We start from the raw sequence: 57,671 nt of genomic DNA, 5'->3' as shown, positions 1-57,671 counted from the left end.
GGCTCGGCCAGAAACGCACCATGGTACCGGTTTTCTCGGTATCACCCGTGACGGCCAGCGGCGCTTCAGGCACGCCGTGCTGGTAGATCTGACGGTGAATTTTGCCTTCGCGCTGGATAACCAGCTCCAGCTTCTGCGACAGGGCGTTTACTACGGATACGCCTACGCCGTGCAGACCGCCGGAAACTTTATAGGAGTTATCATCGAACTTACCGCCTGCGTGCAGAACGGTCATGATCACTTCCGCAGCAGATACGCCCTCTTCCGGGTGAATACCGGTTGGGATGCCACGACCGTCATCGGTAACGGACACGGAGTTGTCCGCATGGATCGTGACCACGATGTCTTTACAGTGACCCGCGAGCGCTTCGTCGATAGCGTTATCTACCACCTCGAATACCATGTGGTGCAGACCGGTGCCGTCATCCGTGTCGCCGATATACATACCCGGGCGCTTACGCACCGCATCCAGCCCTTTCAGGACTTTGATACTGGAGGAGTCATAAGAATTCGACATCAACGTTTCTCGCTCATTTCAACTTGGGTTAATCCGTTATTTTACCCTTTTCCACGGTAAACATCTTCGAATTTTCGTCCGACATGTCCATAACGTGTTCAGCGCTAATGGCGCTGACGAAAACCTGCGACTGCGTGGCTTTCAGGCGGCTGGCAAGCAGCCCGCGCCGCGCGTCGTCAAGTTCCGAGGCAAAATCATCTATCAGGTAAAGGCAGCGTCGCCCACTTTCGCGGGTGAGGTACTCCCCCTGCGCCAGGCGCAGCGCGCACATCAGGAGCTTCAGCTGCCCGCGCGACAGCGTGTCTTCCACCGGCGCACCGTCGGCACGAATGCGGAAATCCGCCTTGTGCGGGCCGTGCGCGGTGTAGGTCAACATGCGATCGCGCTCGAAGCTTCTCTCTAACACCTCAGCATAATCCGTCTCTTTCTCCCAGCCGCGCTGGAAAGAGAAGGTGAGAGAGAACTCGGGTAAAAACTGTTTGCAGGTGCCGGCCATGTCTTCGGCGATACCTGCGCTGTATTCGGCACGCCAGCGGCTGATTTGTTCCGCTAGAGGAATGAGTTCCATGTCCCACGGACGCAGCTGGGCGTAGCGCGTGACCTGGCGCAATGCGGCGTTACGCTGTTTAAGCAGACGCTTCAGGTTGCTCCAGGCGTTAAAGAAACCGGCTTCATTGTGAAAGCATCCCCAGTCGAGGAACGCTCTTCTGTATTTGGGGCCGCCGTTGAGTAAAGTAAACCCCTCGGGCGTAATCAGCTGCATCGGCATCAGCAGCGCCAGCTCCGCCACCTTGTGGCCATCGGTGCCGTCGATGCGCACCTTGCTGTCGCCCTGCTTGTCTTTGGTCAGGCCGATGGCGGTTTCCCGCTCTGCGCCCTGCAAACGCCCGTGCAGAACAAAAGAATCCTGCTCGTGGCGAATCACGCGACCAATCTGCAAACTGCGAAACGCCCGGCCGTGGCCGAGCGTATAGATGGCTTCCAGCACGCTGGTTTTGCCGCTGCCGTTCGCGCCAACCAGGAAGTTAAAGCCAGGGGATAAAGCGAGATCCGCGCTTTCGATATTGCGAAAGTCGCGGATCAACAGACGGGTGAGCGACATTACAGTCTCATTGGCATAACAACATAAGCAGCCGACTGTGATGCGGCATCTTCAATCTGTACGCTCGAAACGGAGTCAGTCAGCAGGATGCGAACGTTCTCGCATTTCAGTGCATTCAGCACATCCAGCACGTAGCTGACGTTGAAGCCGATTTCCATCTCAGCCCCGGCGTAGGTGACGTCCAGAATCTCTTCTGCCTCTTCCTGCTCCGGGTTGTTGGCGGTGATTTTGATCTGGTTTTCACTCACGTACAGACGTACGCCGCGGAATTTCTCGTTCGAGAGAATAGCGGCACGCGCAAACGCCTGCTTGAGGATGTCGCAACCCGCCTCCAGCGTTTTGTCCGGATTCTTCGGCAATACGCGGCGATAATCCGGGAAACGACCGTCTACCAGCTTCGATGTGAAGACAAAATCGCCCACGTGGGCACGAATATTGTTGCTGCCAATCTGCACGCGCAGTGGGGTATCGCCGCCGTCGAGCATGCGCATCAGTTCAATTACGCCTTTACGCGGTACGATCACCGAATGGTTTGGCAGTGAATCGCCAATCGGCATGGAACAGACCGCCAGACGGTGACCGTCGGTCGCCACGGTACGCAGCTCTTCACCTTCGGTTTCGAACAGCATGCCGTTTAAGTAGTAACGAACGTCCTGATGCGCCATGGAGAACTGCGTGGCTTCAATCAGACGCTTCATCGTCGCCTGCGGCAGGGTAAATTCAACTTCGCTCTGCCAGTCATCCAGGTTCGGGAAGTCCGCAGCGGGCAGCGTGGAGAGGGAGAAACGGCTGCGGCCAGAGCGCACCAGCATGCGGTCGCCCTCCAGCTGCACGGCGATTTCAGCGCCTTCCGGCAGCCCACGGCAAATATCAAAGAATTTACGTGCCGGAACCGTGGTCGCGCCCGCGTCGTGCGGCTGAGTCAGCGTAACGCGCGCGATCATTTCCATTTCCAGATCTGTGCCGGTCAGCGACAGCGTACCGTCCGCGACCTGAAGCAGCAGGTTTCCAAGAATAGGCAGCGTAGGGCGGCCGCCTAATGGGCCACTCACCTGTTGCAGCGGTTTTAATAAATGTTCACGTTCAACGGTAAATTTCATAGCGTCACGATGATAATGTTCTGATTAAATTGGAAAAATCTTCTTTTATGTCGTGGCTTTCTTCGCGTAGCTGCTCGATCTTGCGACAAGCGTGCAGCACGGTCGTATGGTCACGGCCACCAAACGCATCACCGATTTCCGGCAGGCTGTGGTTGGTGAGCTCTTTTGCCAGCGCCATCGCCATCTGACGCGGACGCGCCACCGAGCGGGAACGACGTTTAGACAGTAAATCTGCCACTTTGATCTTGTAGTACTCAGCCACCGTCTTCTGAATATTGTCGATAGTGACCAGTTTTTCCTGCAAAGCCAATAAATCGCGCAGTGCTTCACGCACAAAATCGATGGTGATCGCACGACCAGTGAAGTTGGCGTTAGCGATAACGCGGTTCAGCGCCCCTTCCAGCTCACGCACGTTGGAACGCAAGCGCTTGGCAATAAAGAACGCCACTTCACCCGGCAGGCGAATGTCGTTCTCGTCGGCTTTTTTCATCAGGATCGCGACGCGGGTTTCCAGCTCCGGCGGCTCGATCGCCACGGTCAGGCCCCAGCCGAAGCGGGATTTGAGACGATCTTCAACGCCATTGATCTCTTTTGGATAACGATCCGAGGTCAGAATGATCTGCTGATTACCTTCCAGCAGGGCGTTAAAGGTATGGAAAAACTCTTCCTGCGATCGTTCTTTATTGGCAAAGAACTGAATGTCATCGATCAGCAGCGCATCAACGGAACGGTAGTAGCGTTTAAACTCTTCGATCGCATTGTTTTGCAGGGCTTTTACCATGTCCTGAACGAAGCGTTCGGAGTGCATATACACTACTTTGGCATTGGGCTTACGCGCCATAATGCCGTTGCCCACCGCATGCAACAGGTGCGTTTTACCGAGACCCGTGCCGCCATACAGGAACAGCGGGTTGTAAGCGCCACCGGGGTTATCGGCAACCTGGCGAGCCGCCGCGCGCGCCAGCTGGTTCGACTTACCTTCAACGAAGTTATCGAACGTGTGTTTCACGTTAACGTTAGAGCGGTAGGTAGGCTCAGCGGGGGCTGGAACGTTATCCCAGCCCTGACGAGCCGGTGCAACGCGAGGCGCTGGAGCGGGCGCCGCCTGTGCAGGGGCTGCCACATTGACAACTTCACGAACGGTTTGGGTGACCGGCTTTGTGCCCACTTCAAAACGCAGCTGTGGGGCATCTGACCCGCAGAAATCATTCAGCAGTCCATTGATGTTATTAAGGTATTTATCCCTTACCCAATCGAGCACGAAACGGTTTGGCGCATACAAAGCCAGCGTGTTATCGCTCAGTTCCGCCTGCAACGGGCGGATCCACATACTGAATTCTGTGGCTGGTAACTCATCCTGCAATCGGGCAAGACACTGCTGCCAAAGCGAAAGTGACACGGCGGACTCCACTCGAACAATAAAAGAAAACTATTGAATATTCATGATTGTTGGCGCACATCGACATGACCCCATCAGGGTGATGTGCGAACCGCTATCTGCGGTTATACACGCTATCGTTGATACAGCCTGAACGATGTTGTGTTTATGCCCGACCAGGATCGCTGGATCCCGATCGGGACCGCGGATCATAGCCTAAACTGAGCCAGAGATCTTCTGTTTCTCACAGATTCTTCCCGATTTATCCACAGGAAGATCCGGAATCGGGTAAGTGTAAACGATCCTGACGCGAGTGCCTCGCGATTTAGGCCGCATATTGGAAAATTTAATGAGCACAGACAATTTTTGGCTTAAATGATCTAACGAAGATCCGGGACGATCCTTGCGCTTTGTTGGCGAGCCCGTATAATCCTCGACCCGGCGCGTGATGCTCATCTTCCTGCGTCGTCCGTTGCTCATTTTCCACGCGAAATCGTGCGGAAATACGCGGGAAATAAGGAAAGAGAATTGACTCCGGAGTGTACAATTATTACAATCCGGCCTCTTTAATCACCCACGCTGAGGCGTTAGTCGTTCGAATCTCGTTCGGGTATACGCAAAAGTCAGTGAATTTATTCAAGTTTAGGTAGAAATCGCCATGAAACGCACTTTTCAACCGTCTGTACTGAAGCGCAACCGTTCTCACGGCTTCCGTGCTCGTATGGCTACTAAAAATGGTCGTCAGGTTCTGGCACGTCGTCGTGCTAAAGGCCGCGCTCGTCTGACCGTTTCCAAGTAATAAAGCTAACCCCTGAGTGGTTAAGCTCGCATTTCCCAGGGAGTTACGTTTGTTAACTCCCACTCATTTCACTTTCGTCTTCCAGCAGCCACAACGGGCTGGCACGCCGCAAATCACCATCCTCGGCCGCCAAAATTCGCTGGGGCATCCCCGCATCGGTCTCACAGTCGCCAAGAAAAACGTTAAACGTGCGCATGAACGCAACCGGATTAAACGTCTGACGCGTGAAAGTTTCCGTTTACGTCAGCACGAACTGCCTTCAATGGATTTCGTGGTGGTGGCGAAAAAAGGGGTTGCCGACCTCGATAACCGTGCTCTCTCGGAAGCGTTGGAAAAATTATGGCGCCGCCACTGTCGCCTGGCTCGCGGGTCCTGATAGCCCTCATTCGGGTCTATCAACGCCTGATTAGTCCGCTACTCGGGCCACACTGCCGTTTCACGCCAACATGCTCAAGCTACGGAATTGAGGCATTGCGCAGGTTTGGAGTGATAAAAGGCAGTTGGTTGACGGTGAAACGCGTATTAAAATGCCACCCTTTACACCCAGGTGGAGACGACCCCGTCCCTCCAGGACCTTTTGATACCAGAGAACACTAACGATGGATTCGCAACGCAATCTTCTTATCATCGCTTTGTTGTTCGTGTCTTTCATGATCTGGCAGGCATGGGAGCAGGATAAAAATCCTCAACCCCAGCAGCAGACCACGCAGACCACGACCACCGCAGCGGGTAGCGCCGCCGACCAGGGCGTACCGGCCAGTGGCCAGGGGAAACAGATTACGGTTAAGACCGATGTGCTTGAGCTGACTATCAACACCCGTGGTGGTGATGTTGAGCAGGCGCTGCTGTTGACCTACCCGAAAGAACTGAAGTCTACCGAACCGTTCCAGTTACTGGAAACCACGCCTGAATTTATCTACCAGGCGCAGAGCGGCCTGACCGGTCGTGATGGCCCGGATAATCCGGCTAACGGTGCGCGTCCACTGTATAACGTCGAGAATGACACGTTTGTACTGGCTGATGGTCAGAACGAACTGGTTATCCCGATGACCTACACCGACGCGGCAGGCAACACCTTCACCAAAACCTTCACCCTGAAACGCGGTGAGTATGCGGTGAACGTGGGCTACAGCGTACAGAACGCCGGTGCGAAACCGCTGGAAATCTCTACCTTTGGTCAGCTGAAGCAGTCCATCAATCTGCCGTCTCACCGTGATACCGGAAGCAGCAACTTTGCGCTGCATACCTTCCGTGGCGCGGCTTACTCCACGCCAGATACCAAGTACGAGAAATACAAATTCGACACCATTGCCGATAACGAAAACCTGAACGTCAGCTCTAAAGGCGGTTGGGTCGCAATGCTGCAACAGTATTTCGCGACGGCGTGGGTACCGAATAACGACGGTACGAACAACTTCTACACCGCGAACCTCGGCAACGGTATTGCAGCCATCGGCTACAAATCTCAGCCGGTTCTGGTGCAGCCGGGTCAAACCGGTAAACTGGCAAGCACCCTGTGGGTCGGCCCGGAAATCCAGGACAAAATGGCTGCCGTTGCGCCGCACCTGGATCTGACCGTGGATTACGGTTGGTTGTGGTTCATCTCTCAGCCGCTGTTTAAGCTGCTGAAGTTCATTCACAGCTTCCTGGGTAACTGGGGCTTCTCCATCATCGTTATCACCTTTATCGTTCGTGGCATCATGTACCCGCTGACTAAAGCGCAGTACACCTCCATGGCGAAGATGCGTATGCTACAGCCGAAGATTCAGGCTATGCGTGAGCGTCTGGGCGATGACAAACAGCGTCAGAGCCAGGAGATGATGGCCCTGTATAAAGCAGAGAAAGTGAACCCACTGGGTGGTTGCTTCCCGCTGCTGATTCAGATGCCAATCTTCCTTGCGCTGTACTACATGCTGATGGGTTCCGTTGAGCTGCGCCACGCGCCGTTCGCCCTGTGGATCCATGACCTGTCCGCACAGGACCCGTACTACATCCTGCCGATCCTGATGGGCGTGACGATGTTCTTCATTCAGAAGATGTCTCCGACCACCGTGACCGACCCGATGCAGCAGAAGATCATGACCTTTATGCCGGTCATCTTCACCGTGTTCTTCCTGTGGTTCCCGTCAGGTCTGGTGCTGTACTATATCGTCAGCAACCTGGTGACCATCATCCAGCAGCAGCTGATTTACCGTGGTCTGGAAAAACGTGGCCTGCATAGCCGCGAAAAGAAAAAGTCCTGATTCGGTAACTTAACGCTAAAATAAGGGCGGTCGATTGACCGCCTTTTTTATTTGTATTGAACGAGAGCAACCATGAGCCATAACGACACTATCGTCGCCCAGGCAACCCCACCGGGACGCGGTGGTGTAGGCATTCTGCGTATCTCCGGCCTGAAGGCGCGTGAGGTGGCCGAAGCGGTGCTGGGTAAACTGCCAAAGCCGCGCTACGCTGATTATCTGCCGTTTAAAGATGCTGACGGCACACCGCTGGACCAGGGCATCGCGCTGTGGTTCCCCGGCCCAAACTCCTTTACCGGCGAAGATGTGCTGGAACTTCAGGGCCACGGCGGCCCGGTGATCCTCGACCTGCTGTTAAAACGTATTCTGACCCTGCCTGGCCTGCGCATTGCGAAGCCGGGTGAGTTCTCCGAGCGTGCTTTCCTCAACGATAAGCTCGACCTGGCGCAGGCCGAGGCGATTGCTGATCTGATCGACGCCAGCTCCGAACAGGCGGCCCGCTCCGCGCTGAACTCGTTGCAGGGCGCGTTTTCCGCACGCGTGAATCACCTTGTGGAAGCACTTACTCACCTGCGAATCTATGTCGAAGCGGCTATCGACTTCCCGGACGAGGAGATCGACTTCCTCTCAGACGGTAAAATTGAAGCTCAGCTCAACCAGGTGATGAACGATCTCGATGCCGTCCGCGCCGAAGCGCGCCAGGGCAGCCTGCTGCGTGAAGGCATGAAGGTGGTCATTGCCGGACGCCCCAACGCTGGGAAATCGAGCCTGCTGAACGCCCTGGCGGGCCGTGAAGCGGCGATCGTCACCGACATAGCCGGCACCACCCGCGACGTGCTGCGCGAGCATATCCATATCGACGGCATGCCGCTGCACATCATCGACACCGCTGGCCTGCGCGATGCGAGCGATGAAGTCGAGCGTATCGGTATCGAACGCGCCTGGCAGGAGATCGAGCAGGCCGACCGCGTGCTGTTTATGGTGGACGGCACCACAACCGACGCCGTTGACCCGGCTGAAATCTGGCCAGACTTTATCGCCCGTCTCCCGGCTAAACTGCCGATCACCGTGGTGCGCAACAAGGCCGACGTTACCGGCGAAACGCTGGGCATCAGCGATGTGAATGGTCACTCACTTATTCGCCTGTCGGCCCGTACCGGTGAAGGCGTGGAAGCCCTGCGTAGCCATCTCAAACAGAGCATGGGGTTCGACACCAGCATGGAGGGTGGCTTCCTGGCGCGTCGTCGTCACTTGCAGGCGCTGGAAGAGGCGGCTCGCCACCTTGAGCAGGGTAAAGCCCAGCTGATCGGCGCGTGGGCCGGTGAACTGCTGGCGGAAGAGCTGCGTCTGGCGCAACAGAATCTGAGCGAGATCACCGGGGAGTTTACGTCGGACGATCTGCTGGGACGGATTTTCTCGAGCTTCTGCATTGGTAAGTAATTCACGTTAATACAGGGTGATTTCCTCCAGGGAAATCACCATTGTCCAAATGGCAACTCGCCTAATCCCCTTTCACCCCCTATCCTGCATGCCTGCATCTATGGGGGGTTTATGGCGCGTTTTCTGTTTTGTAGTTTCGCATTAGTTCTGCTTTATCCGTCCGGCATTGATATGTATCTGGTGGGGCTACCGCATATTGCCCGCGATCTGGGTGCCAGCGAGGCGCAACTGCACATCGCGTTTTCGGCCTACCTCGCGGGAATGGCGTCGTCGATGGTATTTGCCGGGAAAATCGCGGATAAAGCAGGCCGCCAGCCCGTCGCGATTACGGGTGCAGTTATCTTTGCGCTGGCATCAGTACTCTGTTCAGTGGCTCAGGAAAGCACAATGTTCCTGTCAGGACGTTTTATCCAGGGCATTGGCGCAGGCGGCTGTTACGTGGTGGCCTTTGCCATTCTGCGCGATACCTTGAGCGCCCAGCGCCGCGCCAAGGTGCTGTCGATGCTGAACGGCATTACCTGCATCATCCCGGTGCTGGCACCGGTTGTAGGCTACCTGATTATGCTTAAATTTCCGTGGCAGAGTCTTTTCTGGACCATGGCAGCCATGGGCGCCATCGTCTTTATCCTGTCCGTGACGGTGCTGAAAGAGACCCATCCCGGTTCGCAACAGCCATATCACACCGCAACCCTCCATCCGGCTGAAAAGCTGGTGAATCGCTTTTTCCTGAGTCGGCTGGCAATCACCACGCTTAGCGTGGCGGTGATCCTCACCTATGTAAACGTTTCCCCGGTGTTGCTGATGGAGACGATGGGCTTCGATCGCGGTGAGTATTCAACGGTGATGGCGCTAACCGCGATGGTGAGCATGGCGGTTTCATTCTCAACGCCCTTTGCGCTCAACATCTTCCGCCAGCGCACGCTGATGCTCACCTCACAGACGCTGTTTCTCGCCGCAGGCGTGATCCTGGCGACCGCCACCTCACACGCTGTAATGCTGGTGGGCATTACTTTGATCTGCGCCGGATTCTCCGTCGGCTTTGGTGTGGCGATGAGTCAGGCGCTTGGCCCCTTCTCGCTGCGGGCAGGCGTGGCCAGCTCGGTGCTGGGCATTGCGCAGGTCTGCGGTTCTTCGCTATGGATTTGGCTGGCGGCGGTGATCGGCCTTAACGCGCTGAATATGCTGATCGGGGTTCTGATTGGCTGTAGCATACTCTGCATTACCTTACTTATGGTCATCCAGCCCGCGGCGCACTATGAAGAAGCCCATCAGCAGTCTCGATCTTAATCTTTTACTTTGCCTGCAACTTTTGTTGCAGGAGCGCAGCGTCACCAAAGCCGCGAAGCGGATGAACGTGACGCCGTCCGCGGTGAGTAAATCGCTGGCGAAGCTGCGCGACTGGTTCGACGATCCGCTGTTTGTGAAAACGCCTTTAGGGCTACTGCCCACGCCTCTGACGGTGAGTCTGGAACAGGATTTGGCCGACTGGATGCAGATTGGCAACCAGATCCTCGATAAATTCCACCATAGCTCTCCAGGCGGGCTTAAGTTTGTGCTCGCCGCCGAAACACCGCTGATGCTGATCCGCTTTAATACCCTGCTGGAGCAGGTGAACGAGCGCTACCCACAGGCGACGGTGAAACTGCGGCAATGGGATTACGATTCGCTGGACGCCATTACGCGCGGAGAAGTGGATCTGGGCTTCACCGGGCGTGAAACGCACCCTCGCTCGCGCGAACTGCTAAAGCTGATGCCGTGGTTTATCGACTACGAAATCCTGTTCAGTGACCGTCCGTGCGTGTATTTGCGCGAGGATCATCCCGCGCTCCAGGAAGCGTGGGATCTGGAGACGTTTCTGCGCTACCCGCATATCAGCATCTTCTGGGAACGCAGTGACACCTGGGCGCTCGACGAGGTGCTAAGGGAGATGGGCCGGGAGCGTAACATCGCCATGAGTTTGCCCGGTTTTGAACAGTCGATGTTTATGGCGGCCCAGCCGGATCACAACTACATAGCCACTGCGCCGCACTACTGCCATCACTACAATCAACTCCACCAGCGTAATCTGGTCTGTCTGCCCATTCCCATCGATGAGGCGCAGGCAGAAAAGCTCACCGTACCCTTCACGCTGATCTGGCATAAACGGAACAGCCATAATCCGAAAATCCTCTGGCTGCGTGAGACGATTAAAGCGCTGTATACCGCACCAGATCAGGTTTTTGCCTAAGATAATGTAAAGTTCGGTGCTCAGGCTTCTCTTATTTCCATTTACTGATTAAAACAGAAGCTAAGTTAAGCGATAATCATGTAACCGTTTAACCTACTACGACCATTATCAAGGAGCGAAAAATGGCTACGCACTTTGCACGAGGAACATTAACGGAAGGGCATCTCGTATCGGCCAGACTTTCTTCAGCCTGTCACAGTGAGGCGCTCAAACTACCTGAACACCGCAGGACGCGGTTTTTAGCTTCCAGAGCGCTCCTCGCAGAACTGCTTTTTATGCTCTACGGCACTAGCGAACTACCGGACATACTCACCCAGCCAGAAGGTCGCCCGGTTTTTGCGGACCCGGCACTCCCCCATTTTTCCATTGCGTACACCGGCAACATTGTTGGCGTCGCGCTGACGACTGAAGGTGATTGTGGCCTGGATATGGAGCTGCAACGCGTCACGCGTAGCTTCCATGGTGCTAACGCGCTCGATGAATACCCGCTCTCCAGCAATGAAAAGCTGTGGATACGTAACCAGAACGACCCTGTTGAAGCCAGAGCGCAGCTCATCACCCTTCGCCAGAGCATCCGCAAACTGAACGGCGCGGCGTCAGACGACGCCAGCCTGTTGCAGCTGCTCCCCGGCTCCGGACGCCTGCGCGCGACAAAAGCCTCGCTGGTAGAGGCGCTCAGCGACGCTGAGGACGTACTGATCTGGTCCGTTGCGGTGAGCCCCGCCATCGAACGGCTGAAAATCTGGGAATTTGACAGTATTCGCGGTTGGCGTAGTCTTCCGGATGTCCCTGAGCGCGCCAACGAGCCCGCCGCGCGCCTGATGCGATTAACCAGTTTACCGGCAGAAAAAGCATACACCCATAGCTGATCCGTCCAGGGTCATCATGATGAAACAGGAGTAATCATGTCTGATACGTTGAAAGTTGTTACGTTACTGGGAAGCCTGCGCAAAGGTTCTTTTAACGGGATGGTTGCCCGTACGCTGCCGCAGCTGGCGCCTGCGGGAATGGAGATCAGTGCCCTGCCGTCCATTGGCGACATCCCGCTTTATGATGCTGACGTTCAGCAGGAAGAAGGGTTCCCGCAAAGCGTGGAAGCGATAGCCGAGCAGATCCGTCAGGCTGACGGCGTGGTGATTGTGACGCCTGAGTATAACTACTCGGTGCCGGGTGGTCTGAAGAACGCCATTGACTGGCTGTCCCGTTTACCGGAGCAGCCGCTGTCTGGTAAACCTGTGCTGATCCAGACCAGCTCAATGGGCGCCATTGGCGGCGCGCGCTGCCAGTATCACCTGCGTCAGATCCTGGTGTTCCTGGATGCGATGGTGATGAACAAGCCGGAATTTATGGGCGGCGTGATTCAGAACAAGGTCGACCCGCAGACGGGTGAAGTGGTGGATCAGAGTACGCGTGACCATCTCTCTGGCCAGCTGACCGCGTTTGGGGATTATATTAAGCGGGTGAAGGCGTAAGCCTTCGCCCTAACCCTCTCCCACAGGGAGAGGGAACTTTGCCCGTAGGTCAGGTAAGCGAAGCGCCACCTGACACCACCAGCATCTTAGTGTGAATCAATAAACACAATCTTCAGCACAAACAGCAGCGCAACAATAATCACGCACGGGCTGAGTTCGCGGAAGCGGCCGGTACCGATCTTCATCACGCAGTAAGAGATAAAGCCCAGCGCGATACCTTCGGTGATCGAGAAGCTGAACGGCATCATCACCGCGGTAATAAACGCCGGAACGGCTTCCGTCAAATCTTCCCACTTCACGCGCGCCAGGCTTGAGGTCATCAGCACGCCGACGTAAATCAGCGCGCCAGCTGCCGCGTATGGTGGCACCATCCCCGCCAGCGGAGAGAGGAAGATCACTAGCAGGAACAGCAGACCCACAACTACCGCCGTCAGGCCAGTACGACCGCCCACGGACACACCGGAAGAGGATTCAATGTAAGCGGTAACAGACGAGGTGCCGATGAAAGAGCCAGCGACGGACGAGATGCTATCCACATACAGCGCCTGCTTCATGCGCGGGAATTTGCCTTTTTCATCCGCCAGACCCGCTTTGTCGGTCACGCCAATCAGCGTACCGGAGGAGTCAAACAGGTTGACCAGCATGAAGGAGAAAATCACCCCGGCCAGACCCAGGTTCAGCGAGCCCGCCAGATCAACGTGGCCAATCACGGTAGAGACGCTTGGTGGCGCAGAGACGATACCGTTGTAATGTACGTCACCCAGCATCCAGCCCAGCAGCGTGGTCACAATGATAGAGACCAGCACCGCAGCATGGATGTTGCGCGACGCCAGGATCGCGATGATAAAGAAGCCCAGCACGCCCAGCAGCACGCTGTGAGAGGTCAGGTTACCAATGCTCACCAGCGTTTCCGGGTTCGCCACGATAACGCCAGCGTTTTTCAGCCCCATCATGCCGATAAACAGACCGATACCGCTGGTGATACCCACGCGCAGGCTCACGGGAATGTTCGCAATCATCCAGTAGCGCACGCGGAAGATGGTCAGCAGCAGCAGGCCGACCGCGCCCCAGAAAATAGCGCCCATCCCGACCTGCCACGGCAGGCCCATCGCCTGAACCACCACGAACGCAAAGAACGCATTCAGACCCATTGCCGGGGCCAGCGCCACGGGCAGATTAGCGAAAACGCCCATCAGGATGCTGCCAAGCGCCGCGATCAGACAGGTGGTCACGAAGACGGCGCTGGTGTCCATGCCAGCCACGCCCAGAATTTGCGGGTTAACGAAAACGATATAGACCATCGTCAGGAAGGTAGTAAAACCGGCGATCACTTCGGTGCGTGCCGTTGTGCCGTGCTCGCGCAGTTTGAACACGCGCTCAAGCAGCCCCTGACCAGACGTCTGGGTAGTGTGTTGTTGACTCATCATCAATTTCCGAACAAGGAGGGAAAATTCGTCGCTATCCTATACCAAAATGCGACAATAGTGGCGGTTACGGGATACTTTTTTCATTGATTTTGCTTATACGGCAACGATTGCGTCCCGGTGAACTGCCGTACGAAAACGTTAAACTTGTTAAAAGGGAAAGGCATGTCCGGAATTGAAGCGGTATTTTTCGACTGTGACGGTACGCTGGTCGACAGTGAGGTCATTTGTTCCCGCGCGTATGTCGCCATGTTCCAGGAATTTGGTATTACGCTCGATCTCGAAGAGGTGTTTAAACGCTTTAAGGGCGTGAAGCTGTACGAGATCATCGACATCATTAACGAAGAGCACGGGGTGGATCTGGCGAAAGCGGATCTGGAACCGGTGTACCGCGCCGAGGTCGCACGCCTCTTCGACGCCGAGCTGGAAGTTATCGCTGGCGCTAACACGCTGCTGGATGCGATGACGGTGCCGATCTGCGTGGTCTCTAACGGCCCGGTCAGCAAAATGCAGCACTCGCTCGGCAAGCTGAACATGTTGCACCACTTCCCGGAAAAACTGTTCAGCGGCTACGATATCCAGCGCTGGAAGCCGGATCCGGCATTGATGTTCCACGCGGCGAAGGCGATGAACGTCAACGTGGAGAACTGCATCCTGGTGGATGACTCGTCTGCGGGCGCGCAGTCGGGGATTGATGCGGGGATGGAGGTGTTTTACTTCTGCGCCGATCCGCACAACAAGCCGATCGATCATCCAAAAGTGACGACCTTTACCGATCTGGCGCAACTGCCAGCGTTGTGGAAGGCGCGCGGGTGGGATATTACTCGCTGAGTTTTCCCCTCACCCCGGCCCTCTCCCACAGGGAGAGGGAGAAAACCGAATGGTCCCCTCTCCCTGTGGGAGAGGGTTAGGGTGAGGGTAAAAATCACTCTTTCGGATCTTTACCCGCCAGCAGCTTGTCCAGCTCGTCGCCGCCCACGTGTCGGAAATCCTGCCCCTTCACGAAGTAGAAGATGTATTCGCAAATGTTCTGGCAGCGGTCGCCAATACGCTCGATTGAGCGCGCACAGAACAGCGCGGTGAGTACGCTTGGAATGGTACGGGAATCTTCCATCATGTAGGTCATCAGCTGACGCACTATGCCTTCGTATTCCTGGTCAACTTTCTTGTCTTCACGGTAGATACGGACCGCTTCGTCCAGATCCATGCGCGCGAAAGCGTCCAGCACGTCGTGCAGCATCTGCACGGTGTGGCGACCGAGAGACTCCAGACTCACCAGCAGCGGCTGGTGCTGCTGGGAGAATTTCTCCAGCGCGGTGCGACAGATTTTATCCGCCACGTCACCAATACGCTCCAGCTCGGCGATAGTTTTGATGATCGCCATCACCAGACGCAGGTCGCTCGCCGTCGGCTGACGCTTCGCAATGATGCGCACGCAGGCTTCGTCGATGGCGACTTCCATCATATTGACGTTGTGGTCGCCTTCAATAACGCGCTTCGCCAGCTCGCTGTCCTGGTTGTGCATCGCCGTGATCGCATCAGAAAGCTGCTGCTCGACCATGCCGCCCATGGTCATCACCTGGGTGCGAATGCTTTCCAGCTCTGCGTTAAACTGGCCGGAAATGTGTTTATTAAGATTGAGGTTGTCCATGGTTTCTCCACATGCACTAAGGCAAATCAACCGTAGCGGCCAGTAATATAATCTTCGGTTTGTTTCTTCGCCGGACGGGTGAACAGCGCATCCGTATCGCTGAACTCAATCAACTCGCCCAGGTACATAAACGCCGTGTGGTCAGAACAACGTGCAGCCTGCTGCATGTTGTGGGTCACGATCACCACGGTGTAATCCTGCTTCAGCTCGGTGATCAGCTCTTCGATACGCCCGGTTGAGATCGGGTCCAGGGCTGAGCACGGCTCATCCAGCAGCAAGACTTCCGGGCGAATGGCGATACCGCGCGCAATGCACAGACGCTGCTGCTGACCACCGGAGAGAGAGTACCCACTCTGGTGAAGTTTATCTTTGGTTTCGTTCCATAATGCGGCCTTGGTCAATGCCCACTGCACGCGCTCGTCCATATCCGCACGGGAGAGCTTCTCAAACAGACGCACACCAAAGGCGATGTTGTCATAGATCGACATCGGGAACGGCGTGGGTTTCTGGAATACCATCCCCACTTTCGCACGCAGCAGGGCGATATCCTGGGTATTGGTCAGGATGTTGTCACCGTCCAGCAGAATTTCACCTTCTGCGCGCTGCTCCGGATAGAGCGAATACATTTTGTTAAAGGTGCGCAGCAGCGTGGATTTACCACAGCCGGACGGACCGATGAATGCCGTTACCTGGTTCTTCGCGATATCCAGATTGATATTCTTCAGGGCATGGAATTTGCCGTAGTAGAAGTTCAAATCACGAACCTGAATCTTACCCGGGGCAGTATCAACCATACTCATTGACTCATTTCCTCATTCGGCGCCGCGAGCTGCCGCGCCGTAAAAATTTAACCGTGTTTCTTCTTCGCGAAAATGACGCGCGCCAGAATGTTCAGCAACAGTACGCAAAGGGTGATGATCAGCACCCCGGCCCAGGCCAGCTGCTGCCATTCCGCGAATGGGCTCATCGCAAATTTAAAGATCGTCACCGGCAGGTTGGCGATCGGCTGCATCATGTCCGTGCTCCAGAACTGGTTGGAGAGGGCGGTAAACAGCAGCGGTGCGGTTTCACCGGCGATACGGGCGATAGCCAGCAGGATACCGGTCATGATCCCCGAGACGGACGCTTTCAGGGTGATCGCCGAAATCATTTTCCATTTCGGCGTGCCCAGCGCGTAAGCCGCTTCACGCAGGCTGTCCGGCACCAGTTTCAGCATGTTTTCAGTAGTACGAATAACGATAGGCACCTGCAACAGCGCCAGCGCAATCACACCCGCCCAGCCGGAGAAGTGTTCCATTTGCGCCACCACGATGGTGTAAACAAACAGACCCACGACAATCGACGGGGCAGAAAGCAGAATGTCGTTAATAAAGCGGATGACTTCAGCGATCCAGGACTTGCGCCCATACTCCGCCAGATAGATACCCGCCATAATGCCCAACGGTGTACCGAAAACGGTCGCCCACAGGATCAGCAGGCCGCTACCCGCCAGGGCGTTTGCCAGACCACCGCCCGCCGTGTTCGGCGGCGGCGTCATTTCCGTGAACAGCGCCAGGGACATTCCATCGATGCCGCGGGTGATGGTTGACATCAGGATCCAGATCAGCCAGAACAGGCCGAACGCCATCGTGGCCATGGAAAGCGTCAGCGCAATGCGGTTTTTAATCCGGCGCTTTGACTGCATTTTGCGACGGGATTCCGCAAGCTGAGCGGTATTTTGCATATCGAGAGTTGCCATTAGCGTGCCCCCTCGTTTTTAGCCAGACGCATAATCATCAGCTTGGAGATAGCCAGCACAATAAAGGTGATAACAAACAGGATCAGGCCCAGTTCCATCAGCGCCGCGACGTGCAGCCCGGATTCCGCTTCGGCAAATTCGTTCGCCAGCGCAGAAGTAATACTGTTCCCCGGCATATAGAGCGAAGCGCTGTCGAGTTGGTAGGTGTTGCCGATGATAAAGGTGACCGCCATGGTTTCACCGAGCGCGCGACCTAAGCCCAGCATAATGCCGCCAATCACCCCATTTTTGGTGAACGGAAGGACGATGCGCCAGATAACTTCCCAGGTGGTGCAGCCGATGCCGTAGGCGGACTCTTTCATCATCACCGGGGTTTGTTCGAAGACATCGCGCATGACCGCCGCAATGTACGGAATAATCATGATGGCGAGGATCACACCCGCCGCCAGAATGCCGATACCGAATGCCGGGCCGGAGAACAGCGCCCCCACAAACGGAACGGCAGAAAGCACGTTACCGACCGGCTCCTGGAAGTACGTTGCAAACAGCGGAGCAAAAATAAACAGGCCCCACATGCCGTAAACGATACTTGGGATGGCCGCCAGCAGTTCAATGGCGATACCCAGCGGACGCCGCAGCCAGCCTGGCGCCAGTTCCGTCAGGAACAAGGCAATACCGAAGCTCACCGGAACCGCAATTAGCAGGGCGATAAAAGAGGTCACCAGCGTGCCGTAAATCGGCACCAGCGCACCGTAAATATCGTTCGGCGCATCCCACTCTTTGGTCCACAGGAAGGCGAAACCAAATTTTTGAATGCTCGGCCAGGAGGAGAAAATCAGGGACACGATAATGCCGCCCAGCAGCAATAGCACAATCAGCGCAGCCAGTTTCACCAGCGCGCTGAAAATCATGTCACCTTTTTTACCCGGAGGGTTAAATGCAGGCTTGGTTGCAGCCATAAATTACTCTTCTTTATGAGACGTCTTACGAATATGCCCGGTGGCGCTGACGCTTACCGGGCCTACAGAGTAAACCGTAGGGCGGGATCGCTGCGCGCCACCCGCCATCTTCGTTAAAAAAATCCTGTTAGTACAGCGCTTTACCGCTGCTGTCTTTCACGTTGGTTTTCCATGCAGCACGAATCTGCTCAACCACGCTGTCTGGCAGGCTGGCGTAATCCAGGTCATTAGCCTGTTTGCCGCCGTTTTTGTATGCCCAGTCGAAGAACTTCAGCACTTCTGCGCCCTGCTCTGGTTTCTTCTGCTCTTTGTGAACCAGAATGAAGGTGGTAGAGGTGATTGGCCACGCGTCTTCACCTTTCTGGTTAGTCAGGTCCTGAGCGAAGGATTTGCTCCAGTCAGCGCCTTTGGCGGCGTTGGCGAAGTTCTCTTCGGTCGGGCTAACCGGTTTGCCGTCGGCAGAAACCAGTTTGGTGTAGGCCAGATTGTTCTGCTTAGCGTAGGCGTACTCTACGTAGCCGATAGAGCCAGGCAGACGCTGTACGAAGGCTGCGATACCGTCGTTGCCTTTACCGCCCAGACCGGTTGGCCAGTTAACGGTAGAGCCGGAACCGACTTTAGATTTCCACTCTTCGTTCACTTTCGCCAGATAGCTGGTGAACACGAAAGAGGTGCCAGAGCCGTCAGCACGACGAACCACCGCGATATTCTGCGAAGGCAGCTTAACGCCCGGGTTCAGCTTAGTGATGGCTTCGTCATCCCATTTTTTGATTTTGCCCAGGTAGATGTCACCCAGGGTTTTGCCGTCCAGCACCAGCTCGCCTGATTTCAGGCCAGGGATGTTAACAGCCAGCACAACGCCGCCGATCACGGTCGGGAACTGGAACAGGCCTTCCTGATTCAGTTTCTCATCAGACAGCGGAGCGTCGGATGCGCCGAAATCAACGGTATTCGCGGTAATTTGTTTTACGCCACCGGAGGAGCCGATACCCTGATAGTTGACCTTGTTACCGGTCTCTTTCTGGTAGGTATCCGCCCATTTGGCATACACCGGCGCAGGGAAGGTTGCACCAGCGCCAGTCAGGCTTGCTGCTGCGAAGGCAGAGAAAGCGCTCATCGATAAGGTCGCGGCGACAACAGTTGCGACAGTGGTACGCATAACTTTCATAATGTCTCCTGCAAGGATTTCGTAAATCATTGTTTAAGTGGCTACGATGAGCAAAATAGGACAAACAGGTGACAGATAAATGTACGAAATATGACAGTTTTATGACAATGAGAGAGTGTAAAATAAGCCACTGATATTAATGATTATTTGTTCAGGGGAGCATCATAGAGTTGTCATATAGAAAGGGATAAGCCTGGTGCAAAAGAGGAAAAATGACAACGGCTGTCATAAACAGCCGTTGGGTGATTAATGTTCAATTTCCAGCGTGACCGTTGCGTACGCTTCAAACGTTCCAGGTTTTGGCTGCGCCCCCGTTGCGCTTGCAGGCGCAGCGGAAAAGGTAAGCGAATTGTTTTCGGCGCCGTTATTGTTTTCTCCCCTATCCATGTCCATCCTGCCGCCGTTGACGCTGACCTGACGATCCCACTTGTCGTATACCACAATGCCTACATCATCATTGCCGTTGACTTTCATCATCGTGGCATCGGCGTCGACAGGGTCTCCATGGAAAGTGGAGTAGACAATATTCTCATCCAGCATGCCTGTGCACTGTACCTGAATCGTCTTTTTTACCTTGTGACTCGTCACGGCGGTGCCTTTGGTAGCGGAAAATTCCGGGGCCGGGATTTTGCCAAAATCTATCTCAAGCGTCTGCCCGGGCGCTATCTCGCAGTTTTGCGGCACGACGATATCGCCAGCGATTTTGATCTCTGCCATTTTTTCGGTGCTGGAGGTCGAGGAGGCCGCATCCAGCCCGCCATAAAGATCGGCGACTATCGTACCTGGCACACTCACCCGGCCAATAAACGGCTTGTTAATTAAGAATGATATTTTTATTTTTGAACCGGTATTGAGTGTTGGTTCGCTCCCTTCCTCACCAGGCGCATAACAATAGGAGCTATGAGACATTACGTTTGGTTCTGCGCTGAAAGGTACCGGTATATAATCTCTGCCGAGCACAAGTATCGACGTGGCGATGCTGAGGTTGTTATTAAGGGTAAAATAGGTATACCCGTTCTTTACCACATCTTCACTTAACGACGATCGTGCGGTGTAGTAGATTTGGCGAAAGCCCGTAGAGTAATGCGTAAGACAGTTGCATTGCGCTTTGTAACTCGCAGATGAACTGAGCGTTTCCAGATCCCTGATCTCTGTACCTGCTTTATTTTTATCCGCCGGGATCGACTGCCCGTTCAGATTAAGGTTATAGATATAAGCGCCACCTTCGGAGTGACAAATCCCGTCGCCCGTGGTGTACGCTTTGCATACTGGCGTCATAAATATTATCAACGCGCTTAAAAACAGAGGTGTCCTGAATTTCATCTTATTTCCCTATTGGCATACTGCCGATATTTGTATCAGTTCGACGCCTTCTGGCGGGGTAAAGTGGTAGTTAACCGGGCAGGCCATCGTGTTATCTGCGCCCCACTTCAGGACAAACGCCCCCTCTTCCGGCATGCCGGACAGATAAAGCTCGCCATTTTCGCCCACAATGCCGGTTACGCTGCCGTGGGGTAAATCAGCCGAGGCCATGGCGCCAAACGGCACCGGTTTGCCACTCTTCTGCCGCACATTGAACAGGACGCGATAGCCCACGTGAGTGACAAACTCCGCCCGTACCACCGCGCCGCGCGTCGGGATAACGCTGAGGATACTGTTGTCGATTTCGACGTTGGCCTTCGCAAAGTAATCGCTGTCGATCTCCACTCTGTTTTCATCGTAGGCGTTGAGCTGCGTCTGTACCGTATAGCCGCGCCAGTCCGTCGCCTTACCCGTACCATTCTCCAGCGCCAGGCCGGAAGCTCCCGGGGCTTTAACCAGCGCGACGGTTTCCCCCAGTTCCTGAGAGAAAGTTATGCCATCGCTGTGGGCCAGAATCCCGCCCTTCATTCCATAGTTGAGGCGCTGGTTGTCCTGGGTATAGTCGTAACTGGCGTTTACCGAACCATAGGTGCCGTCATAGCCCACCCCTGCGCTGTTGTTGTAATCTTCGTTATCCGCATCGTAAGACTGCTGAACGTTCCAGGAGAGGTTGTGCGCATCCAGCGCGTTACCGCTCAGCCCCACCTGGTGCATCCCTTTTCCGTGGTTGTTTTGGGTGTACCCATAGTTGACGTAGCTGTCATGCAGCCAGCCTGACAACGGTATGGAGAGGGAGAGCATAAAAATCTGTTCGCTGCCCTGACTGTCGCTGACGTCAGTGTCGGTGCTATTTTGGGCCGAGGTGAGTGAATCGGTGTAGTTCCAGGAGACGTTCCAGGAAATAGCGCGCCAGCTATTGCTGTAGCCCAGCTGCACCAGCCGCTCGACTTCATCCGTCTTCCAGTACTGCTGGCGGCTAAGGGTAAGATAAATATTTCCCATCCCGTCGCCAAAGGTCTGCGTCCATGTTCCCTCCAGACGGCTACGGCGGTTACCTGTCGTCCAGAAGTCGCTCTCGTTATTCTGCCGGGACGCCCATTCGTTCAGGGTGTAGTAGCCTTCTGTGGAGTAGCGGTAGCCCACCAGCCGAAACGTTGTGTTCGTTTCATCAAAACGTTTGGAATAGAGAAAACGGTAAGATTGCCCGCTTTCGTCATCGTCCTCAAACCGCGAGCGGGCATGCGTTACGTCCAGCGAAAGGGCGCCCAGCGAACCCATATCTTTCCCCACGCCAAGCGCGGCGGAGGTGTAATCGCTGGTTCCCTGCACGCCCCCGTAGAGGGTAATACCTGCAGGAAAACCGTGTAACACCTGCGCCTGAAAAACGGTCGGCTGAAAATCGTTTTGATCGCGCAGTTCACCCGCGCTGATATCGACATCGGTTTGGTCTTCACGCTTCAGGATCGCCAGTGAGGCGTAAGGCTGGGTAAAATGTTGCTCGCTGCCATCCTCTTCTTTGATGGTAACATCCAGATCGCCACCCGAATTGGTGGTGTTTAAATCCTTGAGCGCAAACGCTCCCTGCGGTACGGCAGACTGGTAAATGATGTAACCGTTTTGCCGCACAATCACGGTCGCATTGCTTTTCGCCACGCCGCGAACCACTGGCGCAAACCCCGTCAGGCTCGAAGGCAGCATGTCATCATCCGTGTAGAAACGCATCCCTCGCAGTTGCGTGCTGTCAAACACGTCGCTTGCGGTCCATGTATCCCCCAGCATAATTTGGCTGCGTAACGCGGCGATATCGCGCTGTAAATAGGTATTGATCGAATGATACGAAGACTCGCCATCGGTCACGTTTAGCGTACTGTAGTTACGTAAACGCCATGCCCCCAGGTTGGCACCGTTGCGCAGGTTCAGATAATAAAAATCGTTGTTATCATCCTCGTTCGAATGCACCGTGCTGGAGCCGGAAAAATCGTAGTTCACCATCAGCGCATTGATGCCCTCATCCCAGCGTGAGGGATTGATATAGCCGCGCGCCGATACATCAATATAGATTTGCGGCAACGTGACGTTAAGCTGGAGTTTATCCGTATCAAACGTCCAGGTTGAGCCAGGAACGAGCGGCGCGGGGTCCAGACAGGCTTTGTCATCTATGTCGTTAAGGGCCTTGATAGCCGCCACTTTGACCCCAAGCTCAGCGAGCACGGTTTTGATGTCTGAGAAGCAAGGATGCAGGTTGCTGGTGGCAGTATCTTCGACAAAGGTCACCTCCCGGCGGTCAACATATTCGCCGTTTACATAGATGCTTACCTTATAGTTCCCGGCAGGCAGACTGTTCGCGCGATTAAACTGGTGGATATCCACGTCCACCGGATGATCGATTTCAAGCTGCGCAGGGTTAAACATATCCCTCGCGGCCACCTCGCCGGATAAACCAAGCACCATCCCGGAAGCAAGCGCGATGAAAATACGGTAACACTCCATAAATAAACCATCCTTTGCTTAAAGCGCTGCTTTTAAATCCTGACTAATCGCACCGAAATCATTCACATACCGCCAAACCAGCGCATGGCCATTCACGCCTTCCGGTAAGGGTAAACGCAGGGTTTCAAAGGGATGGACGATATTGAGCGGCACATCTTTGCCGTCCACTGTCACATTCATAACGTTGATATTTAGCGGCGTGGGATTTTCAACTACCAGCTGCCGATTTTCTCTGTGCCACTTCACCTGCGTGGCGGCGCGCTCCGGGGTAATGTTCAACGAGGCCGGACGCCAGATCAGCTTGATACGTGTCTTAATGGCGATTTCCATCGCGTTCGGCTTATTGCTCGCCGGGGGAATATTTTTGATGTTCAGCCAGAACACCGACTCCCGATCCTGCGGTAAATTGCCCTCGGTTTTCATAATGCGCAGAATTTTTTCCTGCCCAGCCTCCAGACGAGATACCGGTGGAATGACGGTAAACGGTGGTTTTTTCGCGGTTCCTGTATTACTGAAGGGGTCAACCCATGTTTGAATAAGATAAGGGATAGCCGCTTCGTTATTTTTGACAGTAATTGTTGCGTCGGATTTATCACTCGAATAAACCACTCGTGTGCCACCGATAACCACACCTGCCGATGCCATTGTAGAAATACCCGTAAGACAACACGCTAATAATACATTCACTATACGCCCTGGCATAATCCAATGTCCTTATATATAAAGGAGCCTGTAAATAAGTTCTTAACAGGCTCCGAATCCATAACCGCTGATTATTTCAGGTATTCAATAGTAAACTGAGAGTCAGCATTCGCAGTACCCGGCGTCACTGTTGCCAGAGTCTGGACGAATTTCGCCTTGAATCCCATATCCGCTTTACCATCTGCAATGGCAACGTATTTAGAATTGTTATACAAAGGGATCGCGGTATCATCGCTCAGGTTGAACAGTTTTATCGCCACGCCCGTCGCCGCAATGGCGTCGCCGCTGCCAGTGAACTCACCGTCCGTACCGTCTTCGTTCACCGGCGTACCGATTGAAAGATAACCTTTACCGATGGTATCTTTATCTTCCGTCCCGTCAAAGCGTACCGCCGCCTGAGTATAGGTTGCCGGGCAGCCTTCCAGACGGATGTGGAAATCTTTAACAGACGCGGTGGAATCAATACCCGCGAAGGTTTTTACCGATACACGACCAATATTAACAGTCTGATTACTGGTATCAGTCGTGACTGTACAAGTAGAATCAATCACCTCGCCACGGAAATGAACAGTACCGTCAGCCGCTAATGTCGCACCTGAAAACAGGACGGAAGATAAAACCAGTGAAGTGGCTATAACGTTTAATTTCATGAAACTCTCCATAATTTACATTATTTGTATGCGTCTCATTTATACATTCAAATAAAACACACCATCCTTTAAAGCGTGGCGATAGTACAGTTCATTCCTGCTCTATGACAAATATGTTTTCCCACATGAAATATCTTTAAAATGGAACAATAAAAATTAAAAATAAAAAAACCCTTAAAAATAAGAACAAAACATAATTAAAAAATGCTATTGATATCTCTTCTCTATTTTTTTAAGAATTTATCAATATCTTTTCTTTGTCATAGCTAAATCAGATTCTTTTTTAAGCAGACATAGGTGAAATGAGCAGATAGAGCAAAAATGTAAGAAAAAATGAAAAAAGAAACAGGTTGCGATAAAAAGAAATAATCGCTGAGGGGAGGGCTATGAGGCTGCCAGAATACTGGCAGCCTCGGGTAGGCTGGAAATTATTCTACGGTGACGGACTTCGCCAGGTTACGTGGCTGGTCTACGTCGGTGCCCTTGATCAGCGCGACGTGATAAGCCAGCAGTTGCAGCGGTACGGTGTAGAAGATCGGCGCAATCACCTCTTCCACATGCGGCATCTCGATGATGTGCATGTTGTCGCTGCTGGCGAAACCGGCATCTTTATCCGCAAAGACGTACAGAACACCACCACGGGCGCGCACTTCTTCGATGTTAGATTTCAGTTTTTCCAGCAGTTCGTTGTTAGGTGCCACCACGATAACTGGCATATCCGCATCGATCAGCGCCAGCGGGCCATGCTTCAGCTCGCCTGCCGCATAGGCTTCAGCGTGAATATAAGAGATCTCTTTCAGCTTCAGCGCGCCTTCCAGCGCAATCGGATACTGATCGCCACGGCCCAGGAACAGGGCGTGATGTTTGTCAGAGAAATCTTCCGCCAGAGCTTCAATGCGTTTGTCCTGAGAGAGCATCTGCTCAATACGGCTCGGCAGCGCCTGAAGGCCATGCACGATGTCGTGTTCAACGGAAGCATCCTGGCCTTTCAGACGCGCCAGTTTCGCCACCAGCATCAGCAGAACGGTCAGCTGAGTAGTAAACGCTTTGGTGGAAGCCACGCCGATTTCGGTACCCGCTTTGGTCATCAGCGCCAGATCGGATTCACGTACCAGGGACGATCCCGGCACGTTACAAATGGCCAGCGAGCCGAGGTAACCCAGTTCTTTAGACAGACGCAGCGCCGCCAGGGTATCGGCCGTTTCGCCAGACTGAGAAAGGGTGATCATCAGGCTGTTACGACGCACCGCAGATTTGCGATAGCGGAACTCAGACGCAATTTCTACGTCGCACGGCACGCCCGCCAGAGATTCAAACCAGTAGCGAGAGACCATACCGGAGTTGTAGGAGGTGCCGCAGGCCACGATCTGAATGTGCTCGACTTTGCTCAGCAGTTCGTTGGCATTGGCGCCCAGCTCGCTCAGATCCACTTCACCATGGCTGATGCGACCAGTCAGGGTGTTTTTAATGGCGTTTGGCTGTTCGTAGATCTCTTTCTGCATGTAGTGACGGTAAGCACCTTTGTCGCCCGCGTCGTATTGCAGGTTTGATTCGATCTCCTGACGCTTAACCTGCTCGCCTTTTGTGTCGAATACGGTCACGCTGCGACGTGTCACCTCGGCAATGTCTCCCTCTTCCAGGAAGATAAAGCGACGGGTAACCGGCAGCAGCGCCAGCTGGTCGGAAGCGATAAAGTTTTCACCCATGCCCAGACCAATCACCATCGGACTACCGGAACGCGCGGCCAGCAGCGTGGACGGGTCGCGGGAATCCATGATCACCGTACCGTAAGCACCACGTAGCTGAGGGATAGCGCGCAGCACCGCATCACGCAGTGTACCGCCCTTTGCCAGCTCCCAGTGCACCAGGTGAGCAATCACTTCGGTGTCGGTTTCAGAGACGAAGGTATAGCCGCGCGCTTTCAGTTCTTCACGCAGCGGTTCGTGGTTTTCGATAATGCCGTTATGCACGACCACGATGTGTTCAGACACATGCGGGTGTGCGTTGCCTTCAGATGGCTCACCGTGGGTCGCCCAGCGGGTATGCGCAATACCGGTGCCACCGTGCAGCGGATGTTCTTCCGCAGCCTGGGCCAGCATCTGCACTTTACCGAGACGGCGCAGACGGGTCATATGACCTTCTGCATCAACGACAGCCAGCCCGGCTGAGTCGTAACCACGGTATTCCAGACGACGTAAACCTTCGAGAAGGATTTCAGCAATATCACGCTGCGCAACTGCGCCAACAATTCCACACATAGTTATATTTCCTGATTATGGCGTTATGCCATGCGTTGTCGCTGACCTGTATTTGCCCTTTCCGGGCGCCCCGAGCCTTGTAGAGAGTGGGGTTATTTTTATGGGTACTGCTTGTGGGGGGAGGATTATGTTATCCCCTCACCCCGGCCCTCTCCCCAAAGGGGCGAGGGAGAAAAACACCGCACCGAACAATCCACTCTCCCCTGTGGGGAGAGGGTTAGGGTGAGGGGTATAAATCCGTTACTTCTGCTTCACCGGGCGTTTCCAGCCCTGCTTGCTGACCTGCGGAACGCGGCTTAACACCAGCTCGTTCTCGGCCACATCGCGCGTAACGGTTGTCCCGGCGGCAATGGTCACGCCTTTGCCCACGGTAACAGGCGCCACCAGCTGGGTATCGGAGCCTACAAACACGTCATCACCAATGATGGTTTTAAACTTATTGGCGCCGTCATAGTTACAGGTAATCGTCCCTGCACCAATGTTTACGTTGTCGCCAATTTCCGCATCGCCCAGATAGGTCAGATGACCCGCTTTAGAGCCCTTACCCAGACGCGCTTTTTTCATTTCCACGAAGTTACCTACGTGAGCACCTTCCAGCAGCTCAGCGCCCGGGCGCAGACGCGCAAATGGGCCAATCGTACAGGCCGCCTCAAGATGGGCATCTTCCACCACGCTGTACGGGCTGATTTCGCAGTCGTCACCGATCGCGCTGTTTTTAATCACACAGCCGGTGCCGATTTTGACGCGGTTGCCCAGCGTGACGTTACCTTCCAGGATAACGTTAGTATCTATTACAACGTCGCGCCCGTGGGTCAGCGTGCCACGCAGATCGAAACGCGCCGGATCTCGCAGCATAACGCCCGCGAGCAACAGCTTTTCTGCCTGCTCGGACTGGTAAATACGCTCAAGACGGGAAAGCTGGAGACGGTTGTTTACCCCGTCCGTTTCGCTGATACGCGCCGGATGAACGGCAGCAATCTCACGCCCTTCCTGGTAAGCCATCGCAATGATGTCGGTGATGTAGTATTCACCCTGCGCGTTGTTATTGTTGAGTCTGGACAGCCAGCGCTTCATATCCGCACCGTTCGCAATCAGGATGCCGGTGTTGATCTCCTGAATCTGGCGCTGTTCGTCAGTGGCATCTTTATGCTCAACAATCCCCGTCACGTTGCCGTTTTCACGCGTAATGCGGCCATAGCCGGTTGGATCGTCCAGCACGACGGTCAACAAACCGATGCCACCCTGCGGTTTGGCTTCACGCAGCCGAGTAAGGGTTTCAACGGAGATCAGCGGGACGTCGCCGTAGAGCATCAGGATATCTTCATCATCAGCGAAGAAGGGTGCAGCCTGCTGCATTGCATGACCCGTACCCAGCTGTTCTGCCTGAAGCACCCAGTTGAGATTGTCGTCACGCAGCGTTTTTTTCAGCAGATCGCCGCCATGTCCATAAACCAGATGCACCTGGCTGGCGCCTAATTCATTCGCTGCATCAATAACATGCTGAACCATTGGCTTTCCTGCCAGCGTGTGGAGCACTTTAGGCAGATCGGAATACATGCGGGTACCTTTGCCTGCGGCAAGGATCACCACGCTCATCGCACTGTTTAACATACGCATCCTGACGGTAGTTTGTGTGAGAAGTAAAAACGTTTGATGCTTAAAATTCTACATCTTTTTCATCATGAATTAAGGCCGAAAAAAAAAGCCAGCCTGGGATCCAGACTGGCTTTTGTGCTTTTCAAGCCGGTGTTACATCGCTTTTTTGGTCAACTCGATAACGCGCAGTTTCGCGATCGCTTTGGCCAGCTCCGCAGACGCCTGAGCGTAATCCACGTCACCATGAGAGCTGTTAATGTGCTCTTCAGCCTTACGCTTCGATTCCAGGGCTCGCGCTTCGTCGAGATCCTGGCCACGAATAGCGGTATCGGCCAGAACGGTCACACTGCCTGGCTGCACTTCAAGAATGCCGCCGGACAGATAGATAAACTCTTCATGACCGAACTGTTTAACGATGCGGATCATACCAGGCTTAATGGCGGTGAGCAGCGGTGCGTGACCCGGGAAAATACCCAGTTCACCTTCACTACCCGTTACCTGGATTTTCTCGACCAGACCAGAGAACATTTGTTGCTCTGCGCTGACGACGTCCAGGTGGTAAGTCATTGCCATATCACCCTCCGATTAAGGCGTTAAAGTTTTTTGGCTTTTTCCACGGCTTCTTCGATGGAACCAACCATGTAGAACGCCTGCTCTGGCAGGTGATCGTATTCGCCTTCCATGATGCCTTTAAAGCCACGGATGGTGTCTTTCAGGGAAACGTATTTACCTGGAGAACCGGTGAATACTTCCGCAACGAAGAACGGCTGGGACAGGAAGCGCTGGATCTTACGCGCACGTGCTACCACCAGTTTGTCTTCTTCAGACAGTTCATCCATACCCAGGATGGCGATGATGTCTTTCAGTTCCTGATAACGTTGCAGCAGGGACTGTACGCCACGCGCGGTGTCGTAGTGCTCCTGGCCAACAACCAGTGGATCCAGCTGACGGCTGGTGGAGTCCAGCGGGTCAACGGCCGGGTAGATACCCAGAGACGCGATCTGACGGCTCAGAACCACGGTTGCATCTAAGTGAGCAAAGGTGGTGGCTGGAGATGGGTCAGTCAAGTCATCCGCAGGTACGTATACCGCCTGAACGGAGGTGATAGAACCAGTTTTGGTAGAGGTGATACGTTCCTGAAGAACACCCATCTCTTCCGCAAGCGTAGGCTGATAACCTACCGCTGAAGGCATACGACCCAGCAGTGCAGATACTTCAGTACCGGCCAGGGTGTAACGGTAGATGTTATCAACGAACAGCAGAACGTCACGGCCTTCGTCACGGAACTTCTCAGCCATCGTCAGGCCAGTCAGCGCAACGCGCAGACGGTTTCCTGGTGGCTCGTTCATCTGGCCGTAAACCAGGGAAACTTTGTCCAGAACGTTGGAGTCGGTCATTTCATGGTAGAAGTCGTTACCCTCACGAGTACGTTCACCAACACCCGCAAACACGGAGTAACCGGAGTGCTCGATCGCGATGTTACGGATCAGCTCCATCATGTTTACGGTTTTACCTACACCCGCACCACCGAACAGACCAACTTTACCGCCCTTCGCGAACGGGCACATCAGGTCGATAACTTTGATGCCGGTTTCCAGCAGTTCCTGAGAGCTGGACAGCTCTTCGTAGGAAGGTGCCGCGCGGTGGATAGCCCAACGCTCTTCTTCACCGATGTCGCCTTTCATGTCGATTGGTTGACCCAATACGTTCATGATACGACCCAGTGTTGCTTTACCTACCGGGACTTCGATCGGGTGCTCAAGGTCTTTTACTTCCAGACCACGACGCAGACCGTCGGAAGAACCCATGGCGATGGTACGCACGATACCGCCGCCGAGCTGCTGCTGAACTTCCAGCACCAGGCTCTCGTTACCATTCTGTACCTCAAGCGCGTCGTACACGCGTGGTACGGCGTCCTGAGGGAACTCGACGTCCACCACGGCGCCGATTACCTGGACAATCTTTCCAGTAGCCATCTTGAATCCTCTACGTAATTCGTAAACCTGGTTAAACCGCGGCGGCCCCCGAGACGATCTCGGTGAGTTCCTGAGTAATGCTGGCCTGACGAGCTTTGTTGTAAACCAACTGCAGCTCTTTAATCAGGCTGCCGCCATTATCGGTCGCGGCTTTCATCGCCACCATTCGTGCGGCCTGCTCGCTGGCCAGGTTTTCTACAACGCCCTGATAAACCTGAGATTCAACGTAACGACGCAGCAGGGTATCCAGCAGCGGTTTCGGATCGGGTTCATACAGGTAATCCCAGGCTTTCTGTTTCAGCTCGTCATCTTCTGATGCCGGTAACGGCAGCATCTGAGTGAGCGTAGGCACCTGAGACATGGTGTTAATAAATTTGTTGCTGACAACGTACAGTCTGTCCAGACGGCCTTCATCGTAGGCCTGCAACATCACTTTAACCGGGCCGATCAGTTCGGACAGGGACGGGTTATCACCCATACCGGTCACCTGAGCGACAATGTTGCCACCAACGGAGTTAAAGAAAGAGACGCCTTTAGAGCCAATCAGTGCCAGATCGCACTGAACGCCTTTATCGGACCAGCCTTTCATATCCGCCAGCAGTTTTTTGAACAGGTTAATGTTCAAGCCGCCACACAGACCACGGTCAGTCGACACCACCAGGTAGCCCACGCGCTTAACGTCGCGTTCTTCCAGGTAAGGGTGCTTATATTCCAGATTACCGTTTGCAAGGTGACCAATCACTTTGCGCATGGTCTCTGCATAAGGACGGCTGGCCGCCATGCGATCCTGCGATTTACGCATTTTGGAAGCGGCGACCATCTCCATCGCTTTAGTGATCTTTTGCGTGTTCTGGACGCTTGCGATCTTACTACGTATCTCTTTTGCGCCGGCCATGAGCTTCTCCTCAATGCCAGACGGCTTGTCCTGAGACAAGCCGCCGGACGATTACCAGGATTGGGTTGCTTTGAAGGAATCGAGGATAGCTTTCAGCTTGCCTTCGATTTCGTCGTTATAGCCACCGGTCTGGTTGATCTCTTGCATCAGCGGAGCGTGATCACGGTCGACGTAAGCCAGCAGAGCGGCTTCGAAGCTACCGATTTTCGCCAGTTCCACATCTTCGAGGTAACCGCGTTCAGCCGCGAACAGTACCAGGCCCTGCTGAGCAACAGACATTGGCGCGTACTGTTTCTGCTTCAGCAGCTCGGTCACTTTCTGACCGTGGCTCAGCTGTTTACGGGTTGCTTCGTCCAGATCGGATGCGAACTGAGAGAACGCAGCCAGTTCACGATACTGTGCCAGCGCGGTACGGATACCACCGGACAGTTTCTTGATGATCTTGGTCTGAGCAGCACCACCCACACGGGATACGGAGATACCCGGGTTAACCGCCGGACGAATACCGGAGTTAAACAGGTTGGTTTCCAGGAAGATCTGACCATCGGTAATGGAGATTACGTTGGTCGGAACGAACGCAGAAACGTCACCCGCTTGGGTTTCAATGATCGGCAGGGCGGTCAGAGAACCTGTTTTACCCTTCACTTCACCTTTGGTGAAGTTCTCGACGTATTCCGCGTTAACGCGGGAAGCACGCTCCAGCAGACGAGAGTGGAGGTAGAATACGTCGCCCGGGAATGCTTCACGTCCTGGTGGACGACGGAGCAGCAGGGAAACCTGACGATAAGCAACAGCCTGTTTAGACAGGTCATCGTATACGATCAGCGCATCTTCACCGCGGTCACGGAAGTATTCGCCCATTGCGCAACCGGCGTATGGTGCCAGGTATTGCAGTGCAGCAGATTCAGACGCGGTTGCTACCACAACGATGGTGTTAGACAGTGCGCCGTGCTCTTCCAGTTTACGAACCACGTTGGAAATGGTGGACGCTTTCTGGCCGATAGCCACGTACACACATTTGATGCCGGAATCACGCTGGTTGATGATGGCGTCGATTGCCATCGCGGTTTTACCGGTCTGACGGTCACCGATGATCAGTTCACGCTGACCACGACCGATTGGGATCATGGCATCAACGGACTTATAACCCGTCTGTACTGGCTGATCAACAGACTGACGGTCGATAACGCCTGGTGCGATAACTTCGATTGGGGAGAAGCCATCGTGCTCAACCGGACCTTTACCGTCGATTGGCGCACCCAGGGTGTTAACAACGCGACCCAGCAGGCCACGGCCAACCGGCACTTCAAGAATACGGCCAGTACACTTAACCTTCATGCCTTCGGCGAGGTCAGCGTATGGACCCATCACAACGGCACCTACGGAGTCGCGCTCCAGGTTCAGTGCGATAGCGTAACGGTTACCCGGCAGGGAAATCATCTCACCCTGCATACAATCGGCCAGGCCGTGGATGCGGATAACACCGTCACTTACAGAAACAATAGTACCTTCGTTGTGAGCTTCACTCACAACATTGAACTGAGCAATGCGCTGCTTGATCAGTTCGCTGATTTCGGTGGAATTCAGTTGCATGCTCCAGTCCCCTTAAGACTGCAAGACGTCTGCAAGGCGCTCAAGACGGCCGCGTACGCTGCCATCAATGACCATATCACCCGAGCGGATGATTACGCCTGCCATTACAGACTTATCGATTTTGCAATTCAGCTTAACTTTGCGTGACAGACGTTTTTCCATCGCGGCGGTGATTTTCGCAAGCTGTTCGTCACTCAGTTCAGTCGCGGAAGTTACTTCAACTTCAGCGGTAGCTTCACTAAGGGCACGTAAGTGCTCAAACTGCTCGAGAACATCCGGGAGCACACGGAGACGACCATTTTCCGCCATCACCTTAATCAGGTTCTGGCCGTTGGCATCCAGTTGCTCTCCGCACACGGCGATAAACGACGCGGCGAGGGTTTCAGGCGCTAACGCACCAGAAAGCAACTCGGCCATTTGTTCGTTTTTCGTCACCTCAGCGGCAAACGCCAGCATATTCTGCCAGCGATCGACATTTTGGTGTTCGACAGCAAAGTCAAAAGCTGCTTTGGCGTAGGGGCGAGCTACCGTAACAAATTCAGACATCAGCCCCTCCCTCCTTACAGTTCAGCGACAAGTTTGTCCACGATGTCGCTGTTAGCAGCTTCATCCACGGAACGTTCGATGATCTTCTCGGCGCCAGCAACAGCCAGAATCGCAACCTGCTTACGCAGTTCTTCACGAGCACGTTTACGCTCAGCTTCAATTTCAGCCTGAGCTTGTGTCACGATCTTAGTACGTTCCTGTTCTGCTTCAGCTTTGGCTTCGTCCAGGATCTGAGAACGGCGTTTGTTAGCCTGTTCAATGATTACCTGAGCTTCAGCTTTCGCTTTTTTCAGCTGGTCTGTCGCGTTGGCCTGTGCAAGGTCCAAATCTTTCTTAGCGCGTTCTGCGGAAGCCAGACCGTCAGCAATTTCTTTCTGACGTTTTTCGATGGCAGCCATTAAAGGCGGCCATACATACTTCATGCAGAACCAGACAAAGAGAATAAACGCGATGGCCTGGCCGAGGATTGTTGCGTTCATGTTCACAGCACAATACCTCTTAAATTTCTGTGGCTTGAGGTTTTAAAACAACTACTACGCGACAGCAAACATCACGTACAGACCCAGACCTACAGCGATCATTGGGATTGCATCCACCAGACCCATAACGATAAAGAACTGAGTACGCAGCAGAGGAATCAGATCAGGTTGACGCGCTGCGCCTTCCAGGAATTTGCCCCCGAGGATGCCGATACCGATCGCAGCACCGATAGCCGCCAGACCCATCATCACAGCGGCAGCCATGTACAGCAGATCCATATTCAGGTTTTCCATGACAGTCTCCAGTTTGTTTCAATTAAAACGTAGTAGTGTTGGTAAAAAATCAGTGCTCTTCAGACGCCATCGACAGATAGACGATCGTCAGAACCATGAAGATAAAGGCTTGCAGCGTAATGATCAGGATGTGGAAAATGGCCCATGGCACATTCAGAATCCACTGTGACCACCACGGCAGAAGACCCGCGATCAGAATGAAAATCAGCTCACCCGCATACATGTTGCCGAACAGTCGCAGACCCAGTGAAACAGGTTTGGACAGCAGGCTAACGCCTTCCAGGATCAGGTTGACCGGAATAAACGCCCAGTGGTTGAACGGCTGCAAGGTAAGCTCTTTCACAAAGCCGCTTACGCCTTTCATTTTGATGCTGTAGAACAGAATGAGGATAAATACGCCCAGCGCCATCGACAGGGTGATGTTCACGTCGGCAGACGGAACCACGCGCAGTGCAGGCAGGCCGAGTACGTGCTCACCGATCCAAGGTAAGAAATCGATAGGCAGGAGGTCCATCAGGTTCATCAGGAAGACCCAAACGAACACGGTCAGGGCCAGCGGAGCAATCAGTTTGCTCTTACCATGGTACATGTCTTTCACGCTGCCATGGACGAAGCCGATGATCATCTCGATGAACGTCTGGAATTTCCCTGGAACACCGCTGGTCGCCTTTTTAGCAACGCTACGGAACATGGCCAGGAACAGAAGACCCAAAACCACCGAGAAGAACATGGAGTCGATGTTGATCGTCCAGAAGGTGGCCGGGGGGTTATGTGGATCCACCAGCGAGAATGTACGCAGGTCCAGCTGAAGGTTATTCAGATGGTGACCTATGTAATCCTGCGGCGTCATATTTTCTGAAGCCATGATGCCTTTTACCCTTTGTTATTGATTACAGCTGGAGCCAGAACTTGTACCACCAGCACCAAAACCCACGTTGCTATCAGCGGCATGAATACCACTTTCAAAACCGCCAGCGCCATCACCAGTAGAGCAAAGGTCAGCAACACCTTACACACTTCGCCGAGAGCGAAGGACCAGGCCACGCGGCCTTTGGCAGGTGTATGCGCCTGATGACGCCAGGCAAAAATCATAAACAACACGTTTGGCAGAACCACCGCCAAACCTCCGCACGCGGCGGAGATGCCCCAGAAGGGGTCTTTGAGGCTAAACAGCAGTCCACTTGCTATCACAGCCAGAAACTGAATGAACAGAAGCTTACGAGCAACGTTTCTACTCAAGAGCGACACAGACATCACGTTTTTACTCCTGCTCCCTTCGAGGTATGCCGCGTGTCGTATAAAACGTCCTTTAAGGCTCAGAGTCAAGCATCAAAAAGCGGTCAAATTATACGGTGCGTACCCGTGATTTCAAACATTAAGTAGCGAAAAGGTGAATAAATGTTTAAATATTTTTCCCCAGTCCTATTTTTCAACTTTTGACCCAAGCGTTGACCTTCAGGCAAAACTGCAAACAGCGCGGAAACGTTGGTGATAAAGCGTGCACGAGATCACAAAATACACATTTGCGATAAAATGGTATTTATCAAAGACGTAAAACGATTAATTTCATCTGCATGAAATTAAAGCAAAAAAACCGCAACTATTTTTAAAACAGAGCCGTATACAACAAAAACCTTTTATTGACATTCTTAATAAATATTTAACATTCCATTCTTGTTGCTTTTACCCACTTTTAGCAGACTGATAATTTCATGGTTGACTATCCTCTGAGTGAACGAATCACGTCAGGTTAACCATAAGAAAATCCATGGTAACAACAAGGTTAAATTAACGACGACCAAATCAGACTGAATGTGCTGCTTTTTAACACGATCAGAACAGCACAAATTCCACATTTTTTATTAATTTTTTAAAAAGTGTTTGGCTTAATTATCACCAGATGACGCTCACCTTCGAGCTGAGGGATCTGGAGTTTCTCAATGGATTCGACAACAAAACCGTCCGGAAGCTGCTCGATTTCGTCCCCCGGAAGTTGCCCTTTCAGCGCATAAAAACGCCCCTTCTCCGCTGGCAGGTGTTTGCACCAGCTCACCATGTCATTGAGTGAGGCAAACGCGCGGCTGATAACACCGTCAAACGGTGGCTCTGCCGGGAACTCCTCTACCCTGCTCTGTACGGGCGTAATGTTTTCCAGCTTCAGCTCATGCTGAACCTGGCGTAAAAAGCGTACGCGCTTGCCCAGGCTGTCCAGCAGCGTGAAATGACTCTCCGGTCGAACAATAGACAACGGAACGCCCGGCAAGCCCGGACCGGTGCCCACATCGATAAAACGTTCACCGTTCAGATACGGCGCCACGACGATGCTATCGAGAATATGGCGAATCAGCATCTCGTTGGGATCGCGTACGGAGGTGAGGTTGTACGCTTTATTCCATTTGTTCAGCATATCGACATAGGCCACCAGCTGATTTTTCTGGTGATCGGTGAGCGAAATACCTGCCTGTTCCAGCAGACGAGAGAGTTTATTGAGCACGGTGGATACCTGTTGAGAAACTTAAGTGGCGGGTGGCGCTTCGCTAACCCGCCCTACGGGTTCAGTAGGCCCGGTAAGCGCAGCGCCACCGGGCTATTTACAGAGCATTACGCGCTACGGCGCAGCATGCCCTGCTTTTTCAGCCACACCAGCAGAATCGAAATCGCGGCAGGTGTGACGCCAGAGATACGTGAGGCCTGGCCAATCGATACAGGTTTGTGATCGTTCAGCTTAGCGATCACTTCGTTGGAAAGGCCCGTCACCTGACGGTAGTCCAGCATTTCCGGCAGCAGCGTGTTTTCGTTGCGCTGCTGTTTTTCGATCTCATCCTGCTGACGCGCGATGTAGCCTTCGTACTTCACCTGAATTTCGACCTGCTCGGCCGCTTCAGCGTCTTCAAGGCCCGGTGCGAACGCCGTCAGTTTGACCAGATTCTCGTAGGTGACTTCAGGACGGCGCAGCAGATCTTCCCCACTGGCTTCGCGCGACAGCGGTGCTGTTAAGTGAGCATTCACTTCAGCAGCAGTTTCCGCCTGCGGATTCACCCAGGTGGTTTTCAGGCGCTGACGTTCCTGTTCAATGCGTTCCAGCTTCTCGTTGAAGCGCGCCCAGCGCTCGTCATTCACCAGACCCAGCTCGCGGCCCACCTCGGTCAGACGCAGATCGGCATTGTCTTCGCGCAGCATCAGGCGATATTCCGCACGAGAAGTAAACATGCGGTACGGTTCTTTGGTCCCCAGCGTGCAGAGATCGTCGACCAGAACGCCCAGGTAAGCCTGAGAACGCGCCGGTGCCCAGCCCTCTTTCTCGGCAGAGAAGCGAGCGGCGTTCAGACCGGCCAGCAGCCCTTGCGCGGCAGCTTCTTCGTACCCGGTGGTGCCGTTAATCTGGCCTGCGAAGAACAGACCCTGGATGAATTTGCTTTCCAGCGTCGGCTTCAGGTCACGCGGATCGAAGAAATCGTACTCAATAGCGTAGCCAGGACGAACGATCTTCGCGTTTTCCATGCCCTGCATTGAACGCACAATCTGCATCTGCACGTCGAACGGCAGGCTGGTGGAGATGCCGTTCGGGTAAATTTCGTTAGATGTCAGCCCTTCCGGTTCGAGGAAGATCTGGTGCTGATTACGATCGGCAAAGCGCATCACTTTGTCTTCGATAGACGGGCAATAACGCGGGCCGATCCCTTCGATCACACCAGCATACATTGGGCTGCGATCGAGATTATTGCGGATCACGTCATGGGTTTTTTCATTGGTGTGCGTGATGTAGCACGGCACCTGCTGCGGATGTTGCCCCGCATTGCCCATGAACGAGAACACCGGCATCGGGTTATCGCCGTGCTGCTGTGCCAGCACGCTGAAATCAATGGTGCGCGCATCAATACGCGGCGGCGTGCCGGTTTTCAGGCGGCTTACGCGCAGCGGCAGCTCACGCAGACGACGAGATAACGGAATTGACGGCGGATCGCCAGCACGACCACCGCTGTAATTGTCCAGACCAATATGGATTTTACCGTCCAGGAATGTCCCGACCGTCAGCACCACCGCTTTTGCGCGGAATTTGAGACCCATTTGGGTCACGGCGCCAACAACACGATCGTTCTCCACGATAAGATCTTCTACCGCCTGCTGGAAGATCATCAGGTTCGGTTGGTTTTCCAGCGCGGTGCGCACAGCCTGACGGTAAAGCACACGGTCTGCCTGTGCACGGGTGGCGCGAACAGCCGGACCTTTACTCGCGTTTAGTATCCTAAACTGAATACCCGCATGATCGATCGCTTTCGCCATCAGGCCGCCAAGTGCATCCACTTCTTTTACCAGGTGTCCTTTCCCAATGCCGCCAATCGCCGGATTACAGGACATTTGTCCCAGCGTGTCGATATTGTGTGTCAAAAGCAGGGTCTGCTGACCCATTCGCGCTGCGGCCATTGCGGCCTCAGTGCCTGCGTGACCCCCGCCAATGATGATGACGTCAAAAGGATCCTGATAAAACATGGTGGTCTGCCTCGCGTAAAGCGGTATGAAAATGGATTGAAGCCCGGGCCGTGGATTCTACTCAACTTTAGTCTTTCGAGAAAGCATTGGGATCCTGGGCTATTAAAAAGAAGATCTTTTTATTTAGAGATCTGTTCTATTGTGATCTCTTATTAGGATCGCAGACCTTTGTGGATAAGTCCGATCCCATAAATAAGATCATGCAGTTAGGAAGGATCGTTTGCTGTGAATGATCGGTGATCCTGGACCGTATAAGCTGGGATCAGATCGCCACTTTATACACAGGTCAAAAACTAAACCAACGTTGTTATTTGGATAACTACGGCTTAATACGAGCTTTTAACCAGAGTTATCCACATCTGTTCGCACGATCTTTAATCGTTTTTGAGTAAATTTTTCCATTCCGCGAGCCAGATCTCGGCTGGATCTTCGGGAATATCATGATCGAGGATGTTGATCTTCAGCGTTTCACCCAGCTGTTTTGCTCCGCAGGCGGTCACCGCAGCTTCTACTTTCTCTATGGCGCCACAGAAAGTGTCATATTCACGGCTGCCGATCCCCACAGCGCCAAACCGGACGTTTGACAGATCGGGCTGTTGTTCCAGCAGTTCGTCATATAAAGGTTGCAGGTTATCTGGCAGATCGCCCGCGCCGTGCGTGGAGGTGATCAGCAGCCAGACCCCGTCAGTCGGGAGATCTTCCAGCAGCGGTCCGTGCAGCGTTTGTGTAGAAAAGCCCGCGTCTTCCAGCTTCTCAGCCAGATGTTCCGCTACATATTCCGCACCGCCCAGGGTGCTGCCGCTGATAAGAGTAATGTCCGCCATTGATCGCTCGCTCAGATAAAGAGGCGGCCATTGTACGCTGTGAACGAGCTGGGATCTACCTGTGGAAAATGTGGGAATGAAATTGCCCGATCACGGGCGGATAGTACGCATGATCGGGTTTTGCAGGGAGATCAGGGTTTCAGTGGACTGAATTTCATCGATTGTTTGGATCTTGTTGATAAGTACCTGCTGGAGGGCGTCAATGGATCGGCACATGACCTTTATAAAGATGCTGTAGTGCCCGGTGGTGTAGTACGCTTCAGTGACTTCATCCAGCGCGTTCAGTTTCTCCAGCGCGGAGGGGTAATCTTTGGCGCTTTTCAGAATAATGCCAATGAAGCAGCAGACGTCGTAGCCGAGTTGCTTCGGGCTGACATCAATGCGTGCGCCGGTGATGATCCCGGCCTGCTTCATTTTCTCTACGCGAACGTGAATGGTCCCCGGGCTGACGCCAAATTGTTTCGCCAGTTCGGCATACGCGGTGCGTGCGTTGGCCATGAGCGCTTCCAGAATGCCGCGGTCCAGATTGTCGATCTGATAATTTTCCATAGGTTTTTCTTATGAAGATTAATGATTCCTTCTATTCTAGCGTCTTATTTTAACGAATCAAAAGTGAAGGAGGCTTTTTGTTGATGGGTTATTGAATTAAGCGCCTGTTCTGTTGCTTAATCAGTATCAACAGGACGCAGGAGTATAAATAATGAAAACCGCTTACATCGCAAAACAACGCCAGATCAGTTTCGTTAAATCCCATTTTTCTCGCCAGCTGGAAGAGAAGCTTGGCCTTATTGAAGTTCAGGCGCCGATTCTGAGCCGCGTGGGTGACGGGACGCAGGATAACTTGTCTGGTTGCGAAAAAGCGGTACAGGTAAAAGTGAAAACACTGCCAGACGCTCAGTTCGAAGTGGTTCATTCCCTGGCGAAGTGGAAGCGTCAAACCCTGGGACAACACGACTTCAGCGCGGGCGAAGGGCTTTACACGCATATGAAAGCCCTTCGCCCCGATGAAGACCGCCTCTCCCCCATTCACTCTGTCTACGTTGACCAGTGGGACTGGGAGCGCGTAATGGGTGACGGCGAGCGCCACGTTGGCACGCTGAAGTCTACCGTTGAGGCGATCTACGCCGGGATCAAAGCGACCGAAGCGGCCGTAAGCAAAGAGTTTGGTCTGGCACCGTTCCTGCCGGAAACGATCCACTTTGTTCACAGTCAGGAGTTGCTGAGCCGTTTCCCGGATCTGGATGCCAAAGGCCGTGAACGCGCGATTGCCAAAGAGCTTGGCGCGGTATTCCTGATCGGCATTGGCGGAAAATTGTCTGATGGTAAACGTCACGACGTCCGTGCGCCGGATTACGATGACTGGAGCACAGTGGGCGAAAGCGAATATGCTGGTCTGAACGGCGATATTCTGGTCTGGAACCCGGTTCTGGAAGATGCGTTTGAACTCTCTTCAATGGGGATCCGCGTGGATGCTGAAGCACTGAAGCGTCAGCTGGCCGTGACCGGTGATGAGGATCGTCTGCAACTGGAATGGCACCAGGCGCTGCTGCGCGGTGAAATGCCGCAGACCATCGGCGGTGGTATTGGCCAGTCTCGTCTGACCATGCTGCTGTTGCAACTGTCCCATATCGGTCAGGTGCAGTGTGGGGTCTGGCCGCAGCAGGTACGTGAGAGCGTCGGTTCTCTTCTTTAATTAACGTCGCCAGCGTCTGAGCAGGCGGCTACGCAACCCGGTATCAAAGCGCCAGATATGATCGAAGATGCGCATGATGCCGGGTTTTCCATGTGCAGACATCGCCACGGCATGGAAACGGTGCTGGTGCACGCGCTGCATCTCCTTCACTTTATTCACGACGTCGTCCGGCAGCCGCTGGGCAATAAAATCGGAAATCACCACCGCATCCGCGTCGTACCAGTCACCGCCCTGCATGCGCTCAATGATACTGCGAAAACAGCTGGCCAGATCGGTGCCGCCGCGAAAGCGCTGGCTTAAAAAGCGGATCGCCTGCTCCAGCCCCTGCGGGCTGGTCAGTTCATACCCCACCACTTCGCTGGAAAAGAGCATGATGTAGCAGCGACGACGATCGGCGAGCGCCACGCGCATCAGGGCCAGGCAGAACGCTTTTGCGCACTGTTCATTAAAGCCCCCCATCGATCCGGACGTATCGACGCAAACAATGAATGGGCCGCGCGGTTGCTCATCAAAATCCTGGTGCACCACCGGACGCTGGCTGATCTTCTCGCGCCAGGCTTCGCCATGCAGTCGATAGGTAATGAGCTGTTTTTCCACCAGCCGACGATAAAACTCATACTCCAGTTCGGTCATTCCCAGCGTGCTGAGTTCCGTTGGCAGCAGGCGCAGGATGTCATCGCTTTGCTGTAGCCCGTCCACCTGCTCCGGTACGGTGGAGGGCTCGCGTACCAGCGTTCGGAAGGTCTCCATCGGCGCATCTTTCTTTGGGACCGACCGGGCCTCCCGGGAGCGGCCGAGCTGTTCTGCGAGCTTCATCAGCTCCGGCTGTTGCGCCAGAAAGTCGCCGTACTTCACGATCAGCTGATAATCGCCCCGCTTTAACTGGCCGGCACTCATATCCCAGAGTCGACCAGCGGCGTTTTCATTCTCCACCAGCACCTGTTCTAACTGGCCGCTCAGGGTCATTCGCTCCTGGACCTCACTGAGCAACTGTTCGCGCTCTTCGTCCAGCAACTGCTGATTGAGGGCCGTGGCCTGGACCACAAGGCTCAGTCGCCAGCGCTGTAAAAACAGCGTATGCAGGGCGGAAGTGAAGCTGGGGTTGTCCGTGACCAGCGCTCTGGCCTGGCTGGCAAACGGGGAGTGAACGTTATCAAGCAGCGTCAGAGTTTGCTGTAGCTGGGCAATAAACTGCGGCGTTGAAAGCCGCTGGCACTGCTGGTAACCAGCCACTTCCTCTGTCAGTTCCGGCGGGACTTCCGTCTCCTTAAACCGCTGGCGCAGGTTATCGCGCCAGCGGGGAAGATCGTCCGTCATTGCTTTTCGAAGCTTCGGGAATTTTTCAAAGAAGGCCGCCAGCTGCGGTGAAGCGAGCAGGGTAATGACGACCTCTTCGATCAACCCTTCCTCGCTAACCGCCAGCATGACGTTAAGCGTGTCCAGCGTTAGCATTGACGAGCCTGTTTGATCTGCGCGCTGACATCCTGCAAGCTGGCTTCAATGCGACCTAACCAGTCGCTATGGATAAAGAGGCATTTCTGCTGCTCGCTGAAGCGGGTGTGCTGCTGATGCCATTCGTTATCCAGCGCGTCGAGCTGCTGTTTGATCTCCTCCGGCACAGTGTCGGAGGCCGTGCCCGGCAGCGCCAGGCGCGATCCCTGAAGGCTGACGTCGCGGATCACAAGGTGCTGGCTGCTGTCGACTTCCATCGACAACGGCTGTGCAAAGCCGATACCGTTGAGTTTACCGCGGATCTCACCGCCCTTATCCAGCCACTGAACCAGCGCAACGCGTTCGATAGTCACATGCACAACCTGCATATCATGAAGCTTCAGCGGCTGCTGAAGAAGAAGCGTGAGCGAGGCGTCAGTCAGCCCGGCTGGCAGTTCGTAGTGCGGTTTACGGGCAAACATCCCGCCAAGACGGTTCACCTTCAGCGCGGTTTTGTCACTTTGCTGCTGCTGGAGCTGAAGGCGACGTTGAGCAATCGCCCCCAGTTGATTAAGCATGGATTGCTGACCCCACGCGTGTCCGGTCATCAAAACGTCCAGCTGCTGCTGCATCAGATTCATCCCTTCTGCGTCATGCCACAGGCAGTCTTTCAGCAGGATCAGATCGATGGGAGCGACAGCATCGCGGCCGCTAAACAGCGCGCTTGCCTGGAGCAGACGAATGGCTTTTTTCCAGCGACGATCGGAGACGTACGGCGCGGAGGGCAGTAAATCAAGCTGCTGGCGCAGCATGAAGATCAGCTCAAAAACGGGATCAGGCAGTTTTATCTTGCCGATCTCCTCCTGCCACTGGTGGTATTCCTCGTCCGTGACCTGCAATGACGCTGCCACCGGATTTTCGTTTTCATCCTGCTGGCTTACCAGCATAGAACGGAAGTTTGATTTATCCTGGACTTTATCCAGCCACAGGCGGATCAACATACGGTCATACAGCGCTTCCAGGCTGCTGTCGGCTTCGGGCAGTTCGTTTGACGCGGCCACCAGCAGGCGCATGGGGATCTTCTCTTCGCTGGCGCCGTTGCGGAATCGGCGTTCGTTAATTGCCGTCAGCAGGGTATTCAGAATGGCCGGGCCGGCTTTCCAGATCTCATCAAGAAAGACGATTTCCGCTTCCGGGAGATAGCCCGCCGTCAGACGTTCATAGCGTCCCTCATCTTTTAGCGCCTGAATGGAGAGTGGGCCGAAAACTTCTTCCGGCGTGGAGAAGCGCGTCATCAAATACTCGAATGCGCGCGCGTTCTGGAAAGCGAATTTGAGGCGGCGTGCGATCAGACTTTTGGCAATGCCCGGCGGCCCCAGCAGAAACACGCTTTCCCCGCTCAGCGCCGCCAATAAACAGAGACGAATGGCGTGGCTACGCTCGTAAAGGCCTTTTTCCAGCGCACTGCTAAGGCGGGAAATTCTTTCTGCTAATAAATGTGAGTGAGCCATAATAGTTTTGCATCCTTTCGCCGTCGTGGCGGCTAATTGAAGCGAGTATAGACGTTTCGGTCTGGCCTGGTAATAGGCTGAAGTGCGGCGCTATTTTCTTTGCGCTACATTAATGTGGCTGCATTTAGGGGTACGATTTTGCATTGAATCGTGCATACTGTGCGCTTTTTGTGGGCCAAGGGACTAAGCACACATTTGTTATTCAAACGAAAAGACTAGTCTATGAGCACTGATAATAAGCAATCATTACCCGCAGTAACGCTTGCGGCGATCGGGGTTGTCTACGGTGATATCGGCACCAGCCCGCTTTATACGCTTCGTGAATGTCTGTCCGGTCAGTTTGGTTTTGGTGTAGAGCGTGACGCCGTATTTGGTTTCCTCTCGCTCATCTTCTGGCTGCTGATCCTGGTGGTCTCCCTTAAGTATCTCTCTTTCGTTATGCGGGCTGATAACGCGGGCGAGGGCGGTATTCTGACCCTGATGTCCCTTGCCGGGCGCAATACGTCTGCAAGAATGACCTCCGTGCTGGTCATCATTGGCCTGATTGGCGGCAGCTTCTTCTATGGAGAAGTCGTGATTACGCCGGCGATTTCGGTAATGTCGGCCATAGAGGGGCTGGAGATTGTCGCGCCACAGCTTGATACGTGGGTGGTGCCACTCGCTATTATCGTGCTGACGTTACTGTTTGCTATACAAAAACACGGTACCGGGCTGGTGGGTAAGCTGTTCGCGCCTATTATGCTGGCCTGGTTCCTGATCCTGGCGGCGCTGGGCTTACGCAGTATTATCGCCAACCCGGATGTCCTGCACGCGCTGAACCCATTGTGGGCGGTGCATTTCTTCCTGGAATATAAAGTGGTGTCGTTTGTGGCGCTGGGCGCGGTGGTACTTTCCATTACCGGTGTTGAAGCGCTGTATGCGGATATGGGCCACTTCGGGAAACTCCCTATTCGCGTCGCATGGTTTAGCGTGGTCTTGCCTTCACTGGTGCTGAATTACTTCGGTCAGGGCGCGCTGCTGCTTGCACACCCTGAAGCGATTAAAAACCCGTTCTTCCTGCTGGCGCCGGACTGGGCGCTGGTTCCGATGCTGATCCTGGCGACGCTGGCGACGGTCATTGCCTCTCAGGCTGTCATTTCCGGCGTATTCTCCCTGACGCGTCAGGCCGTGCGGTTGGGTTATCTCTCCCCAATGCGCATTATCCATACCTCAGAGATGGAGTCTGGCCAGATCTACATTCCGTTCGTCAACTGGCTGCTCTACTTCGCGGTGGTGATTGTCATCGTCAGCTTTGAGCACTCCAGTAATCTGGCGGCGGCGTACGGTATCGCGGTAACCGGAACGATGGTGTTGACCTCTATTCTCTCCACCACCGTGGCGTACCGTAACTGGCACTGGAATAAGTTCCTCGTGGGGCTGATCCTGGTTGGCTTCCTCTGTATCGACGTGCCGCTGTTTTCTGCGAATCTCGACAAGATTGTCTCCGGTGGCTGGCTGCCGCTGACGCTGGGTCTGGTGATGTTTATTGTGATGACGACGTGGAAGAGCGAACGTTTCCGCCTGCTGCGTCGTATGCATGAGCACGGTAACTCTCTGGAGGCCATGATCGCCTCGCTGGAGAAATCCCCACCGGTGCGCGTGCCGGGCACGGCGGTGTATATGTCTCGCGCGCTGAACGTAATCCCGTTTGCGCTGATGCATAACCTCAAGCACAACAAAGTGCTGCACGAGCGCGTGATCCTGCTGACGCTGCGTACTGAAGATGCGCCGTACGTTCACAACGTGCGTCGCGTACAGATTGAACAGCTGTCGCCAACCTTCTGGCGCGTGGTGGCAAGCTACGGCTGGCGCGAAACGCCGAACGTGGAAGAGGTGTTCCACCGCTGCGGTCTGGAAGGCCTGAGTTGCCGCATGATGGAGACGTCGTTCTTTATGTCCCACGAGTCGCTGATCATCGGCAAGCGCCCATGGTATTTGCGCCTGCGCGGCAAGCTGTATCTCATTCTGCAACGTAACGCCCTGCGTGCGCCTGACCAGTTTGAGATCCCGCCTAATCGTGTGATTGAGCTGGGCACGCAGGTCGAGATTTAAGACTCCGTGTGGGCTTGATGCCCTCACCCCGACCCTCTCCCACAGGGAGAGGGCGCAACCATAAAAAACGGTAACCTGACGGTTACCGTTTTGCATTTACCTCCTCTGCATTTCACTTAGCGAAACGTTTCGACGTTGATCACAAATCCGTTACGTCATGATGGTTTTCTGAACACTTCTGCGGCTACACTGTTTTTAGCGAAACGTTTCGCTAGTGGAGCAAAAAATGAAGAAAGGCACAGTACTCAACTCAGAAATCTCATCGGTGATTTCCCGTCTTGGGCATACCGATACGCTGGTGGTTTGCGATGCAGGCTTACCGGTTCCGCGCAGCACAACCCGTATCGATATGGCGTTAACGCAGGGCGTGCCCTCGTTCATGCAGGTACTGGAAGTGGTCACCGCGGAGATGCAGGTTGAGGCGGCCATTCTCGCGGCGGAAATCAAACAACATAATCCGCAACTCCACGAAACGTTGCTCAGCCACATTGAGCAACTGCAACAGCACCAGGGAAACACCATAGAAATTCGTTACACAACGCACGAGCAGTTCAAACAACAAACCGCAGACAGTCAGGCGGTGATTCGCAGCGGGGAGTGTTCCCCGTATGCAAATATCATTCTCTGTGCTGGCGTCACCTTCTGAGGCCATCATGGACGCATTACTGCAACTCAAAGGGATCGATAAATCGTTCCCGGGCGTAAAAGCCCTCTCCGGCGCGGCGCTGAACGTCTATTCCGGGCGCGTCATGGCGCTGGTGGGCGAAAACGGCGCCGGCAAATCCACCATGATGAAAGTGCTGACCGGTATCTACCAACGCGATGCCGGTTCGCTGCTGTGGCTGGGTAAAGAGACCACCTTCAACGGCCCGAAATCCTCTCAGGAAGCGGGCATCGGCATCATCCACCAGGAGCTGAACCTGATCCCGCAGCTCACCATTGCGGAGAACATCTTCCTCGGCCGTGAGTTCGTGAACCGGTTTGGCAAAATCGACTGGAAAACCATGTATGCCGAAGCGGACAAACTGCTGGCGAAGCTGAATCTGCGCTTTAAGAGCGACCGACTGGTGGGCGACCTTTCCATCGGCGATCAGCAGATGGTGGAAATCGCGAAGGTGCTGAGCTTCGAGTCGAAGGTCATCATTATGGATGAACCGACCGACGCCCTGACCGATACCGAAACCGAATCCTTGTTCCGCGTGATCCGTGAGCTGAAATCCCAGGGCCGCGGCATTGTCTATATCTCACACCGCATGAAAGAGATCTTCGAAATCTGCGACGACGTCACCGTCTTTCGCGACGGGCAGTTTATTGCCGAGCGCGAAGTAGCAACCCTGACCGAAGATTCGCTGATCGAAATGATGGTGGGACGTAAGCTCGAAGATCAGTATCCACATCTGGAAAAAGCGCCGGGTGAGATCCGCCTGAAGGTGGATAACCTCTGCGGACCGGGCGTGAATGACGTCTCCTTTACCCTGCGCAAGGGCGAGATCCTTGGCGTCGCGGGCCTGATGGGGGCGGGGCGTACTGAACTGATGAAAGTGCTCTATGGCGCACTGCCGCGCACCAGCGGCTACGTTACCCTTGACGGCCATGAAGTGGTCACCCGCTCGCCGCAGGACGGGCTGGCGAATGGCATCGTCTATATCTCTGAAGACCGTAAGCGCGACGGCTTAGTGCTGGGCATGTCGGTAAAAGAGAACATGTCTCTGACTGCGCTAGGCTATTTCAGCCGCAGCGGCGGCAGCCTGAAACACAAAGATGAGCAGCAGGCGGTCAGCGATTTTATCCGTCTCTTTAACGTTAAAACCCCATCGATGGAGCAGGCGATTGGCCTGTTGTCCGGCGGTAATCAGCAGAAAGTGGCGATTGCCCGCGGGTTGATGACGCGCCCGAAAGTACTGATCCTCGATGAGCCCACCCGCGGCGTGGACGTGGGCGCGAAAAAAGAGATCTATCAGCTGATTAACCAGTTCAAGGCCGACGGTCTGAGCATCATTCTGGTCTCTTCCGAGATGCCAGAAGTATTAGGCATGAGCGATCGCATTATCGTCATGCATGAAGGGCATCTCGGTGGTGAATTCACTCGCGAGCAGGCCACCCAGGAAGTTCTGATGGCTGCCGCTGTGGGCAAGCTTAATCGCGTGAATCAGGAGTAAGAAGATGACTACCCAGGCTGTTTCTGGTCGCCGCTATTTCACAAAGGCATGGCTGATGGAACAAAAATCGCTGATTGCCCTGCTGGTGCTGATCGCGATTGTCTCGACCATGAGCCCGAACTTTTTTACCGTCAATAACCTGTTCAACATTCTTCAGCAGACCTCTGTCAACGCCATTATGGCGGTGGGGATGACGCTGGTGATTTTGACCTCGGGTATCGATCTGTCCGTCGGTTCCCTGCTGGCCCTCACCGGCGCGATCGCCGCGTCGATTGTCGGTATTGAGGTCAACGCGCTGGTGGCCGTTGCCGCTGCGCTGGCGGCAGGTGCGGCAATTGGCGCCGTAACCGGCGTAATTGTGGCGAAAGGTCGCGTTCAGGCGTTCATCGCCACGCTGGTGATGATGCTGCTGCTGCGCGGTGTGACCATGGTGTACACCAACGGCAGCCCGATTAATACCGGCTTTACCGATAACGCCGATCTGTTTGGCTGGTTCGGTATCGGTCGCCCGCTGGGTGTCCCGACCCCGGTCTGGATCATGGCTATCGTTTTCCTGGCGGCGTGGTACATGCTGCACCATACCCGTCTGGGTCGTTATATCTATGCGCTGGGCGGTAACGAAGCGGCAACGCGCCTGTCCGGTATCAGCGTTAATAAAGTCAAAATTATCGTTTACTCCCTGTGCGGCCTGCTGGCGTCTCTGGCGGGCATCATCGAAGTGGCGCGCCTCTCTTCCGCACAGCCAACGGCGGGTACGGGCTATGAGCTGGATGCCATCGCGGCAGTGGTTCTGGGCGGTACGAGCCTTGCGGGCGGTAAAGGTCGCATTGTTGGGACATTGATCGGCGCACTGATCCTCGGTTTCCTGAATAATGGTTTGAATTTGTTAGGTGTTTCCTCCTATTACCAGATGATCGTTAAGGCAGTGGTGATTTTGCTGGCGGTACTGGTAGACAACAAAAAACAGTAACTGACGACACTACAGGACATCTTAGATATGAACATGAAAAAACTGGCTACCCTGGTTTCTGCTGTCGCGCTGAGCGCAACCGTAAGTGCTAACGCCATGGCGAAGGACACCATCGCGCTGGTTGTCTCTACCCTGAACAACCCGTTCTTCGTCTCCCTGAAGGATGGCGCGCAGAAAGAAGCAGATAAACTGGGCTACAACCTGGTGGTGCTGGATTCTCAGAACAACCCGGCGAAAGAGCTGGCTAACGTTCAGGACTTAACCGTTCGTGGCACCAAAATCCTGCTGATCAACCCAACCGATTCCGACGCGGTCGGTAATGCCGTGAAGATGGCAAACCAGGCGAAGATCCCGGTAATCACCCTTGACCGTCAGGCAACGAAAGGGGATGTGGTCAGCCACATTGCGTCTGATAACGTACTGGGCGGAAAAATCGCCGGCGACTACATCGCGAAGAAAGCCGGTGAAGGCGCGAAAGTGATTGAGTTGCAGGGTATCGCCGGGACTTCCGCGGCCCGTGAACGTGGTGAGGGTTTCCAGCAGGCTGTAGCGGCGCACAAATTCAACGTGCTGGCGAGCCAGCCGGCAGACTTCGACCGTACAAAGGGTCTGAACGTCATGCAGAACCTGCTGACCGCGCATCCTGATGTGCAGGCGGTATTCGCACAGAACGACGAAATGGCGCTCGGTGCGCTGCGTGCGCTCCAGACTGCGGGTAAATCAGATGTGATGGTTGTCGGATTTGACGGCACGCCGGATGGTGAAAAAGCAGTAAATGATGGCAAACTGGCTGCGACCATCGCTCAGCTGCCTGAGCAGATTGGCGCGACAGGCGTGCAAACTGCCGATAAAGTGCTGAAGGGCGAAAAAGTTCAGGCCAAATATCCTGTTGACCTGAAACTGGTCATTAAGCAGTAAAGGCGATTCAGGCAGTCGCTGGCTGCCTGAGGGACACCAAATAAAAGAAAAGTGTGGCATACGCCACCGGGTAATACCGGTGGCGCTCTCAGATGGACACCTCAATACATGAAAACCGCAGGCAACCTCGTCGTCCTTGGCAGTATCAATGCCGATCACATTCTTAACCTTGAAACGTTCCCCACTCCGGGCGAAACCGTCACCGGCAATCAGTATCAGGTGGCGTTCGGCGGTAAGGGCGCAAACCAGGCGGTTGCCGCCGGACGCAGCGGGGCGAATATCGCGTTTATCGCCTGTACGGGTGATGACGATACCGGCGAGCGCGTACGCAAACAGCTCGCAAGCGACAACATCGACATCGCACCCGTCAGCGTGGTTGCAGGGGAATCTACCGGCGTGGCGCTGATTTTCGTCAATGCGGAAGGTGAGAATGTCATCGGTATTCATGCAGGGGCTAATGCCGCGTTAACGACTGAACGCGTCGAAGCGCAGCGTGGAATCATCGCCGGAGCGGAAGCCCTGCTGATGCAGCTGGAGTCACCGGTTGAAAGCGTGCTGGCCGCTGCGAAAATTGCGCATGAAAATCATACCTCTGTCGTACTTAACCCGGCACCTGCCCGTGTATTATCAGACGAGCTGCTGGCGCTGGTGGATATTATCACCCCGAACGAAACCGAAGCGGAAAAGCTGACGGGTATCCGTGTCGAAAATGATGACGATGCAGCGCGTGCCGCGCTTGCGCTGCATGATAAAGGCATCGGCACCGTGATCATCACCCTCGGCAGCCGTGGGGTGTGGGCTAGCGTCAATGGCGAAGGTCGTCGCGTGCCGGGCTTTAAGGTCAAAGCCATTGATACCATCGCCGCAGGAGACACCTTCAACGGTGCGCTGGTAACGGCGCTGCTGGAAGGAAAAGCAATGGATGACGCGATCCGCTTCGCGCATGCCGCCGCTGCGATCGCGGTGACGCGTAAAGGCGCTCAGCCTTCTGTTCCATGGCGTAAAGAGATTGATGAATTCTTAAGTCAGCAGGGGTAACGCTTGGCCACAATGAAAGATGTCGCCCGTATGGCGGGCGTTTCTACCTCGACTGTTTCCCACGTTATCAATAACGATCGCTTCGTCAGCGAGGCGATTCGGGAGAAAGTTGACGCTGCAATTAAAGAACTCAACTATGCGCCGTCTGCGCTGGCCCGCAGCCTGAAGCTCAACCAGACGCGCACCATCGGCATGCTGATCACGGCCAGTACCAACCCTTTTTATTCTGAACTGGTGCGCGGCGTGGAGCGCAGCTGCTTCGAGCGCGGCTACAGCCTGGTGCTGTGCAATACCGAAGGCGATGAGCAGCGCATGAACCGTAACCTGGAAACGCTGATGCAAAAACGCGTCGACGGGCTGCTGCTGCTCTGTACCGAAACGCATCAACCTTCGAAAGAGATCATCCAGCGCTACCCTTCTATTCCCACGGTGATGATGGACTGGGCGCCGTTCGACGGCACCAGCGATCTGATCCAGGATAACTCGCTGCTGGGCGGCGATATGGCGACTCAGCATCTGATCGATAAAGGTCATACCCGCATTGCCTGTATTACCGGCCCGCTGGATAAAACCCCGGCGCGCTTGCGTCTGGAAGGCTATCTTTCGGCCATGGAACGTGCGGGGCTTGCCATTCCTGATGGCTATCGCATCACCGGCGATTTCGAATTTAACGGTGGATTTGAAGCAATGCAGAAACTGCTGGCGCAAGAGCCGCGCCCGCAGGCGGTGTTTATCGGTAATGATGCGATGGCATTCGGAGCTTATCAGGCGCTTTATCAGGCGGGATTACGTGTCCCGGACGACATGGCGATCGTCGGTTACGATGATATCGAACTGGCGCGCTACATGACGCCGCCGCTGACCACCATCCATCAGCCGAAAGATGAACTGGGCGAGCTGGCCATCGATGTGTTGATCCACCGCATGGCCCAGCCCACGCTGCAACAGCAACGTTTGCAGCTTACTCCTGTTCTGATGGAACGCGGTTCGGTTTAGCCTTCTCTTTGTGACGCTCTTTAATCAGGTTCCGGCCGTCTTTTGGTTTTAACAACATAAAGACCACCGCCGATACCACGGTAAGCGCGCCCATGGTGATAAAGGTATAGTGGAACTGCTCAACGGTATTAGTACCGTCAAACCCTTCATAAAACCGCAGTACCGCCGCGCTCACGGCAACCCCGAGGCTGATCGACAGCTGTTGAGTGACCGCCAGTACGCTGTTGCCGCTGCTGGCATTCTCGTCGGTGAGGTCCGCAAGGGTGATGGTGTTCATCGACGTAAACTGCGTCGACATGGCCATACCCAGCACAAACAGCGGCAGGATCAGCATCCAGATTGGTAACGCCGCAGATTGCAGAGAGAACTGCGCAATCATCAATCCGATAAAGATCGTCACGCCAACCAGCGTCTTACGATAGCCAAACCAGCGCAGCACCTGCGTGACCGTCGATTTTGCCAGAATCGAGCCCATCGCCGTGGGCGCCATCATGCAGCCAGCAATCAGGGCCGGATAGCCGAAACCGACCTGGAGCATCAGCGGCATCAGGAACGGTACGCAGCCCGTGCCCAGACGTGAGGCAATGTTGCCCGCAATCCCGACGGAGAACGTTCGGGTGTTAAACAGAGATAAAGAGATAAGCGGTGTCGGATGGCGACGCGCATGACGTATATATAGAAGGAACAGCAGAATCCCGCTAAGGATGACGGCCAGCGCCAGCCACGTCGCTACGATTTTCTCGCCAAACAGCTCCATCCCGCTGGAGAACAGGACCAGGCTCAGGCCAAACAGAAAGAAGCCGCCCATATCGAAGCTGCGTCTTGGCGTGGTGAAGTTCGGCATATATTTGCGAGCATAAATCAGCCCTGCCACACCAATCGGAATATTAATCAGGAAGATCCAGTGCCAGCTTGCCCAGGTCACCAGGACGCCGCCGAGAACCGGGCCAAGTATCGGGCCGACCAGCCCCGGCATAGTCACAAAGTTGAGCACCGGGAGCAGTTCGCTGCGCGGATAGGCGCGCAATAACGCCAGACGCGCGACGGGCATCATCATCGCGCCGCCTATCCCCTGTAGAACGCGGAAGATAACCAGTTCCATCAGAGAGGTGGAGAGGGCGCAAGCCAGAGAACCGAGGGTGAACAACGTCACCGCCAGCATGAATACTTTACGCGTGCCGAAACGATCGGCCAGCCAGCCGCTGACCGGAATAAGCATCGCCACCGTCAGGGTGTAGCTGATGATGGCGGATTGCATCGCCAGCGGGGAGCGGTTAAGGCTTTGTGCTATGGCGGGAAGGGCGGTATTGAGGATAGTGGCATCAAGTGCCTGCATAAAGAACGCCATGGCTGCAATCCACGGCAATCCGGCCATACTGCGTGCTTTTTTCTCTGTCATTTATTTACCTGCTGGTGGGTTGGCGCGGCCAGCAACGCCTGGCACGCACTCAGGGCTCGCTGCCCGTCGCTCTCCTGAATGGCATCGACTATCGCCTGATGCAGATCCAGCTTCACCACCTCATCCTGTGTGATAGAGGTAAAGTAAGTGTGGTACACAGAATGGAATAAAGAAGCAAAGGAGGTCAGGAAAGGATTTCCGCTCATATTATAGATATGTTCATGCCAGGCCATATCGACCGCTATCCAGCGCTCGCGGTTAAAGTGCTTTTTCAGATCCACCATCTCTTCCATCAAAGTATTGAGCTGCGCTTTTTGCTCTGCTGTGCCGAGCGTGGCGGCAAGCAGACAGGCCTGAGGTTCAAGACTGCTGCGCATGACCAGAAAGTGATCGACGACCTGATTAAAGTTATCTTCGGTCATCCACCAGGTGAGCAACTCCTGATCGAGAAAGTTCCAGTTTCCCTGAGGCATAACGCGGGTGCCAATGCGCGGGCGTGGAAGCACCATCCCTTTCGCCGTTAATGTTTTTACCGCTTCGCGAACGGCTGTACGGCTAACGCCAAACTGATCTCCCAGCTCCATCTCGCTGGGCAGGATGCTACCTGGAGCATATTTACCCGCTAAGATCAGCTGCGCCAGTTTCTCTGCCAGCACATAGGACAGGTTTTTTTGAGCTGCCAGTTGTTGTGCGCTTAATGGCATCGCTTTTATTCCTTAGATATTGATGCGGCTAATTATGCCATCTCAGGTGTGATTGTGGTTGCAGATACATCAAATAGAACAATTTGTAGCTGGATCTCATCGCTTTTGGTGAAAAAAAACACGGTCAGAAATTTTTTTTAAATTTCCTCTTGTCACTTCAGAAGAACTCCCTATAATGCGCCTCCACTGACACGGAACAACGGCACGCAAGCCGCCGGGTCAGCAGAGAAAAGCAAAACAAACGCTTGACTCTGAAGCGGGAAAGCGTAATATGCACACCCCGCGCCGCAGCGAAAACGAAGCGGCACTGCTCTTTAACAATTTATCAGACAATCTGTGTGGGCACTCAAAGTGACATGGATTCTTAACGTCCTCGGACGATAAATGAATACCAAGTCTCAACGAGTGAACACGTAATTCATTACGAAGTTTAATTCATTGAGCATCAAACTTTTAAATTGAAGAGTTTGATCATGGCTCAGATTGAACGCTGGCGGCAGGCCTAACACATGCAAGTCGAACGGTAACAGGAAGCAGCTTGCTGCTTCGCTGACGAGTGGCGGACGGGTGAGTAATGTCTGGGAAACTGCCTGATGGAGGGGGATAACTACTGGAAACGGTAGCTAATACCGCATAACGTCGCAAGACCAAAGAGGGGGACCTTCGGGCCTCTTGCCATCGGATGTGCCCAGATGGGATTAGCTAGTAGGTGGGGTAACGGCTCACCTAGGCGACGATCCCTAGCTGGTCTGAGAGGATGACCAGCCACACTGGAACTGAGACACGGTCCAGACTCCTACGGGAGGCAGCAGTGGGGAATATTGCACAATGGGCGCAAGCCTGATGCAGCCATGCCGCGTGTATGAAGAAGGCCTTCGGGTTGTAAAGTACTTTCAGCGGGGAGGAAGGCGATAAGGTTAATAACCTTGTCGATTGACGTTACCCGCAGAAGAAGCACCGGCTAACTCCGTGCCAGCAGCCGCGGTAATACGGAGGGTGCAAGCGTTAATCGGAATTACTGGGCGTAAAGCGCACGCAGGCGGTCTGTCAAGTCGGATGTGAAATCCCCGGGCTCAACCTGGGAACTGCATTCGAAACTGGCAGGCTAGAGTCTTGTAGAGGGGGGTAGAATTCCAGGTGTAGCGGTGAAATGCGTAGAGATCTGGAGGAATACCGGTGGCGAAGGCGGCCCCCTGGACAAAGACTGACGCTCAGGTGCGAAAGCGTGGGGAGCAAACAGGATTAGATACCCTGGTAGTCCACGCCGTAAACGATGTCGACTTGGAGGTTGTGCCCTTGAGGCGTGGCTTCCGGAGCTAACGCGTTAAGTCGACCGCCTGGGGAGTACGGCCGCAAGGTTAAAACTCAAATGAATTGACGGGGGCCCGCACAAGCGGTGGAGCATGTGGTTTAATTCGATGCAACGCGAAGAACCTTACCTACTCTTGACATCCAGAGAACTTTCCAGAGATGGATTGGTGCCTTCGGGAACTCTGAGACAGGTGCTGCATGGCTGTCGTCAGCTCGTGTTGTGAAATGTTGGGTTAAGTCCCGCAACGAGCGCAACCCTTATCCTTTGTTGCCAGCGGTTAGGCCGGGAACTCAAAGGAGACTGCCAGTGATAAACTGGAGGAAGGTGGGGATGACGTCAAGTCATCATGGCCCTTACGAGTAGGGCTACACACGTGCTACAATGGCGCATACAAAGAGAAGCGACCTCGCGAGAGCAAGCGGACCTCATAAAGTGCGTCGTAGTCCGGATTGGAGTCTGCAACTCGACTCCATGAAGTCGGAATCGCTAGTAATCGTGGATCAGAATGCCACGGTGAATACGTTCCCGGGCCTTGTACACACCGCCCGTCACACCATGGGAGTGGGTTGCAAAAGAAGTAGGTAGCTTAACCTTCGGGAGGGCGCTTACCACTTTGTGATTCATGACTGGGGTGAAGTCGTAACAAGGTAACCGTAGGGGAACCTGCGGTTGGATCACCTCCTTACCTTAAAGAACCTGCCTTTGTAGTGTCCACACAGATTGTCTGATGAAAAGTAAATAGCAAGGCGTCTTGCGATTGAGACTGTACGTCCCCTTCGTCTAGAGGCCCAGGACACCGCCCTTTCACGGCGGTAACAGGGGTTCGAATCCCCTAGGGGACGCCACTTGCTGGTTCGTGAGTGAAAGTCACCTGCCGTCATATCTCAAAACTGACTTACGAGTCACGTTTGAGATATTTGCTCTTTAATAATCTGGATCAAGCTGAAAATTGAAACGACACACAGCTCATGTGTGTTCGAGTCTCTCAAATTTTCGCAATCGGAAGTGAAACATCTTCGGGTTGTGAGGTTAAGCGACTAAGCGTACACGGTGGATGCCCTGGCAGTCAGAGGCGATGAAGGACGTGCTAATCTGCGAAAAGCGCCGGCGAGGTGATATGAACCTTTGACCCGGCGATGTCCGAATGGGGAAACCCAGTGTGTTTCGACACACTATCGTTAACTGAATACATAGGTTAACGAGGCGAACCGGGGGAACTGAAACATCTAAGTACCCCGAGGAAAAGAAATCAACCGAGATTCCCCCAGTAGCGGCGAGCGAACGGGGAGCAGCCCGGAGTCTGAATCAGCTTGTGTGTTAGTGGAACGGTCTGGAAAGTCCGACGGTACAGGGTGATAGTCCCGTACACGAAAATGCACATGCTGTGAACTCGAAGAGTAGGGCGGGACACGTGGTATCCTGTCTGAATATGGGGGGACCATCCTCCAAGGCTAAATACTCCTGACTGACCGATAGTGAACCAGTACCGTGAGGGAAAGGCGAAAAGAACCCCGGCGAGGGGAGTGAAAAAGAACCTGAAACCGTGTACGTACAAGCAGTGGGAGCACCTTCGGGTGTGACTGCGTACCTTTTGTATAATGGGTCAGCGACTTATATTCTGTAGCAAGGTTAACCGTATAGGGGAGCCGAAGGGAAACCGAGTCTTAACTGGGCGTTAAGTTGCAGGGTATAGACCCGAAACCCGGTGATCTAGCCATGGGCAGGTTGAAGGTTGGGTAACACTAACTGGAGGACCGAACCGACTAATGTTGAAAAATTAGCGGATGACCTGTGGCTGGGGGTGAAAGGCCAATCAAACCGGGAGATAGCTGGTTCTCCCCGAAAGCTATTTAGGTAGCGCCTCGTGAACTCATCTTCGGGGGTAGAGCACTGTTTCGGCTAGGGGGCCATCCCGGCTTACCAACCCGATGCAAACTACGAATACCGAAGAATGTTATCACGGGAGACACACGGCGGGTGCTAACGTCCGTCGTGAAGAGGGAAACAACCCAGACCGCCAGCTAAGGTCCCAAAGTCATGGTTAAGTGGGAAACGATGTGGGAAGGCACAGACAGCCA

General features: G+C 54.3%; 51 protein-coding genes, 1 tRNA gene and 2 rRNA genes (2 of these 54 cut by a window edge). 21 read left to right on the top strand and 33 right to left on the bottom strand.

Annotation, left to right across the window (positions count from 1 at the left end):
- The 4 genes in view from gyrB to dnaA are tightly spaced (at most 28 nt apart) and all read right to left on the bottom strand, a layout consistent with a single transcriptional unit that may run on beyond the window.
- Positions 1-517 carry the start of a DNA topoisomerase (ATP-hydrolyzing) subunit B gene (gyrB, locus tag L384_RS15275; RefSeq protein WP_003861119.1) on the bottom strand. Its footprint begins 1,895 nt before the window's first position, so the window shows 517 of its 2,412 coding nt (coding positions 1-517); its start codon is at positions 515-517; the stop codon falls past the left edge of the window.
- A 28-nt stretch (positions 518-545) separates the two neighbouring features.
- The gene (gene recF, locus L384_RS15280) at positions 546-1,619 is read right to left on the bottom strand and encodes a DNA replication/repair protein RecF (protein WP_023323910.1); all 1,074 of its coding nucleotides are present in this window, start codon (positions 1,617-1,619) and stop codon (positions 546-548) included.
- A complete protein-coding gene (gene dnaN / locus L384_RS15285) occupies positions 1,619-2,719 on the bottom strand; it encodes a DNA polymerase III subunit beta (protein ID WP_003861122.1) in 1,101 nt (366 codons plus the stop codon). Before dnaN ends, recF begins: the two co-directional genes overlap by 1 nt.
- A 4-nt stretch (positions 2,720-2,723) precedes the next feature.
- A complete protein-coding gene (gene dnaA / locus L384_RS15290; RefSeq protein ID WP_003861124.1) occupies positions 2,724-4,118 on the bottom strand; it encodes a chromosomal replication initiator protein DnaA in 1,395 nt (464 codons plus the stop codon).
- 637 nt (positions 4,119-4,755) lie between these two features.
- On the opposite strand from dnaA, the gene rpmH reads away from it, so the two are divergent.
- The 9 genes from rpmH to L384_RS15325 all read left to right on the top strand — a co-directional run bounded on the left by rpmH (position 4,756) and on the right by L384_RS15325 (position 12,275).
- A complete protein-coding gene (gene rpmH / locus L384_RS0120990) occupies positions 4,756-4,896 on the top strand; it encodes a 50S ribosomal protein L34 (protein ID WP_000831330.1) in 141 nt (46 codons plus the stop codon).
- Between the two features lie 16 nt (positions 4,897-4,912).
- Positions 4,913-5,272: a ribonuclease P protein component gene (gene rnpA / locus L384_RS15295; RefSeq protein ID WP_003861126.1), complete on the top strand. Its 360-nt coding sequence runs from the start codon at positions 4,913-4,915 to the stop codon at positions 5,270-5,272.
- Positions 5,236-5,493 carry a membrane protein insertion efficiency factor YidD gene (yidD, locus tag L384_RS21765; protein WP_001307474.1) on the top strand — a complete coding sequence of 86 codons (258 nt, stop codon included), beginning with the start codon at positions 5,236-5,238 and terminating at the stop codon, positions 5,491-5,493. The genes rnpA and yidD overlap by 37 nt, the downstream gene beginning before the upstream one ends.
- Before the next feature lie 2 nt (positions 5,494-5,495).
- Positions 5,496-7,139 (top strand): membrane protein insertase YidC, encoded by a 1,644-nt coding sequence (yidC, locus tag L384_RS15300; RefSeq protein WP_003861138.1) that lies wholly within the window; start codon positions 5,496-5,498, stop codon positions 7,137-7,139.
- 72 nt (positions 7,140-7,211) lie between these two features.
- A complete protein-coding gene (gene mnmE, locus L384_RS15305) occupies positions 7,212-8,576 on the top strand; it encodes a tRNA uridine-5-carboxymethylaminomethyl(34) synthesis GTPase MnmE (protein WP_015570136.1) in 1,365 nt (454 codons plus the stop codon).
- Between the two features lie 111 nt (positions 8,577-8,687).
- Positions 8,688-9,863, top strand: coding sequence for an MFS transporter (locus L384_RS15310; protein ID WP_003861141.1), 1,176 nt, complete (start codon positions 8,688-8,690; stop codon positions 9,861-9,863).
- Positions 9,832-10,803, top strand: a complete 972-nt coding sequence (yidZ, locus tag L384_RS15315) for an HTH-type transcriptional regulator YidZ (protein ID WP_022652106.1) — start codon at positions 9,832-9,834, stop codon at positions 10,801-10,803. The genes L384_RS15310 and yidZ overlap by 32 nt, the downstream gene beginning before the upstream one ends.
- A 122-nt stretch (positions 10,804-10,925) precedes the next feature.
- Positions 10,926-11,672, top strand: a complete 747-nt coding sequence (locus L384_RS15320; RefSeq protein WP_003861145.1) for a 4'-phosphopantetheinyl transferase family protein — start codon at positions 10,926-10,928, stop codon at positions 11,670-11,672.
- Between the two features lie 36 nt (positions 11,673-11,708).
- Positions 11,709-12,275: an NADPH-dependent FMN reductase gene (locus L384_RS15325; protein WP_003861147.1), complete on the top strand. Its 567-nt coding sequence runs from the start codon at positions 11,709-11,711 to the stop codon at positions 12,273-12,275.
- An 86-nt stretch (positions 12,276-12,361) separates the two neighbouring features.
- On the opposite strand, the gene adeP is transcribed toward L384_RS15325, so the two are convergent.
- A complete protein-coding gene (adeP, locus tag L384_RS15330) occupies positions 12,362-13,699 on the bottom strand; it encodes an adenine permease AdeP (RefSeq protein ID WP_003861149.1) in 1,338 nt (445 codons plus the stop codon).
- 165 nt (positions 13,700-13,864) lie between these two features.
- On the opposite strand from adeP, the gene yieH reads away from it, so the two are divergent.
- Positions 13,865-14,530, top strand: a complete 666-nt coding sequence (yieH, locus tag L384_RS15335; RefSeq protein WP_003861151.1) for a 6-phosphogluconate phosphatase — start codon at positions 13,865-13,867, stop codon at positions 14,528-14,530.
- Between the two features lie 94 nt (positions 14,531-14,624).
- Here yieH and phoU read toward each other — a convergent pair whose 3' ends face one another.
- The 24 genes from phoU to asnC form a co-directional block, all read right to left on the bottom strand.
- Complete coding sequence (gene phoU, locus L384_RS15340; protein WP_003861153.1) at positions 14,625-15,350, bottom strand: phosphate signaling complex protein PhoU; 726 nt, start codon at positions 15,348-15,350, stop codon at positions 14,625-14,627.
- Between the two features lie 26 nt (positions 15,351-15,376).
- Complete coding sequence (gene pstB / locus L384_RS15345) at positions 15,377-16,150, bottom strand: phosphate ABC transporter ATP-binding protein PstB (RefSeq protein WP_003861154.1); 774 nt, start codon at positions 16,148-16,150, stop codon at positions 15,377-15,379.
- Positions 16,151-16,197: 47 nt separating this feature from the next.
- Positions 16,198-17,088 carry a phosphate ABC transporter permease PstA gene (gene pstA, locus L384_RS15350; protein WP_003861156.1) on the bottom strand — a complete coding sequence of 297 codons (891 nt, stop codon included), beginning with the start codon at positions 17,086-17,088 and terminating at the stop codon, positions 16,198-16,200.
- Positions 17,088-18,047 carry a phosphate ABC transporter permease PstC gene (gene pstC, locus L384_RS15355; protein WP_003861158.1) on the bottom strand — a complete coding sequence of 320 codons (960 nt, stop codon included), beginning with the start codon at positions 18,045-18,047 and terminating at the stop codon, positions 17,088-17,090. The genes pstA and pstC overlap by 1 nt, the downstream gene beginning before the upstream one ends.
- A gap of 127 nt (positions 18,048-18,174) precedes the next feature.
- A complete protein-coding gene (gene pstS, locus L384_RS15360) occupies positions 18,175-19,215 on the bottom strand; it encodes a phosphate ABC transporter substrate-binding protein PstS (RefSeq protein ID WP_022652104.1) in 1,041 nt (346 codons plus the stop codon).
- Between the two features lie 246 nt (positions 19,216-19,461).
- On the bottom strand, positions 19,462-20,538 hold the full coding sequence (gene stgD / locus L384_RS15365; RefSeq protein ID WP_022652103.1) for a fimbrial protein StgD: 1,077 nt from the start codon (positions 20,536-20,538) through the stop codon (positions 19,462-19,464).
- 9 nt (positions 20,539-20,547) lie between these two features.
- Positions 20,548-23,067 (bottom strand): fimbria/pilus outer membrane usher protein, encoded by a 2,520-nt coding sequence (locus tag L384_RS15370; protein ID WP_023323909.1) that lies wholly within the window; start codon positions 23,065-23,067, stop codon positions 20,548-20,550.
- Between the two features lie 18 nt (positions 23,068-23,085).
- Complete coding sequence (locus tag L384_RS15375) at positions 23,086-23,769, bottom strand: fimbrial chaperone (protein ID WP_022652100.1); 684 nt, start codon at positions 23,767-23,769, stop codon at positions 23,086-23,088.
- Between the two features lie 71 nt (positions 23,770-23,840).
- Positions 23,841-24,419, bottom strand: a complete 579-nt coding sequence (locus L384_RS15380) for a chaperone-usher fimbrial major subunit (RefSeq protein ID WP_003861165.1) — start codon at positions 24,417-24,419, stop codon at positions 23,841-23,843.
- A gap of 428 nt (positions 24,420-24,847) precedes the next feature.
- Positions 24,848-26,677 carry a glutamine--fructose-6-phosphate transaminase (isomerizing) gene (glmS, locus tag L384_RS15385; protein WP_023323908.1) on the bottom strand — a complete coding sequence of 610 codons (1,830 nt, stop codon included), beginning with the start codon at positions 26,675-26,677 and terminating at the stop codon, positions 24,848-24,850.
- A gap of 240 nt (positions 26,678-26,917) precedes the next feature.
- The gene (gene glmU, locus L384_RS15390; protein WP_023323907.1) at positions 26,918-28,288 is read right to left on the bottom strand and encodes a bifunctional UDP-N-acetylglucosamine diphosphorylase/glucosamine-1-phosphate N-acetyltransferase GlmU; all 1,371 of its coding nucleotides are present in this window, start codon (positions 28,286-28,288) and stop codon (positions 26,918-26,920) included.
- Between the two features lie 138 nt (positions 28,289-28,426).
- Entirely contained in the window at positions 28,427-28,846 is a 420-nt protein-coding gene (locus L384_RS15395; RefSeq protein WP_003862360.1) for a F0F1 ATP synthase subunit epsilon, read from the bottom strand.
- 20 nt (positions 28,847-28,866) lie between these two features.
- The gene (gene atpD / locus L384_RS15400; protein WP_003862362.1) at positions 28,867-30,249 is read right to left on the bottom strand and encodes a F0F1 ATP synthase subunit beta; all 1,383 of its coding nucleotides are present in this window, start codon (positions 30,247-30,249) and stop codon (positions 28,867-28,869) included.
- Positions 30,250-30,280: 31 nt separating this feature from the next.
- The gene (atpG, locus tag L384_RS15405) at positions 30,281-31,144 is read right to left on the bottom strand and encodes a F0F1 ATP synthase subunit gamma (protein WP_003862364.1); all 864 of its coding nucleotides are present in this window, start codon (positions 31,142-31,144) and stop codon (positions 30,281-30,283) included.
- A gap of 51 nt (positions 31,145-31,195) precedes the next feature.
- Positions 31,196-32,737 carry a F0F1 ATP synthase subunit alpha gene (gene atpA / locus L384_RS15410; RefSeq protein ID WP_003862367.1) on the bottom strand — a complete coding sequence of 514 codons (1,542 nt, stop codon included), beginning with the start codon at positions 32,735-32,737 and terminating at the stop codon, positions 31,196-31,198.
- 12 nt (positions 32,738-32,749) lie between these two features.
- Positions 32,750-33,283 (bottom strand): F0F1 ATP synthase subunit delta, encoded by a 534-nt coding sequence (gene atpH / locus L384_RS15415; protein ID WP_003862369.1) that lies wholly within the window; start codon positions 33,281-33,283, stop codon positions 32,750-32,752.
- Between the two features lie 14 nt (positions 33,284-33,297).
- The gene (gene atpF / locus L384_RS15420; protein WP_003862370.1) at positions 33,298-33,768 is read right to left on the bottom strand and encodes a F0F1 ATP synthase subunit B; all 471 of its coding nucleotides are present in this window, start codon (positions 33,766-33,768) and stop codon (positions 33,298-33,300) included.
- 48 nt (positions 33,769-33,816) lie between these two features.
- A complete protein-coding gene (gene atpE / locus L384_RS15425) occupies positions 33,817-34,056 on the bottom strand; it encodes a F0F1 ATP synthase subunit C (protein ID WP_000429386.1) in 240 nt (79 codons plus the stop codon).
- 49 nt (positions 34,057-34,105) lie between these two features.
- Positions 34,106-34,921 (bottom strand): F0F1 ATP synthase subunit A, encoded by an 816-nt coding sequence (atpB, locus tag L384_RS15430; RefSeq protein WP_003862373.1) that lies wholly within the window; start codon positions 34,919-34,921, stop codon positions 34,106-34,108.
- A gap of 8 nt (positions 34,922-34,929) precedes the next feature.
- On the bottom strand, positions 34,930-35,310 hold the full coding sequence (gene atpI, locus L384_RS15435) for a F0F1 ATP synthase subunit I (RefSeq protein WP_003862375.1): 381 nt from the start codon (positions 35,308-35,310) through the stop codon (positions 34,930-34,932).
- Between the two features lie 616 nt (positions 35,311-35,926).
- On the bottom strand, positions 35,927-36,550 hold the full coding sequence (gene rsmG / locus L384_RS15440) for a 16S rRNA (guanine(527)-N(7))-methyltransferase RsmG (protein ID WP_003862377.1): 624 nt from the start codon (positions 36,548-36,550) through the stop codon (positions 35,927-35,929).
- A gap of 107 nt (positions 36,551-36,657) precedes the next feature.
- Positions 36,658-38,547: a tRNA uridine-5-carboxymethylaminomethyl(34) synthesis enzyme MnmG gene (mnmG, locus tag L384_RS15445; protein ID WP_023323906.1), complete on the bottom strand. Its 1,890-nt coding sequence runs from the start codon at positions 38,545-38,547 to the stop codon at positions 36,658-36,660.
- Positions 38,548-38,921: 374 nt separating this feature from the next.
- Entirely contained in the window at positions 38,922-39,371 is a 450-nt protein-coding gene (mioC, locus tag L384_RS15450; RefSeq protein WP_003862381.1) for an FMN-binding protein MioC, read from the bottom strand.
- A 90-nt stretch (positions 39,372-39,461) separates the two neighbouring features.
- A complete protein-coding gene (gene asnC / locus L384_RS15455) occupies positions 39,462-39,920 on the bottom strand; it encodes a transcriptional regulator AsnC (protein ID WP_003862383.1) in 459 nt (152 codons plus the stop codon).
- 151 nt (positions 39,921-40,071) lie between these two features.
- On the opposite strand from asnC, the gene asnA reads away from it, so the two are divergent.
- Positions 40,072-41,064 carry an aspartate--ammonia ligase gene (asnA, locus tag L384_RS15460; RefSeq protein WP_003862385.1) on the top strand — a complete coding sequence of 331 codons (993 nt, stop codon included), beginning with the start codon at positions 40,072-40,074 and terminating at the stop codon, positions 41,062-41,064.
- On the opposite strand, the gene viaA is transcribed toward asnA, so the two are convergent.
- Positions 41,065-42,516, bottom strand: coding sequence for an ATPase RavA stimulator ViaA (gene viaA, locus L384_RS15465; RefSeq protein ID WP_023323905.1), 1,452 nt, complete (start codon positions 42,514-42,516; stop codon positions 41,065-41,067).
- Positions 42,510-44,006 (bottom strand): ATPase RavA, encoded by a 1,497-nt coding sequence (gene ravA / locus L384_RS15470; RefSeq protein WP_003862389.1) that lies wholly within the window; start codon positions 44,004-44,006, stop codon positions 42,510-42,512. Before ravA ends, viaA begins: the two co-directional genes overlap by 7 nt.
- Positions 44,007-44,228: 222 nt before the next feature.
- On the opposite strand from ravA, the gene kup reads away from it, so the two are divergent.
- From kup to rbsR, 7 genes are all read left to right on the top strand, one after another.
- On the top strand, positions 44,229-46,097 hold the full coding sequence (gene kup / locus L384_RS15475) for a low affinity potassium transporter Kup (protein ID WP_003862390.1): 1,869 nt from the start codon (positions 44,229-44,231) through the stop codon (positions 46,095-46,097).
- Positions 46,098-46,323: 226 nt separating this feature from the next.
- On the top strand, positions 46,324-46,743 hold the full coding sequence (gene rbsD, locus L384_RS15480) for a D-ribose pyranase (RefSeq protein WP_003862392.1): 420 nt from the start codon (positions 46,324-46,326) through the stop codon (positions 46,741-46,743).
- A 7-nt stretch (positions 46,744-46,750) separates the two neighbouring features.
- Positions 46,751-48,256: a ribose ABC transporter ATP-binding protein RbsA gene (rbsA, locus tag L384_RS15485; RefSeq protein ID WP_003862393.1), complete on the top strand. Its 1,506-nt coding sequence runs from the start codon at positions 46,751-46,753 to the stop codon at positions 48,254-48,256.
- A gap of 4 nt (positions 48,257-48,260) precedes the next feature.
- Complete coding sequence (gene rbsC / locus L384_RS15490) at positions 48,261-49,226, top strand: ribose ABC transporter permease (RefSeq protein ID WP_003862395.1); 966 nt, start codon at positions 48,261-48,263, stop codon at positions 49,224-49,226.
- 27 nt (positions 49,227-49,253) lie between these two features.
- Positions 49,254-50,144 carry a ribose ABC transporter substrate-binding protein RbsB gene (gene rbsB / locus L384_RS15495; protein ID WP_003862397.1) on the top strand — a complete coding sequence of 297 codons (891 nt, stop codon included), beginning with the start codon at positions 49,254-49,256 and terminating at the stop codon, positions 50,142-50,144.
- Between the two features lie 108 nt (positions 50,145-50,252).
- Positions 50,253-51,182, top strand: coding sequence for a ribokinase (gene rbsK, locus L384_RS15500; RefSeq protein WP_003862399.1), 930 nt, complete (start codon positions 50,253-50,255; stop codon positions 51,180-51,182).
- Between the two features lie 3 nt (positions 51,183-51,185).
- Complete coding sequence (rbsR, locus tag L384_RS15505) at positions 51,186-52,178, top strand: ribose operon transcriptional repressor RbsR (RefSeq protein ID WP_003862402.1); 993 nt, start codon at positions 51,186-51,188, stop codon at positions 52,176-52,178.
- Here rbsR and mdtD read toward each other — a convergent pair.
- Together mdtD and L384_RS15515 are read right to left on the bottom strand one after the other, a co-directional pair.
- Positions 52,144-53,577: a multidrug transporter subunit MdtD gene (mdtD, locus tag L384_RS15510; RefSeq protein WP_022652092.1), complete on the bottom strand. Its 1,434-nt coding sequence runs from the start codon at positions 53,575-53,577 to the stop codon at positions 52,144-52,146. The genes rbsR and mdtD overlap by 35 nt on opposite strands.
- Positions 53,574-54,281 (bottom strand): FadR/GntR family transcriptional regulator, encoded by a 708-nt coding sequence (locus L384_RS15515; protein WP_003862405.1) that lies wholly within the window; start codon positions 54,279-54,281, stop codon positions 53,574-53,576. The genes mdtD and L384_RS15515 overlap by 4 nt, the downstream gene beginning before the upstream one ends.
- A 455-nt stretch (positions 54,282-54,736) precedes the next feature.
- Here L384_RS15515 and L384_RS15520 point away from each other — a divergent pair.
- The 3 genes from L384_RS15520 to L384_RS15530 all read left to right on the top strand — a co-directional run.
- Positions 54,737-56,278, top strand: a 16S ribosomal RNA gene (locus tag L384_RS15520).
- A gap of 84 nt (positions 56,279-56,362) precedes the next feature.
- Positions 56,363-56,438, top strand: a tRNA-Glu gene (locus L384_RS15525).
- Between the two features lie 182 nt (positions 56,439-56,620).
- A 23S ribosomal RNA gene (locus tag L384_RS15530) occupies positions 56,621-57,671 on the top strand; it runs 1,854 nt beyond the window's last position.
- Together the 16S and 23S rRNA genes with 1 tRNA gene alongside form the textbook arrangement of a ribosomal RNA operon.

Origin of the sequence: Enterobacter sp. MGH 38, assembly GCF_000492855.1 — a bacterium.
Classification (GTDB): Bacteria; Pseudomonadota; Gammaproteobacteria; order Enterobacterales; family Enterobacteriaceae; genus Enterobacter; species Enterobacter hormaechei_C.
Note: the sequence above shows the minus strand (reverse complement) of the source record. Positions and strands in the feature narration are given on the sequence as shown.

What these genes read in the sequence shown, in the direction of transcription:
- atpE (WP_000429386.1), bottom strand. Translation starts at nt 34,056, where the DNA reads ATGGAAAACCTGAATATGGATCTGCTGTACATGGCTGCCGCTGTGATG.
- L384_RS15375 (WP_022652100.1), bottom strand. Translation starts at nt 23,769, where the DNA reads ATGCCAGGGCGTATAGTGAATGTATTATTAGCGTGTTGTCTTACGGGT.
- asnA (WP_003862385.1), top strand. Translation starts at nt 40,072, where the DNA reads ATGAAAACCGCTTACATCGCAAAACAACGCCAGATCAGTTTCGTTAAA.
- recF (WP_023323910.1), bottom strand. Translation starts at nt 1,619, where the DNA reads ATGTCGCTCACCCGTCTGTTGATCCGCGACTTTCGCAATATCGAAAGC.
- yidZ (WP_022652106.1), top strand. Translation starts at nt 9,832, where the DNA reads ATGAAGAAGCCCATCAGCAGTCTCGATCTTAATCTTTTACTTTGCCTG.
- L384_RS15370 (WP_023323909.1), bottom strand. Translation starts at nt 23,067, where the DNA reads ATGGAGTGTTACCGTATTTTCATCGCGCTTGCTTCCGGGATGGTGCTT.
- viaA (WP_023323905.1), bottom strand. Translation starts at nt 42,516, where the DNA reads ATGCTAACGCTGGACACGCTTAACGTCATGCTGGCGGTTAGCGAGGAA.
- L384_RS15325 (WP_003861147.1), top strand. Translation starts at nt 11,709, where the DNA reads ATGTCTGATACGTTGAAAGTTGTTACGTTACTGGGAAGCCTGCGCAAA.
- rbsB (WP_003862397.1), top strand. Translation starts at nt 49,254, where the DNA reads ATGAACATGAAAAAACTGGCTACCCTGGTTTCTGCTGTCGCGCTGAGC.
- atpH (WP_003862369.1), bottom strand. Translation starts at nt 33,283, where the DNA reads ATGTCTGAATTTGTTACGGTAGCTCGCCCCTACGCCAAAGCAGCTTTT.
- pstS (WP_022652104.1), bottom strand. Translation starts at nt 19,215, where the DNA reads ATGAAAGTTATGCGTACCACTGTCGCAACTGTTGTCGCCGCGACCTTA.
- stgD (WP_022652103.1), bottom strand. Translation starts at nt 20,538, where the DNA reads ATGAAATTCAGGACACCTCTGTTTTTAAGCGCGTTGATAATATTTATG.
- rbsD (WP_003862392.1), top strand. Translation starts at nt 46,324, where the DNA reads ATGAAGAAAGGCACAGTACTCAACTCAGAAATCTCATCGGTGATTTCC.
- rbsA (WP_003862393.1), top strand. Translation starts at nt 46,751, where the DNA reads ATGGACGCATTACTGCAACTCAAAGGGATCGATAAATCGTTCCCGGGC.
- mnmE (WP_015570136.1), top strand. Translation starts at nt 7,212, where the DNA reads ATGAGCCATAACGACACTATCGTCGCCCAGGCAACCCCACCGGGACGC.
- pstA (WP_003861156.1), bottom strand. Translation starts at nt 17,088, where the DNA reads ATGGCAACTCTCGATATGCAAAATACCGCTCAGCTTGCGGAATCCCGT.
- atpB (WP_003862373.1), bottom strand. Translation starts at nt 34,921, where the DNA reads ATGGCTTCAGAAAATATGACGCCGCAGGATTACATAGGTCACCATCTG.
- L384_RS15380 (WP_003861165.1), bottom strand. Translation starts at nt 24,419, where the DNA reads ATGAAATTAAACGTTATAGCCACTTCACTGGTTTTATCTTCCGTCCTG.
- glmS (WP_023323908.1), bottom strand. Translation starts at nt 26,677, where the DNA reads ATGTGTGGAATTGTTGGCGCAGTTGCGCAGCGTGATATTGCTGAAATC.
- atpI (WP_003862375.1), bottom strand. Translation starts at nt 35,310, where the DNA reads ATGTCTGTGTCGCTCTTGAGTAGAAACGTTGCTCGTAAGCTTCTGTTC.
- yidD (WP_001307474.1), top strand. Translation starts at nt 5,236, where the DNA reads ATGGCGCCGCCACTGTCGCCTGGCTCGCGGGTCCTGATAGCCCTCATT.
- glmU (WP_023323907.1), bottom strand. Translation starts at nt 28,288, where the DNA reads ATGTTAAACAGTGCGATGAGCGTGGTGATCCTTGCCGCAGGCAAAGGT.
- mioC (WP_003862381.1), bottom strand. Translation starts at nt 39,371, where the DNA reads ATGGCGGACATTACTCTTATCAGCGGCAGCACCCTGGGCGGTGCGGAA.
- atpA (WP_003862367.1), bottom strand. Translation starts at nt 32,737, where the DNA reads ATGCAACTGAATTCCACCGAAATCAGCGAACTGATCAAGCAGCGCATT.
- L384_RS15395 (WP_003862360.1), bottom strand. Translation starts at nt 28,846, where the DNA reads ATGGCAATGACTTACCACCTGGACGTCGTCAGCGCAGAGCAACAAATG.
- L384_RS15515 (WP_003862405.1), bottom strand. Translation starts at nt 54,281, where the DNA reads ATGCCATTAAGCGCACAACAACTGGCAGCTCAAAAAAACCTGTCCTAT.
- yidC (WP_003861138.1), top strand. Translation starts at nt 5,496, where the DNA reads ATGGATTCGCAACGCAATCTTCTTATCATCGCTTTGTTGTTCGTGTCT.
- mnmG (WP_023323906.1), bottom strand. Translation starts at nt 38,547, where the DNA reads ATGTTTTATCAGGATCCTTTTGACGTCATCATCATTGGCGGGGGTCAC.
- mdtD (WP_022652092.1), bottom strand. Translation starts at nt 53,577, where the DNA reads ATGACAGAGAAAAAAGCACGCAGTATGGCCGGATTGCCGTGGATTGCA.
- kup (WP_003862390.1), top strand. Translation starts at nt 44,229, where the DNA reads ATGAGCACTGATAATAAGCAATCATTACCCGCAGTAACGCTTGCGGCG.
- rbsK (WP_003862399.1), top strand. Translation starts at nt 50,253, where the DNA reads ATGAAAACCGCAGGCAACCTCGTCGTCCTTGGCAGTATCAATGCCGAT.
- ravA (WP_003862389.1), bottom strand. Translation starts at nt 44,006, where the DNA reads ATGGCTCACTCACATTTATTAGCAGAAAGAATTTCCCGCCTTAGCAGT.
- pstB (WP_003861154.1), bottom strand. Translation starts at nt 16,150, where the DNA reads ATGAGTATGGTTGATACTGCCCCGGGTAAGATTCAGGTTCGTGATTTG.
- L384_RS15320 (WP_003861145.1), top strand. Translation starts at nt 10,926, where the DNA reads ATGGCTACGCACTTTGCACGAGGAACATTAACGGAAGGGCATCTCGTA.
- dnaN (WP_003861122.1), bottom strand. Translation starts at nt 2,719, where the DNA reads ATGAAATTTACCGTTGAACGTGAACATTTATTAAAACCGCTGCAACAG.
- rbsC (WP_003862395.1), top strand. Translation starts at nt 48,261, where the DNA reads ATGACTACCCAGGCTGTTTCTGGTCGCCGCTATTTCACAAAGGCATGG.
- pstC (WP_003861158.1), bottom strand. Translation starts at nt 18,047, where the DNA reads ATGGCTGCAACCAAGCCTGCATTTAACCCTCCGGGTAAAAAAGGTGAC.
- yieH (WP_003861151.1), top strand. Translation starts at nt 13,865, where the DNA reads ATGTCCGGAATTGAAGCGGTATTTTTCGACTGTGACGGTACGCTGGTC.
- asnC (WP_003862383.1), bottom strand. Translation starts at nt 39,920, where the DNA reads ATGGAAAATTATCAGATCGACAATCTGGACCGCGGCATTCTGGAAGCG.
- atpD (WP_003862362.1), bottom strand. Translation starts at nt 30,249, where the DNA reads ATGGCTACTGGAAAGATTGTCCAGGTAATCGGCGCCGTGGTGGACGTC.
- L384_RS15310 (WP_003861141.1), top strand. Translation starts at nt 8,688, where the DNA reads ATGGCGCGTTTTCTGTTTTGTAGTTTCGCATTAGTTCTGCTTTATCCG.
- phoU (WP_003861153.1), bottom strand. Translation starts at nt 15,350, where the DNA reads ATGGACAACCTCAATCTTAATAAACACATTTCCGGCCAGTTTAACGCA.
- rpmH (WP_000831330.1), top strand. Translation starts at nt 4,756, where the DNA reads ATGAAACGCACTTTTCAACCGTCTGTACTGAAGCGCAACCGTTCTCAC.
- adeP (WP_003861149.1), bottom strand. Translation starts at nt 13,699, where the DNA reads ATGAGTCAACAACACACTACCCAGACGTCTGGTCAGGGGCTGCTTGAG.
- atpG (WP_003862364.1), bottom strand. Translation starts at nt 31,144, where the DNA reads ATGGCCGGCGCAAAAGAGATACGTAGTAAGATCGCAAGCGTCCAGAAC.